Source organism: Empedobacter sp. 225-1, from assembly GCF_030328185.1.
Classification (GTDB): Bacteria; Bacteroidota; Bacteroidia; order Flavobacteriales; family Weeksellaceae; genus Empedobacter; species Empedobacter stercoris.
Map to the genome: position 1 here is coordinate 1 of NZ_JACALO010000012.1, position 57671 is coordinate 57671.

At 32.4% G+C, this 57671-nt stretch carries 62 protein-coding genes (1 of these 62 running past the window's edge); 47 read left to right on the plus strand and 15 right to left on the minus strand.

The window, feature by feature from the left end:
* The first annotated feature begins 38 nt into the window (after positions 1 to 38).
* The 6 genes from HX088_RS13910 to HX088_RS05060 all read left to right on the plus strand — a co-directional run bounded on the left by HX088_RS13910 (position 39) and on the right by HX088_RS05060 (position 4369).
* Positions 39 to 335, plus strand: coding sequence for an IS1 family transposase (locus tag HX088_RS13910; RefSeq protein ID WP_353619283.1), 297 nt, complete (start codon positions 39 to 41; stop codon positions 333 to 335).
* 225 nt (positions 336 to 560) lie between these two features.
* Entirely contained in the window at positions 561 to 860 is a 300-nt protein-coding gene (locus HX088_RS05040; protein WP_286483595.1) for a type II toxin-antitoxin system RelE/ParE family toxin, read from the plus strand.
* A 6-nt stretch (positions 861 to 866) separates the two neighbouring features.
* On the plus strand, positions 867 to 1151 hold the full coding sequence (locus HX088_RS05045) for an addiction module antidote protein (protein WP_171621877.1): 285 nt from the start codon (positions 867 to 869) through the stop codon (positions 1149 to 1151).
* Between the two features lie 638 nt (positions 1152 to 1789).
* Positions 1790 to 2695 carry a hypothetical protein gene (locus HX088_RS05050; protein WP_286483596.1) on the plus strand — a complete coding sequence of 302 codons (906 nt, stop codon included), beginning with the start codon at positions 1790 to 1792 and terminating at the stop codon, positions 2693 to 2695.
* Position 2696: 1 nt separating this feature from the next.
* On the plus strand, positions 2697 to 3536 hold the full coding sequence (locus tag HX088_RS05055) for a phage tail-like protein (protein ID WP_286483597.1): 840 nt from the start codon (positions 2697 to 2699) through the stop codon (positions 3534 to 3536).
* Between the two features lie 107 nt (positions 3537 to 3643).
* Positions 3644 to 4369, plus strand: a complete 726-nt coding sequence (locus HX088_RS05060) for a hypothetical protein (protein WP_286483598.1) — start codon at positions 3644 to 3646, stop codon at positions 4367 to 4369.
* A gap of 696 nt (positions 4370 to 5065) precedes the next feature.
* Here the strand turns inward: HX088_RS05060 and HX088_RS05065 are convergent.
* A complete protein-coding gene (locus HX088_RS05065; protein ID WP_171621879.1) occupies positions 5066 to 5392 on the minus strand; it encodes a Spy/CpxP family protein refolding chaperone in 327 nt (108 codons plus the stop codon).
* Positions 5393 to 5629: 237 nt separating this feature from the next.
* Between HX088_RS05065 and HX088_RS05070 the strand changes: the two genes are divergently transcribed.
* Positions 5630 to 8137, plus strand: a complete 2508-nt coding sequence (locus tag HX088_RS05070) for a TonB-dependent receptor (protein ID WP_286483599.1) — start codon at positions 5630 to 5632, stop codon at positions 8135 to 8137.
* Between the two features lie 76 nt (positions 8138 to 8213).
* On the opposite strand, the gene mscL is transcribed toward HX088_RS05070, so the two are convergent.
* The 5 genes from mscL to HX088_RS05095 all read right to left on the minus strand — a co-directional run bounded on the left by mscL (position 8214) and on the right by HX088_RS05095 (position 10827).
* A complete protein-coding gene (gene mscL, locus HX088_RS05075; RefSeq protein WP_171621881.1) occupies positions 8214 to 8600 on the minus strand; it encodes a large-conductance mechanosensitive channel protein MscL in 387 nt (128 codons plus the stop codon).
* A gap of 32 nt (positions 8601 to 8632) precedes the next feature.
* A complete protein-coding gene (gene lgt / locus HX088_RS05080) occupies positions 8633 to 9529 on the minus strand; it encodes a prolipoprotein diacylglyceryl transferase (protein WP_171621882.1) in 897 nt (298 codons plus the stop codon).
* Positions 9529 to 9762 (minus strand): membrane protein insertion efficiency factor YidD, encoded by a 234-nt coding sequence (gene yidD, locus HX088_RS05085; RefSeq protein ID WP_171621883.1) that lies wholly within the window; start codon positions 9760 to 9762, stop codon positions 9529 to 9531. Before yidD ends, lgt begins: the two co-directional genes overlap by 1 nt.
* Positions 9763 to 9860: 98 nt before the next feature.
* A complete protein-coding gene (locus HX088_RS05090; protein ID WP_225541092.1) occupies positions 9861 to 10352 on the minus strand; it encodes a thioredoxin family protein in 492 nt (163 codons plus the stop codon).
* A gap of 73 nt (positions 10353 to 10425) precedes the next feature.
* Entirely contained in the window at positions 10426 to 10827 is a 402-nt protein-coding gene (locus tag HX088_RS05095; protein ID WP_286483600.1) for a hypothetical protein, read from the minus strand.
* Between the two features lie 117 nt (positions 10828 to 10944).
* Here HX088_RS05095 and HX088_RS05100 point away from each other — a divergent pair, with 117 nt between their 5' ends.
* From HX088_RS05100 to HX088_RS05110, 3 genes are all read left to right on the plus strand, one after another.
* Positions 10945 to 12225: a replication-associated recombination protein A gene (locus HX088_RS05100; RefSeq protein ID WP_286483601.1), complete on the plus strand. Its 1281-nt coding sequence runs from the start codon at positions 10945 to 10947 to the stop codon at positions 12223 to 12225.
* 154 nt (positions 12226 to 12379) lie between these two features.
* Positions 12380 to 12799 (plus strand): type II 3-dehydroquinate dehydratase, encoded by a 420-nt coding sequence (locus tag HX088_RS05105; protein WP_286483602.1) that lies wholly within the window; start codon positions 12380 to 12382, stop codon positions 12797 to 12799.
* A 31-nt stretch (positions 12800 to 12830) separates the two neighbouring features.
* Positions 12831 to 13154 (plus strand): hypothetical protein, encoded by a 324-nt coding sequence (locus tag HX088_RS05110; RefSeq protein ID WP_286483603.1) that lies wholly within the window; start codon positions 12831 to 12833, stop codon positions 13152 to 13154.
* A gap of 32 nt (positions 13155 to 13186) precedes the next feature.
* Here HX088_RS05110 and yihA read toward each other — a convergent pair whose 3' ends face one another.
* Both yihA and HX088_RS05120 read right to left on the minus strand, forming a co-directional pair.
* The gene (gene yihA, locus HX088_RS05115) at positions 13187 to 13819 is read right to left on the minus strand and encodes a ribosome biogenesis GTP-binding protein YihA/YsxC (protein ID WP_171621889.1); all 633 of its coding nucleotides are present in this window, start codon (positions 13817 to 13819) and stop codon (positions 13187 to 13189) included.
* Between the two features lie 2 nt (positions 13820 to 13821).
* Positions 13822 to 14604 carry an alpha/beta fold hydrolase gene (locus HX088_RS05120; protein ID WP_171621890.1) on the minus strand — a complete coding sequence of 261 codons (783 nt, stop codon included), beginning with the start codon at positions 14602 to 14604 and terminating at the stop codon, positions 13822 to 13824.
* Between the two features lie 261 nt (positions 14605 to 14865).
* Between HX088_RS05120 and mraZ the strand changes: the two genes are divergently transcribed.
* The 17 genes from mraZ to HX088_RS05205 all read left to right on the plus strand — a co-directional run bounded on the left by mraZ (position 14866) and on the right by HX088_RS05205 (position 32820).
* A complete protein-coding gene (mraZ, locus tag HX088_RS05125; protein ID WP_225539369.1) occupies positions 14866 to 15327 on the plus strand; it encodes a division/cell wall cluster transcriptional repressor MraZ in 462 nt (153 codons plus the stop codon).
* Positions 15320 to 16225 (plus strand): 16S rRNA (cytosine(1402)-N(4))-methyltransferase RsmH, encoded by a 906-nt coding sequence (gene rsmH, locus HX088_RS05130; protein ID WP_188319191.1) that lies wholly within the window; start codon positions 15320 to 15322, stop codon positions 16223 to 16225. Before mraZ ends, rsmH begins: the two co-directional genes overlap by 8 nt.
* Positions 16226 to 16235: 10 nt before the next feature.
* Positions 16236 to 16595 (plus strand): FtsL-like putative cell division protein, encoded by a 360-nt coding sequence (locus HX088_RS05135; protein WP_171621893.1) that lies wholly within the window; start codon positions 16236 to 16238, stop codon positions 16593 to 16595.
* A complete protein-coding gene (locus tag HX088_RS05140; RefSeq protein WP_286483604.1) occupies positions 16573 to 18555 on the plus strand; it encodes a PASTA domain-containing penicillin-binding protein in 1983 nt (660 codons plus the stop codon). Before HX088_RS05135 ends, HX088_RS05140 begins: the two co-directional genes overlap by 23 nt.
* A complete protein-coding gene (locus HX088_RS05145) occupies positions 18552 to 20015 on the plus strand; it encodes a UDP-N-acetylmuramoyl-L-alanyl-D-glutamate--2,6-diaminopimelate ligase (RefSeq protein WP_286483605.1) in 1464 nt (487 codons plus the stop codon). Before HX088_RS05140 ends, HX088_RS05145 begins: the two co-directional genes overlap by 4 nt.
* Positions 20016 to 20018: 3 nt before the next feature.
* Entirely contained in the window at positions 20019 to 21260 is a 1242-nt protein-coding gene (gene mraY, locus HX088_RS05150; RefSeq protein WP_171621896.1) for a phospho-N-acetylmuramoyl-pentapeptide-transferase, read from the plus strand.
* Positions 21261 to 21262: 2 nt separating this feature from the next.
* Positions 21263 to 22597, plus strand: a complete 1335-nt coding sequence (gene murD, locus HX088_RS05155) for a UDP-N-acetylmuramoyl-L-alanine--D-glutamate ligase (protein WP_225539372.1) — start codon at positions 21263 to 21265, stop codon at positions 22595 to 22597.
* Positions 22598 to 22611: 14 nt separating this feature from the next.
* Entirely contained in the window at positions 22612 to 23811 is a 1200-nt protein-coding gene (locus HX088_RS05160) for an FtsW/RodA/SpoVE family cell cycle protein (RefSeq protein ID WP_225539373.1), read from the plus strand.
* Positions 23783 to 24889, plus strand: a complete 1107-nt coding sequence (gene murG, locus HX088_RS05165) for an undecaprenyldiphospho-muramoylpentapeptide beta-N-acetylglucosaminyltransferase (protein ID WP_171621899.1) — start codon at positions 23783 to 23785, stop codon at positions 24887 to 24889. The genes HX088_RS05160 and murG overlap by 29 nt, the downstream gene beginning before the upstream one ends.
* The gene (gene murC, locus HX088_RS05170; RefSeq protein WP_286483606.1) at positions 24889 to 26229 is read left to right on the plus strand and encodes a UDP-N-acetylmuramate--L-alanine ligase; all 1341 of its coding nucleotides are present in this window, start codon (positions 24889 to 24891) and stop codon (positions 26227 to 26229) included. The genes murG and murC overlap by 1 nt, the downstream gene beginning before the upstream one ends.
* A gap of 1 nt (position 26230) precedes the next feature.
* On the plus strand, positions 26231 to 26962 hold the full coding sequence (locus HX088_RS05175) for a cell division protein FtsQ/DivIB (RefSeq protein ID WP_225541109.1): 732 nt from the start codon (positions 26231 to 26233) through the stop codon (positions 26960 to 26962).
* Complete coding sequence (ftsA, locus tag HX088_RS05180) at positions 26949 to 28391, plus strand: cell division protein FtsA (RefSeq protein WP_171621902.1); 1443 nt, start codon at positions 26949 to 26951, stop codon at positions 28389 to 28391. Before HX088_RS05175 ends, ftsA begins: the two co-directional genes overlap by 14 nt.
* Before the next feature lie 45 nt (positions 28392 to 28436).
* On the plus strand, positions 28437 to 30272 hold the full coding sequence (ftsZ, locus tag HX088_RS05185; RefSeq protein WP_225539411.1) for a cell division protein FtsZ: 1836 nt from the start codon (positions 28437 to 28439) through the stop codon (positions 30270 to 30272).
* Positions 30273 to 30373: 101 nt separating this feature from the next.
* Complete coding sequence (locus tag HX088_RS05190) at positions 30374 to 30826, plus strand: GatB/YqeY domain-containing protein (protein ID WP_286483607.1); 453 nt, start codon at positions 30374 to 30376, stop codon at positions 30824 to 30826.
* 323 nt (positions 30827 to 31149) lie between these two features.
* Positions 31150 to 31671: a septal ring lytic transglycosylase RlpA family protein gene (locus tag HX088_RS05195; protein ID WP_286483608.1), complete on the plus strand. Its 522-nt coding sequence runs from the start codon at positions 31150 to 31152 to the stop codon at positions 31669 to 31671.
* A gap of 174 nt (positions 31672 to 31845) precedes the next feature.
* The gene (locus HX088_RS05200; RefSeq protein ID WP_260542055.1) at positions 31846 to 32382 is read left to right on the plus strand and encodes an RNA polymerase sigma factor; all 537 of its coding nucleotides are present in this window, start codon (positions 31846 to 31848) and stop codon (positions 32380 to 32382) included.
* Between the two features lie 33 nt (positions 32383 to 32415).
* Complete coding sequence (locus HX088_RS05205) at positions 32416 to 32820, plus strand: hypothetical protein (RefSeq protein WP_260542057.1); 405 nt, start codon at positions 32416 to 32418, stop codon at positions 32818 to 32820.
* A 7-nt stretch (positions 32821 to 32827) separates the two neighbouring features.
* Here HX088_RS05205 and HX088_RS05210 read toward each other — a convergent pair whose 3' ends face one another.
* The 3 genes from HX088_RS05210 to mnmC2 all read right to left on the minus strand — a co-directional run bounded on the left by HX088_RS05210 (position 32828) and on the right by mnmC2 (position 34747).
* Positions 32828 to 33124, minus strand: a complete 297-nt coding sequence (locus HX088_RS05210) for an ATP-dependent Clp protease adaptor ClpS (protein ID WP_171621907.1) — start codon at positions 33122 to 33124, stop codon at positions 32828 to 32830.
* Positions 33125 to 33130: 6 nt separating this feature from the next.
* Positions 33131 to 33958: a 50S ribosomal protein L11 methyltransferase gene (prmA, locus tag HX088_RS05215; protein WP_188319180.1), complete on the minus strand. Its 828-nt coding sequence runs from the start codon at positions 33956 to 33958 to the stop codon at positions 33131 to 33133.
* A 72-nt stretch (positions 33959 to 34030) separates the two neighbouring features.
* A complete protein-coding gene (gene mnmC2, locus HX088_RS05220) occupies positions 34031 to 34747 on the minus strand; it encodes a tRNA (5-methylaminomethyl-2-thiouridine)(34)-methyltransferase MnmC2 (RefSeq protein ID WP_286483609.1) in 717 nt (238 codons plus the stop codon).
* 80 nt (positions 34748 to 34827) lie between these two features.
* Here mnmC2 and HX088_RS05225 point away from each other — a divergent pair, with 80 nt between their 5' ends.
* The 3 genes from HX088_RS05225 to HX088_RS05235 all read left to right on the plus strand — a co-directional run bounded on the left by HX088_RS05225 (position 34828) and on the right by HX088_RS05235 (position 37502).
* Positions 34828 to 35889, plus strand: a complete 1062-nt coding sequence (locus HX088_RS05225) for a branched-chain amino acid aminotransferase (protein ID WP_171621909.1) — start codon at positions 34828 to 34830, stop codon at positions 35887 to 35889.
* Positions 35890 to 35997: 108 nt separating this feature from the next.
* Positions 35998 to 37020 (plus strand): DUF4407 domain-containing protein, encoded by a 1023-nt coding sequence (locus HX088_RS05230; protein ID WP_286483610.1) that lies wholly within the window; start codon positions 35998 to 36000, stop codon positions 37018 to 37020.
* A gap of 53 nt (positions 37021 to 37073) precedes the next feature.
* The gene (locus HX088_RS05235; protein WP_286483611.1) at positions 37074 to 37502 is read left to right on the plus strand and encodes a hypothetical protein; all 429 of its coding nucleotides are present in this window, start codon (positions 37074 to 37076) and stop codon (positions 37500 to 37502) included.
* 33 nt (positions 37503 to 37535) lie between these two features.
* On the opposite strand, the gene folP is transcribed toward HX088_RS05235, so the two are convergent.
* On the minus strand, positions 37536 to 38363 hold the full coding sequence (gene folP / locus HX088_RS05240) for a dihydropteroate synthase (protein ID WP_286483612.1): 828 nt from the start codon (positions 38361 to 38363) through the stop codon (positions 37536 to 37538).
* A gap of 53 nt (positions 38364 to 38416) precedes the next feature.
* Here folP and HX088_RS05245 point away from each other — a divergent pair, with 53 nt between their 5' ends.
* From HX088_RS05245 to HX088_RS05270, 6 genes are all read left to right on the plus strand, one after another.
* The gene (locus HX088_RS05245; protein WP_286483613.1) at positions 38417 to 38965 is read left to right on the plus strand and encodes a DUF1599 domain-containing protein; all 549 of its coding nucleotides are present in this window, start codon (positions 38417 to 38419) and stop codon (positions 38963 to 38965) included.
* On the plus strand, positions 38962 to 40086 hold the full coding sequence (locus HX088_RS05250) for a BT_3928 family protein (RefSeq protein ID WP_286483614.1): 1125 nt from the start codon (positions 38962 to 38964) through the stop codon (positions 40084 to 40086). Before HX088_RS05245 ends, HX088_RS05250 begins: the two co-directional genes overlap by 4 nt.
* Before the next feature lie 3 nt (positions 40087 to 40089).
* The gene (locus HX088_RS05255) at positions 40090 to 41172 is read left to right on the plus strand and encodes an ABC transporter permease (RefSeq protein WP_286483615.1); all 1083 of its coding nucleotides are present in this window, start codon (positions 40090 to 40092) and stop codon (positions 41170 to 41172) included.
* A gap of 71 nt (positions 41173 to 41243) precedes the next feature.
* Positions 41244 to 42002, plus strand: coding sequence for a triose-phosphate isomerase (gene tpiA, locus HX088_RS05260; RefSeq protein WP_171621915.1), 759 nt, complete (start codon positions 41244 to 41246; stop codon positions 42000 to 42002).
* A 208-nt stretch (positions 42003 to 42210) separates the two neighbouring features.
* Positions 42211 to 42861, plus strand: coding sequence for an N-acetylmuramoyl-L-alanine amidase (locus tag HX088_RS05265; RefSeq protein ID WP_286483616.1), 651 nt, complete (start codon positions 42211 to 42213; stop codon positions 42859 to 42861).
* Positions 42862 to 43010: 149 nt separating this feature from the next.
* Positions 43011 to 43925, plus strand: a complete 915-nt coding sequence (locus HX088_RS05270; protein WP_188319173.1) for a helix-turn-helix transcriptional regulator — start codon at positions 43011 to 43013, stop codon at positions 43923 to 43925.
* 39 nt (positions 43926 to 43964) lie between these two features.
* Here the strand turns inward: HX088_RS05270 and HX088_RS05275 are convergent, their stop codons facing one another.
* Entirely contained in the window at positions 43965 to 46106 is a 2142-nt protein-coding gene (locus HX088_RS05275) for a type IA DNA topoisomerase (RefSeq protein WP_286483617.1), read from the minus strand.
* Between the two features lie 324 nt (positions 46107 to 46430).
* Between HX088_RS05275 and HX088_RS05280 the strand changes: the two genes are divergently transcribed.
* From HX088_RS05280 to HX088_RS05295, 4 genes are all read left to right on the plus strand, one after another.
* Positions 46431 to 47243: a MotA/TolQ/ExbB proton channel family protein gene (locus HX088_RS05280; RefSeq protein ID WP_188319171.1), complete on the plus strand. Its 813-nt coding sequence runs from the start codon at positions 46431 to 46433 to the stop codon at positions 47241 to 47243.
* A gap of 86 nt (positions 47244 to 47329) precedes the next feature.
* Positions 47330 to 47920: a biopolymer transporter ExbD gene (locus tag HX088_RS05285; protein ID WP_171621920.1), complete on the plus strand. Its 591-nt coding sequence runs from the start codon at positions 47330 to 47332 to the stop codon at positions 47918 to 47920.
* A 19-nt stretch (positions 47921 to 47939) separates the two neighbouring features.
* Positions 47940 to 48473, plus strand: coding sequence for an ExbD/TolR family protein (locus HX088_RS05290; protein WP_171621921.1), 534 nt, complete (start codon positions 47940 to 47942; stop codon positions 48471 to 48473).
* A 32-nt stretch (positions 48474 to 48505) separates the two neighbouring features.
* On the plus strand, positions 48506 to 49456 hold the full coding sequence (locus HX088_RS05295) for a hypothetical protein (protein WP_286483618.1): 951 nt from the start codon (positions 48506 to 48508) through the stop codon (positions 49454 to 49456).
* Positions 49457 to 49752: 296 nt separating this feature from the next.
* Here HX088_RS05295 and HX088_RS05300 read toward each other — a convergent pair whose 3' ends face one another.
* The gene (locus HX088_RS05300; RefSeq protein WP_286483619.1) at positions 49753 to 50820 is read right to left on the minus strand and encodes a M20 family metallo-hydrolase; all 1068 of its coding nucleotides are present in this window, start codon (positions 50818 to 50820) and stop codon (positions 49753 to 49755) included.
* Positions 50814 to 51581 (minus strand): acetylglutamate kinase, encoded by a 768-nt coding sequence (gene argB, locus HX088_RS05305; protein WP_171621924.1) that lies wholly within the window; start codon positions 51579 to 51581, stop codon positions 50814 to 50816. Before argB ends, HX088_RS05300 begins: the two co-directional genes overlap by 7 nt.
* A gap of 251 nt (positions 51582 to 51832) precedes the next feature.
* Between argB and HX088_RS05310 the strand changes: the two genes are divergently transcribed.
* The 7 genes from HX088_RS05310 to carA all read left to right on the plus strand — a co-directional run.
* On the plus strand, positions 51833 to 52411 hold the full coding sequence (locus tag HX088_RS05310; RefSeq protein ID WP_171621925.1) for a GNAT family N-acetyltransferase: 579 nt from the start codon (positions 51833 to 51835) through the stop codon (positions 52409 to 52411).
* A 70-nt stretch (positions 52412 to 52481) separates the two neighbouring features.
* Complete coding sequence (locus tag HX088_RS05315; RefSeq protein WP_171621926.1) at positions 52482 to 52934, plus strand: arginine repressor; 453 nt, start codon at positions 52482 to 52484, stop codon at positions 52932 to 52934.
* A gap of 7 nt (positions 52935 to 52941) precedes the next feature.
* The gene (argG, locus tag HX088_RS05320; protein ID WP_225539390.1) at positions 52942 to 54123 is read left to right on the plus strand and encodes an argininosuccinate synthase; all 1182 of its coding nucleotides are present in this window, start codon (positions 52942 to 52944) and stop codon (positions 54121 to 54123) included.
* 83 nt (positions 54124 to 54206) lie between these two features.
* Entirely contained in the window at positions 54207 to 55193 is a 987-nt protein-coding gene (argC, locus tag HX088_RS05325; RefSeq protein WP_171621928.1) for an N-acetyl-gamma-glutamyl-phosphate reductase, read from the plus strand.
* Positions 55194 to 55229: 36 nt separating this feature from the next.
* Positions 55230 to 55589, plus strand: a complete 360-nt coding sequence (locus HX088_RS05330) for a four helix bundle protein (RefSeq protein ID WP_225541124.1) — start codon at positions 55230 to 55232, stop codon at positions 55587 to 55589.
* Between the two features lie 36 nt (positions 55590 to 55625).
* Positions 55626 to 56762: an aspartate aminotransferase family protein gene (locus HX088_RS05335; protein WP_188319168.1), complete on the plus strand. Its 1137-nt coding sequence runs from the start codon at positions 55626 to 55628 to the stop codon at positions 56760 to 56762.
* On the plus strand, positions 56755 to 57671 hold the 5' portion of the coding sequence (gene carA / locus HX088_RS05340; RefSeq protein ID WP_286483620.1) for a glutamine-hydrolyzing carbamoyl-phosphate synthase small subunit. 169 nt of this gene lie beyond the right edge of the window; the window shows 917 of its 1086 coding nt (coding positions 1–917); it begins with the start codon at positions 56755 to 56757; the stop codon falls past the right edge of the window. Before HX088_RS05335 ends, carA begins: the two co-directional genes overlap by 8 nt.

Below are 57671 nucleotides of genomic sequence, written 5' to 3' on the forward strand. Positions count from 1 at the left end.
TCAGAACCTTTCATAAAAAACGCCTAAAACCTATTTGGATTACCTATACTTTTTCACTTCACACTCGAAAAATTCATACTTTTCATGTCGGTTATCGAACAATAGAGATCTTCAAAAAACTCCTTAACCCTATCATTAAAACAAAACCAACAAAGATTTATACTGATAAACTCAATACTTATCGGTTAGTTATTCCTTCTGCACTTCATTCAACCAGGTTTCGATCTACCAATCATATCGAAAGAAATCACCTTAATCTACGCACTCATCTAAAACGATTAAACCGAAAAACCATTTGTATACAAAAAACATGGACATACTATCTGCCATTTTAACCATCTATTTTTGGAGTTGAACTACCAGACTATTTATCCAAATAAATCAATCTTACTAAAATTTTATAACACCTTTTATGTAAAACAGAATTTAAAACCTCCAAATGGAGGTTTTTTTATGATTTGTAATTTAAGATTATGTTTAGTAGGTATATTGTTTAAAATACATTTTTTTTTATATCCTTAAAAATTATTAAATTTGTATCCAAGTGAATACAAAAAGAAATGTACTTTATTGAAAAAACTACTGATTTTGATAAATGGTTTTGTAAGTTAAAAGACTTACGAGCAAAGGCTAAAATTTTAGTTAGAATTCAAAAATTAGAAAAAGAAGAACACTTTGGAGATTGTGAACCTGTTGGCAATGGAATTCGAGAATTAAAGATCAACTATGCTAAAGGATATAGAGTGTATTTCAAAGAAATGGATGGTAAAATAGTAATTCTGCTTATCGGAGGAGATAAATCTACTCAACAAAAAGATATTGAGAAAGCTAAAGAAATATGGGATAAATTAAAAAAATAAAGAAACATGGAAACATCAAAATTTGATATAGCCGATTATTTAGATAGTAATGAAATGATTGCTGAATACTTAAATGCAGTCTTAGAAGATGGTAATGAAAATGAAATCATCACTGCTATTGGAAACATTGCAAAAGCAATTGGAATGACTAAAATAGCAGAAGAAACAGGTCTTAGTCGTCCAAGTTTATATAAAGCTTTATCTGATGGTTCAAAACCTCAATTTGGAACTATAATGAAAGTTTTAAAAGCTGTGGGAGGACAAATACAAGTAAATCCTGTTCAAGCTTAATAGATAAATATAGACCTCCTAATTGGAGGTTTTTTTAATGCCCTATAATATCAATTATGTTTAGTAGGTGTTCTCATTAAAACCAATCTCTATTTTAGAAGTGACAAGTATTTTTCATACTCCTCTATCTCCATTCTAATATCACTTTTTTCGGGTATAATGAGTAAAATAATAAGTCAATATTATATTAACGTATTAAATTTTAATTAATAATTAAAATAATAAACATAAAATTTTTAAAACCTAACAATCATATAAATAATAATTTATCCATTTATTAAACAAATAATTAATGACTAAATTATATTTACTCACTCCTATTTAATGTTATATATCAATAAATTAGTAAATTAGCAACTCAATTAAACTATGTAAAACCTGTAATACAGGATAAGGACATAATTAGCTAAACCAACTAGCTTTTTCTTAAGAAAAGCTAGTTTTTACATTTTAGTAATCAATTTAAAGTGAACGTTAATCTAACAATATAATTAATTTAAAATGAATAGTTTATGATTTATTTCAACAACGTACATTGAACAAATTTCACCTTGATAAATGACAAAAACAAAATTATGAAACGCTATAACATTCAAAAACTACCCTAAATAAATAGTTAAACAAATACAATTAAGAATATGAATTATAATAAATTTCAATTATTTTTTATTTTTATGTCGTGTATTTTTAGTTATTCCCAAGTAGGGATTACAAAAAAAAATACGATCGACATACATGAACATGCCATCTTACAAATAGACGGACAATATAATGGAGATAATTATGGAGTAATGCTTCCTGCAATTACAAAAGAAGAGTATTTACCTCTATATAATTCTTCCGAACCAGATAATTATGAAGATGATCCTACAATGATAGGAAACATTATGCATAATACCACTTATTCTACTTTTCATAGCTATAATGGACAGGAATGGTTGAATGAAGCTAAAGATAATACTAGTTTCGAAGCAAATAGAGCTCGTTTTACAACAAATGGTAATGAAGAAAGAGCTGTTACATGTGGTTCAGTTGTAGTTGTTATTGTTTGTGGTCGTCACGAACCCTTAGATTTTCCTAAAGAAGTTTACAATAATTTAGGGATTATAAAACGACCTGGACGAACTACAAGTTCTTCTGGTAACAGAGAGCGTGCTGATTCAGAATTTGCTATTACACAAGATGGTGTTTATGAAATAGCTATTAATATTCCGTCGAAAACAGTAGGAGTTTTATCTTTAACAGGAGATCCTCAATATCAGCTTTATCTCTATAAGAATAACTCTTCAATTAATACGACTAATGAAACAAAATTATTAACTTTTTTACCAGACGCGTATTCTGTTCTTGGAATTGGAGGAGATTCTGATACAGCAGCGTTTGCTACAACTACGGTTCGATTACAAGCAGGAGATTCTCTTGTTTTAAGAATACACTCTCCTTTAGCAGGAGTAGGATTAGGAAATAGTCTTACAGCTAAAGATAATCCAACAATAGCAGCTAATTATGCAAGAGAAATATTATTTACTAAAATAAGCGATTAAGATGAGAATAAATATACCATTATTAATAAGTGTAGGCTTATGTATTTTATATAGTGCTAATGGGCAAGTCAAAATATCGGCTAATGGGGATGGAATTGTACATCCTAAAGCACTTTTACAAGTGGATAGTAATACACAAGGTGTGATTTTACCAAGTGTTAATAACGAAACGGAATTACCTCACTATGACTTAGCGCAACCTGATAATTATACAAATGTAGAAATAGACAATGGTTTGTTAATGTATAATAAAGCGACCAAAGAAGTAATGAAATACGATGGATACAAATGGTTGTCGAGTAACGAAAAAAGTATCCGAAATTATCGTAATTTGACCATCTTGGGGTCTGATGCTCCGAATGAAGTGGTAGCAAGTGTTTTGGGAATTACAGGACGTCCAATTATAAAATATACGATATCACATAATCCAGATAGAAATATTATAAATAACCTTGGACTTATTGTTAACCCTAATGGAGAGGTAACGATTATAAAAGATGGATATTATAAAATAAACCCTTCTCTGAAAGCTACTGGAGCCGGAGGTTTAGCTGTTGGTAATGTTTCTATTATTCTGTCATTGCAGGCATTGTATGTTGGAGCAATAAATGATGGTTGGCAAAAAATTAATGAAAACAGTTACTTACTCGATGGATTAGTTATAACCGTTGGGAATTTTGGAACAGTAAACTCTTTTAATGTAACAAAATATTTAAGGTCAGGTGACAAAATTAGAGTAAAAGCAGGAATTACAGCAGGTTCTGGAATATCTTTGGGAGCTGGCGTTACCTTTGTACCAAGTGACATAGATTCATATTTATACATCGAAAAAATAGACTGATAATGAAAAAACATATATTATTTAATTTAGTAATATTTTTAACTACATTAGTTACAAATGCCCAGGTTAATATTGGAAGAGAAACAGCTATCAGTGATAAAGGAATTTTGAACCTTATTAATATCGAAAATAATGCTGCAAAATCTAAAGGAATGATGATTCCCACAGTAGAGAACGAAACCGAATTACCTTTGTATAACACATCAGAAGTAGATCTCTTTACAGATGACCATACTATGGAAGGTATGGTAATGTATCAAAATGATATACAGCGTGTAGTCGTTTACGATGGTGAAAAATGGAAATCTATGCTTTACGAAAAAAATCGTAACAAATCTACTCGACTGAGTATGAACACTTCAGATCCATATCGTCCACAAATAGCATGCGTTTTAGTTGGGTGTGGAAGAAATGATGTCCCTTTTGGTTTATATAATAGTCAAGATGATTACGATGAATTAGGTATTTTGGATACAAGTGGAATAGTAAATGATAACTTTAATAATTTTACCATCAAAGAATCTGGCTTCTATCGTATTCTTGTCAGTCTGAAAGTAAAAACATCTGGGTTACATGTTACTCCTCCTGTTATTTCTTTTCAAGGAATAAAAAATGATTATATACTTGCTCGAAATGATATTGAACTCAACGAAGTTATTTTAATTACAGCAGGTGCAAACAGAACAGGTTCAATGGAATTTGTAGGGATGTTTAACAAAGGTGACAAATTTAAAATACAAGTATCAGCAGGTGTAGCTATACTTACTGTTGCAGATGTTTATACAGTAGAACCTGAAGATCAGACATTCATAAGCATAGAAAAACTATTTTAATTATAAACTTAAACTGACTATAATACTTTTTTTATTTTTTCTGCAACTATAAATACACAAGAGGGAGTTGGAATAAAACAACAAAGAGAAATTTTACATGTTTATCCTTTAAGAAATATAACCAATGTTGCATAAAGTACAACAGCTTATTTTTTTGGTACAAAATGTGACTGAAATGTAGCAATAGGGAATAATTCACCAAAGGTGAAGTCGTGTGTTATGTACAAGGAGGAGAAAGTCAAGGAATCTATAATGGGGTAGTGTTCCAAATGTGTTGTTTTTACACAATACTCACAAAAACAATTAATTAACTATAAAATAATTTTACTCAATAGTGGACTAATCTCTACTATTGGGTATTTTTATGCGTTTAAAACAGCTAAAGTCAATTCATTTGATAACCTTGTGTATCAGATGTGTTGTTATTTACACAACGTATTAATTCACAATAACACAAAAGGCAAACGTTTGTTTGCCTTTTGTTATTTTATAAAGTGGTACCAAATTATAGAATTTCATGCAAAAATAATAGACCAACTAATATGCTTTTTTTAAACAATATTCTTCGACACTTGTTCGAAGAAATAGACTATTTTATCATTCAAAAAAATAGAGGATAAAACAGGACGTATACCTTATTGCATAAACTGTAATTTGTCGCCAATAATAATCAATAGGTCAATAGAAAAGGAGCTATTAATTAGCTCCTTTTCTATTTTGATGTCTTTTGTTGTGTAACTCTTTTAATGTGGCGCGCTGTTCTGGCGTAAAAACATTATCGATTTCATTAAATTCTTTTTGACGAACTTCTCTCATTTTCTTTTTCAATTCAAGTTTTTCATCAACATAACTGTCTTCAATTTGTTTTATTTTGATGACTTGTGCATCTGTCAAATTCAAATCTTTTTTTAATTGTTGTAGTTTTTGCTCTCTCGAACCTTCTTTTCTATCTTGCGCTGATGCAGTTGTTAAAGTGAAAGCAATTAATCCCAAACCTAAATATTTATAAAATGCTGTTCTCATAATTATCAACTTTTACTGTTTATTCTCTCTTAAGACATCAAATAACAAAAAAGGTTTAATCTAAGTTTTGTTAAATTTTTAATCGAATAATACAATAACTTATAAAAGATTGTAACAACAATAGTTGAATTACGACAAATTTTTTTGAATATTTTTTATTATGAATTAAACCTTTTTGAAAAAGGTTTGTCTAATAAGTTGTAAAATTTAGAACTACGTAAAAGAAAAATTGAACAAATGAGGTTAAGAAATTTATTTGCTCTAATGTTTATTTGTGTTTGTGCAAGTTTGAATGCACAAGAACTTTTAAAAATTAGAGGTAAAGTCTTGTCGAGCGACAACAAACCTGTAGAGTACACTACAATATCGCTTGAAAGTACTGAAGAAGGGGTTGTAGCCGAAGGTGCTACAGATGCAAAAGGTGATTTTGTGGTAGAAGCACAAGCAGGAGAATATATTTTGGTCATAGAACCAATGGGGTATGATGTGATAGAAAAGCAACTTAGCTTAACATCAGCTTTAGATTTAGGAACTTTTTCTGTGAAAGGTTCTCAAACTGTTTCTTTAGATGCCGCTGTTGTAACGGCAGAAAAACCAATCTACAAAGTAGAATTAGATAAGAAAGTTTATGACATGGCAAACGACCCGATGTCACAAGGTCAATCGTTGTCAGACGCTTTAGCGAATGTGCCATCTGTACAAGTTGACGCCGAAGGTAACGTTTCGCTTCGTGGAAATGATAATGTCAAATTTTTGATTGATGGTAAACCATCAGGTATGTTAGGTGTTTCGAGTGTAGCAGATGCTTTAAAGAATATTCCGGCAGAAAATGTAGAACGTATCGAGTTGGTGACAAATCCATCGGCGCGTTATGAAGCTTCTGGTTCGGCAGGGATTATTAATATTGTCTTGAAAAAAGGATCGAATGCTGGTTTTAATGGTTCTGTAACTTTGAATGGAGGGATTCCAACCATGATTGGAGGAAATGTGAACTTAAATTATAAAACGAAAAAATACAATATCTACACAACTTTAGGATCTCGTTATGCGGATCGAGAAGGAGAAGGTTCGGCTTTTATGACAAGTTTTAATAAAGGTACTGATGTCGTAAAACAATACAGATCAACGGATCGAGATAACAATAGAATTAGAAGAAATTATAATATTCGTTTAGGTGGTGAATATTATTTAGATGATAAAAACACAGTAGGTTTATCGGCTGGTTATCGTTATAATAATGGAAATAATAACGCATTGGTTGATTATAATTATTTTGATAATGCGATGACTTTCTTGAAAAATGAGTACAATCTTCAAGATGAAAAAGAAATCGAGAATAACTTTGATTTTGATTTAAACTACAAACACGAGTTTGATAAAAAAGGACACGAGTTTGTTTTCACAGGTCGATTCTCAAGTCAAAAAGAAGATGAAGATGGTTTGGTTAAAGGATTAACAAAAAGATTTGACAATACAACAAATTCGTATGTTGATGAGTTTTCAAATCGTATTACAGATAATTTAGAAGATCAGAAAAATGTTGTCATAACAGCAGATTATGTACGTCCAATTGGAGAAAAAGGGAAGTTCGAATTGGGAGCTCGTGCAGATTTTAGTGATACAAAAACAAATAATAGAACTTATTTCTTAGAAGATAATGGCAATTATGTGGAAGACGATAGGTTTTTTGCAAATATAGATAACCAACAAAATGTATTAGCCGCTTATACACAATACGGAAATGCGATTGGAGAAAAGTTCCAATATTTTGCAGGTTTACGCGTGGAAAGTTCTGATATGAAAATTAAGAATTATACGACAGGAGAAAACATCTCTAAAAAATACACAGATTTATTTCCAACGTTAACGTTAAACTATAAGTTTACGGATAAAAACGAGATGCAATTAAGTTATTCTCGTCGTGTTCGTCGTCCAATGGGATTCATGTTAATGCCTTTCTTCTCTGCTACAGACGATAGAAATGTAAGAAACGGAAATCCAGATCTTAATCCTACCTATACAAACTCTTTAGAGTTATCTTATATTGCTTCTGTGGGTAAATTAATGGTTACACCAAGTTTATTTTACCAAAGAACAACAGATATGATTAACCAGTTTCAACGTAAAAATATCAACGATAGCGGAGAAGATGTATTCATTACAAAGCCTATAAATGCAGGTGAAGAAGATCGTTATGGATTAGATTTAACAGCAACTTATAAACCTGCAAGATGGTGGAATTTGATGTTGAATGTGAATTTATTTGGATACAAAAGAACAGGATATTACGAAGAAACGAATGAAATAAAAGATCCTGAAACAGGAATTGTTTCTACTCAAGTAGACGCACAAGATTTTTCTGGTGACGGATTTAGTTCTCGAGGACGCTTATCATCTAACTTTACTTTACCAGCAGATTTCAAAATTCAAGTTGCTGGAAATTACATGGGAAGTATGAAAACCGCGCAACAAAAAATTGAAGATAACTTGTCAATGGATTTTTCTTTATCAAAAGATTTATTTAATAAACAAGCTACTTTATCTTTAAATGTACGTGACGTTTTTAATTCAAGAAAACGTGAAATGACACAATACGGATCGGATTATATTAATTATCAAAGTATGCGTTGGATGAAACGTTCGATTAATTTATCGTTTACTTATCGTTTCAAGAACACAAATGAAAAAGATAGAAATAGACAACGTCCTGAAGCAGAAGAGATGGGAGAAGAAATGCAAATGTAGGCAGCTTCTTAGGTTGTTATAGATCATAAAAAAAGGTTCGCATTTGCGAACCTTTTTTTATAAAATCAAGCGAAAATTAAGATTTGTTTTTCAACAAATCACGAATTTCAGCCAATAATTCTTCTTGTGTTGGACCAGCAGGTGCTTCTTCTGCAGGCGCTTCTTCTCTTTTTAATTTATTGATTCCTTTAATCATTACAAATAAAGCGAAAGCAACAATTATGAACGATATTGAAGCTGATATGAACATACCGTATTTAATTGCAGTACCCGGAATTACTAATTCAGCTAAATTGTTTAATTGTAATTTTTCTAATGTTGGAGTTAAGATTGCTGGAGTAATAATGTCTTCTACCAAAGAAGTTACAATTTTACCAAAAGCACCACCGATCACTACACCGACAGCTAAATCTACTACGTTGCCTTTTACAGCAAACTCTTTAAATTCTTTAAAAAATCCCATAAGTTTAAATTTATTTCAAAAGTTTATAATATTTAATTTGGTTGATTGGTATCTAATCTATTTTTAGAAGAGATGAATAAGTAAAGACCGATTAACATAAATGGAATACTTAAAATTTGACCATTGTTTAGTCCAATGTTTATAGCTTCGGCAACAGCTTCTTCGCCTTGGTTTTCTTTGAAAAACTCAACAACAAATCGGACTAAAAATAATAAAAATAAGAACACACCTAACATAGCGCCAAGATATTTTCTTTTATCTGTTTTATGATACATATAAAGCATGATAAAGCCTAATATAAAATAGCCAATTGCTTCATAAATTTGAGCTGGATGACGAGGAATAATTTCTCCATATCCTAAACTTTGTTGATGAAACTTTACTGCCCATGGTAAATCGGATGCTTTTCCAACGATTTCAGAATTATAAAAGTTTCCAATTCGAACAGCAGCTCCGCCAAATGGAACAACAACTGCCATTCTATCTAACAACCATAAGACATTACGATGCAAATATTTTCGACTAAATAAATACGAAGTTAAGATTACTCCCAATGCAGCACCATGACTTGCTAATCCGCTAAATCCTACAAATTCGTAATTTTGTAATAAACCAAAAAAAGCACTTTCTCCTGGAGCGTGTTGTACAGGTAAAAAGACCTCGATAGGTTTTTCTATAAAAGCAGAAGGATCATAAAATAAATATTCTCCCAATCTTGCTCCCGCAATTGCTCCGATAAAAGTATATAAGAATAAAGGATCAAGTAATTCTTTTTTCTGATTTTCTTTTTTGAAAATGTTTGACATCAAATACCAACCTACAACAAAGGCTACTATCCAGCACAAGCTGTAAATATGTACTTTGAATCCACCTACTTCAAATAAATAAGGTGTTGGATCCCAATTGATAAACGAAATTAAGTTAAGCATTAATTTTTCTTTTTAGGTACAGGGTCATATCCATGTCCTCCCCAAGGGTGACAACGACCAATTCTTTTAGTTCCGAGCCACAAACCTTTCAATAAGCCATGTTCTTTTAATGCTTCAATCATATACGATGAGCAAGTTGGTTGATACCTACAATTACTTCCCATCCACGGAGAAATTGCTAATTGATAAAATCGAACCAATAAAATAAATGGTTTTACCAAAAAATTGTTCATCTCGCAAAGTTAATCAATAACAGAAATAAAAAAGAATCAATCCAAAAGATTTATACTTTGCAGATTGATTCTTAAAAACAATAATCGTATTATAAAAACTATTTTTTAATATAGCTTGCAGGATCTAAAGCTTTGTACGACCAGTTTTGTAAAAACTCCAAAACCACTTTCGGATCATGACCTTTTGCTTCTTTGCTTTCTAAATAAGCAGAGTTTTGCGTATGAATCAAGTTTCCTTTCTCATCTAAGATTACAAAAACAGGAAAACCAAAACGCTCTGGATGTTTCAAAGCAGCTAATGTTTCTTCATTTTTATTATTTTTCGAATAATTCACATGAACGACTTCGTAATTATTCGCGATATAATTTTTTACTTCTTCATTTTCTTTTGTCAACTTATCAAACATAATACACCAAGCACACCAATTTCCACCAACTTGTAACAAAATATGTTTCTTTTCAGCAGAAGCCTTCTGTACAGCATTCGCAATATCTACTTTAGGATTTGCTTCTTCATTATAAATTTTTGGCTTTTCTGTTTGTTGACCAAATACAAAGCTCAACGATAGCATCATTAAGCTAAAAAACATGGTTAATTTTTTCATTTCAAATTCTAAATATTAATTCGAATTTACAATAAAAAATTATGCCGAAATATTTTTTCTACGAATTAATGATATTGTAGCATGAATTTAGTTTTTCTTGAACCGAATTTATTTCACCATTTTTTTCATTTCGTTTAATTTGATTAATCAAATTGATAGAGAATTTAGATTCAAATTCTAATCGATCTAATTCGATCTCATAAAAATTAATTTGATGATGAATTTGCTTAAAATAGTAATTTACCAACTCCGTGTACATTAATTTAAGCTCTTGATTCACTTTTATAAATTCTACGAACTCTTGCAATTCAATCAAAAAATCAACCATTTGTTTGTTGATTTCAGTTTGCTTATCATTTAGTTCAATTTTCTTTAAATAATCAGTTGATAAAGCAATTTTATCACCCAAAAGTTGGTGCTTTCTTGTTAAAATCAAAGCACATTCTAACGGTTTCTTCATCATGTTTAATTTTTATTCTATGACAAAGAAAATAGATTCAAAAGCCAAAATATGTCGCTTAAAAAATCATTCAATTTGGCAAAACATTCGTTAACTTTGAAGTCTAAATAGGATTTTATGAATACGCCTTTAGCCGAAAGAATGCGTCCCAAAACGCTCGAGGAATACATTAATCAGAAACATTTGGTAGGAAATAATGGTCCAATTAAAATGATGTTGCAACATGATATGATTGCTTCGATGATTTTTTGGGGACCTCCAGGAACTGGAAAAACAACACTTGCTCAATTAATTTCTGAATTAACAGATCGTCCTTTTTATACATTAAGTGCGATAAATTCTGGCGTGAAAGAAGTGCGCGAAGTAATCGAAAAGGCGAAGAGTCAAAATTTATTCTCAGGAACAAAAAATCCAATTCTATTTATTGATGAAATTCATCGTTTTAATAAATCGCAACAAGATAGTTTATTAGGTGCTGTCGAAACGGGATTGGTGACATTGATTGGGGCTACGACTGAAAACCCAAGTTTCGAAGTGGTACCTGCTTTACTTTCTCGAGCACAAGTTTATGTTTTGAAACATCTGGAAAAAGAAGATTTGGTTGATTTAATTGAACGAGCTATAAAAAAAGATAGTGTTTTATCTCAATTAGATATAGAATTAATTGAAACAAATGCGTTGTTACGTTATTCGAGAGGAGATGCAAGAAAATTATTGAATGGGTTAGAATTGGTAATCAATAGTTTTTCTTCAACTGAGAAAATCATCATTAACGATGAAATTGTTCACGAACGTATTCAGCAAAATCTGGCTCGTTACGATAAAACAGGTGAGCAACATTATGATATTATTTCGGCTTTTATAAAATCAATTCGAGGTTCTGATCCAAATGGAGCGGTTTATTGGTTAGCAAGAATGATAGAAGGTGGAGAAGATTTAAAATTTATTGCACGAAGAATGTTGATTTCTGCTTCGGAAGATGTAGGAAATGCAAATCCAACTGCGATGATTTTAGCAAATAACACATTTCAGGCTGTATCGGTAATTGGTTACCCTGAATCTCGTATTTTATTGAGTCAATGTGCAATCTATTTAGCCAATTCACCTAAAAGTAATGCAACGTATTTAGCAATTGGTAAAGCGCAACAAATTGTAAAACAAACGGGCGATTTACCTGTACCTTTACATTTGAGAAATGCACCAACTAAGTTGATGAAAGACTTGGATTATGGAAAAGAATACAAATATTCGCACGATTTTCCAGGTAATTTTGCTGAACAAGAATTTTTACCTGATGAAATTTCTGGAACAACACTTTACGAACCAGGGAATAATAAGAGAGAATATATAGATAAACAATCACTTAATCAGAAGTGGAAAGGAAAGTATGGCTATTAAAAAAATCTCAGTTAATTGTGATTAACTGAGATTTTTAAGATTTAGATTGGTTACAATCTATAGTATTAGGTTGGTTGCACTATATTTTGCAATTACTATGCCAAAGAGTTAATGAAAATTAAATAAAAACTTAATAAGTTGTAAAATAAAGATAATGAAACAAATACAAATTATAAACGGGCCTAATTTAAATTTACTTGGTGTACGTGAACCAGAAATTTACGGCACACAAACATTTGAAGATTTTTTTATTGAAATGAAAAAACAATTTCCTGACGTTTCATTGCATTATTATCAATCAAATCACGAGGGTGATATTATCGATAAATTGCATGAAGTGGGCTTTATCTATGATGGAATTATTTTGAATGCGGGTGCGTACACCCATTATTCTTATGCAATTGCAGATGCAATAAAAGCAATTAAAACAAAAGTAATCGAAGTACATATTTCGGATATTTATACACGTGAAGATTTTAGAAAAAATAGTGTGACGGGTGAAAATTGTGAAAAAATTATTTCTGGAAAAGGATTAGCAGGATACAATGAAGCGGTTAACTGTTTTGTGAAATAATGACTTTAATTTGTATAAAGGCTATTTAATTATGAAAAGATTTATTGTAGGTTTAACCATAGGATTATCAATGATTAGTTGTGATTCTAAATCTGATAAAAATGATGATGGAATGAGAAATCAAGCTTTGTTAGCTTGCGAAACAGAAGCGATAACTTCTGAAATGTCTCCAAAAAAGAAAGAATTAGTTAAAGAGTATTGTAGTTGTGCTACAGATAAAATGTTAGAAGAATTTACCTATGCAGAAATGATGCAAATGAATAATCCATCCAAAGAGTTACAAGATCGATTGATGGAATTTGTAAAACCTTGCGTGCAAGATTTGAAAACGAAATCTGATGAATTAGGAGAATAAATACAAAAGTCGGAACACAGTTCCGACTTTTTTTAATATTCTTTTTTATATTGTTCTTTTTTGAATTCATCTACCAGATGCTCGTTTAAGCTGTCGATGTATCCCAAAATTTCTAATTTACCAATCTTACTCGAAGAAGAACTTGTAAATACTTTGGGTAATTCTTCCCAAGTTTTTAGCAATTCATTTTTATAATGAGTTAAGTTTTTTTGCATTTGTGTACTGGTTAGTTTGTCTAATTTTGTAAACACTATAGCGAAAGGAATTTGTTTGTTTCCAAGCCATTCCATAAACTGTAAATCTATTTTTTGAGGTGAATGACGCGAGTCAATTAATAAAAAAACATTGACTAAGTTTTTACGAAACTCAATGTAATCGTAAATCATTTTATTAAATCCTCCACGAACACCTTTTGGTGCTTTTGCAAAACCATAACCAGGTAAATCAGCTAAATACCAAGTATCATCCATTTCGAATGTATTGATAAGTTGTGTTTTTCCTGGTGTTGCAGATGTTTTAGCTAATGCTTTTTTGTCTGACAACATATTAATTAATGATGATTTACCTACGTTAGATCGTCCAATAAAAGCATATTCTGGCTTGAATGGAGGAGGGCAATCTGTATATTTTTGCGAACTTTTTACGAATTCAGCTTTTTTAATCATATTTATGCTTTAGTAGCTGGATCCAATTGTTTTTCGATCAGCCATTTGTATAAAATTTCGTTAAACATCTCAGGATGTTCCATCATCGGAGCATGTCCACACTTATCAATCCAATAAAGAGAAGCATCAGGCAATTCTTCGTTAAATTCTACCGCAACTTCTGGTGGTGTAACATTGTCTTGTTTCCCCCAAATTAAACAAACAGGAATTTTGATGTCTTTTAAGTCTTCTTTCATGTTAGATTTAATCGCATCTCTGGCAATGTACAACGTTTTGATTGCTTTATTTCTATCGTTTACAGTGTTAAAAACATCATCAACAATTTCCTTTGTAGCAATCATTGGATCATAAAAAACTTCGCGTGTTTTACGTTCTACATATTCGTAGTTACCACGTTTTGGATAGGTTTCACCAAATGATTTCTCGTACAAACCAGAACTTCCTGTCAAACAAAGAGCTTTTACATATTCTGGATGTCTATGACACACCATCAAACCAATATGTCCTCCTAAAGAATTTCCTACTAAAATAGCAGGTTCTTTAACGACTTCTTCAATGAAATTTGCAACATGTTTTGCAATATTCTTGATGTTTGTATTAAGAACAGATAAAGAATATAAAGGTAATTCTGGTGCGAAAACTTTATACCCTCTTTGCGCATAATAATTTGTAAGTGAGCTGAAATTGCTAAGTTCACCCATCAAACCGTGAAGTAAAACAATTGGTTGTCCTTCTCCTTCTTCTATGTAAGAGAACTTATCTTTTTTCTTTAAGCTAAAAAACATTTACTCGATATTAAGTCGACAAATTTAATTAATTATATTTTTTAAATAGTGCTTTATCTAAAAAACTTTAATAACTGTGTTTTGTCTGATCTAAAACAAGGTCTATATAAATGTTAAAATTCAAAATAAATAAGGGTTTTACGTGATAAAAACTCTAACTGTTTGATACTAAATTTCAAATTGTTAATAACTATTTCAATAAAAGTGGTAAAAAATGGTAATAAGTGGTAATATTTTTTTTATTTTTGAAAAAATTCTATCATGAATTCATTAATTGGAACATATGAGTGTAAGGTAGATACAAAGGGTAGACTCCCAATACCAGCGGGTTTGAAGAAACAACTTGCTGATTGTTTGGAGGATGGCTTTGTGTTGAAGAGATCTGTGTTTCAAAATTGTTTAGAGCTTCATCCGATGAAAGAATGGGAAAAAGTGATGAATGATTTGAACAAATTGAATCGATTTGTGAAAAAAAATAATGATTTCATTCGAATTTTTACGGCTGGATTAAAAATTGTCGAAGTTGATGCGAATGGAAGGTTACAAATCTCAAAAGATTTGGTGAAATTTGCAGAAATTAATAAAGAAGTAGTGCTGAATTCTTCTGTAAATATGATCGAAATTTGGGATAAAGACAAATACGAAGAGTCGATCAATGTAGATGATTTGGATTTTGCTACTTTGGCAGAAGAAGTAATGGGAAATTTAAGTGAAGATGAGTGAGTATCATAATCCAGTGTTATTAAAAGATAGTGTCGATGCATTAATTATTAATGAGTCGGGAATATATGTAGATTGTACGTTCGGGGGTGGAGGACACTCGCGTGAAATATTAAATCGTTTGGATCAAAACGGAAAATTGTTTTCGTTTGATCAAGATGTTGATGCAATTCGTAATAAAATTGATGATGATCGATTTGAGTTAGTTGAACAAAACTTTCGATTCTTAAAAAATAATTTAAGATTTCGTGGAGTAAAACAAGTGGATGGTGTTTTAGGTGATTTAGGGGTTTCTTCTCATCAATTTGATACACCAGAACGTGGTTTTTCAACTCGCTTTGATGGAGAGTTGGATATGCGAATGAATCAAAATGCAGCGCTTTCTGCAAAAACAATTATTAATGAATACGAAGAGGAAGAATTGGCGCGTATTTTTTATGATTTTGGAGAATTGCAAGGTTCATATCGTTTAGCGAGAGAAGTTGTCAAAGCAAGAGCGGATAAGCAAATCGAAACGATTGAAGAGTTGAAGCAAGTATTTTCGTTTATTCCTAAAATGAAAGAAAATAAATTTTTTGCTCAAATGTTTCAAGCTTTACGAATCGAAGTGAATGATGAAATGGCTGCGTTAAAAGATATGTTGACACAATGTGGAGAAGTTGTTAAGCCAGGAGGGCGTTTGGTTATTATTTCTTATCATTCCTTAGAAGATCGTTTAACAAAACGATACATGAAAAATGGAATGTTCGAAGGAGAGCCAGAACGTGATATGTATGGAAATTGGTCAGCGCCATTTAAACCATTGCAATCCAAAGTAATTGTTCCAACACAAGAAGAAATAAATGAGAATCCGAGAGCGCGTAGTGCAAAAATGCGTATTGCAGTTCGAAATGAGGATTAATAGATAAGAAATGGCAAAAAAGAAAAAAATATTACCAGAGAAAAAAACGTTTACAGGTTTGTTGAGAGGTGAGTTTTTAATTAAAACAGGCTCAGAACAAAACTGGAAGTTTATGTTGTATTTGGTAGGTTTAGCTTTTTTGAGTATTTCGAGCTCGCATTTAGTGGATCGAAAAGTAGTTCGAATTGCTGAATTGCAAGATAAAGTTGAAGATTTAAAATCTCAATATACAGATAAGCATCGCGATTTGATGCGTATGCAATTAGAAACAGAAATCTTAGAGCGTACAGCAGTGTATGGTTTGAAGATTCCAGATAAACAACCTTATTATATAGTAGATAAAGTGTATGACACAATCGACGAAAAATAAAAACAATATGGTCATCAAAGGATGGGTTTTTGCCGGCGCACTTGCGATCTGGGCCATCTTTATTATTGTTTTTATGTTTCGAATTAATATAATAGAAGGGGTTGAATTAGAGCGGTTTGCAGAAAAAAACAACTTTAGATTAGATACAGTTGCAGCTGAACGTGGAAACTTGTACGCCTCAAATGGTGCTTTAATGGCCACTACAGTTACAAAACATAATATTTATGTCGATTTAACTGTGATCAAAGATGAGTTATTTAAGACAGAAATGCATAATCTTGCCGATTCTTTAGGTAAGATGTTTACAAAATCGCCTTCTTATTTTTACGATAAATTTTCTACAGAACGTAATAAGAAAAATCGCTACATGATGTTAGTGAAGGATTTGGATTATGAAGAATATCAACGAATCAGAAAATTCCCAATCTTTAATAAAGGTCAAAATAGAGGTGGATTTATCCATGAAACAGAATCAAAACGAGAATTAATAGTTCAAGATATCGGCGTTCGTACAATCGGTTACGATGATCGTCGTGGTAAAGTAGGCTTAGAAGGTGCTTATTCTGATTTATTAAGTGGTGTTGAAGGCCGTCGTTGGGAACAATTCATGGGACGTGGAAAATGGAAACCAATGAAAAGTTGGGAACAAGAACCACAATCAGGTTCTTCTGTTTACACGACAATTGATGCCGATTTACAAATGGTTGCATACGATGCGCTATACAAACAACTTTCAGAATTCGAAGCAGAACATGGAAGTATTGTTGTTATGGAAGTGAAAACTGGAAAAGTTCGTGCGATTGTTAATTTATCTCGTAAAAAAGATGGTACATATATAGATGATTATAACTATGCAGTTGGAGAAGCTGCAGAACCAGGATCTACTTTTAAAACAGTTTCGTTGCTTGCCGCAATGGATGATGGTTATATCAATAAAAATTCAACTGTAGAAACGGGTAACGGAAGTTATAAATTTTATGGCCGTACAATTACAGATTCACATGGTTACGGAACATTAACGGTAGATGGTGTGATGAAAAAATCATCGAATATTGGAACAGCTAAAATTATTAATCAATATTACGGAGAAAACCCAAAAGCTTTCTTCGAAAAAATGGATAAATGGCATATGACTTCTCCTCTTGGTGTAGATATTTTGGGAGAAGGAAAACCAATTATGCATACGCCAGATAGTAAATCATGGAGTAATATTACACTGCCAGTTATGGGATACGGCTATGGGTTACAATTAACTCCGATACAAATAGTAACTTTTTATAATGCAGTTGCAAATAATGGTAAAATGTTGAAACCATTATTTATGGATAAAATTACACGTAAAGGTGAACCTGATAAAGTTTTTGAACCAGTTGTTTTGGTTGATCAGTTAACTTCTTTGGAAAATGTAAAACAAATGCAAGAAATGTTGCGTGGTGCAGTTGAACAAGGAACAGGTAAAATTATTAGTAATAGTAATTACGATATCGCTGGAAAAACAGGAACTGCTCGTGTAGATTATTGGAAGAAAGATGGTAGAGGAATGCAATATCGTGCTTCGTTTGCAGGGTATTTTCCGGCAGAAAAACCAAAGTATTCTTGTATTGTTGTCGTACATAAACCAAATACAGCCAAAGGATTTTATGGAGGAAGTGTAACAGCTCCTGTTTTTAAGAAAATTGCCGATTGGGTATATTCAAAAACTCCCATACCTTTGCCACGCGATTTAGTAAAAAAGAACGCGGTGAATGAGTTTAAAAAAGAAGATAAAATTGTAACTAATGAATCTAAAAATATAGTGCCAAATGTTACTGGTCATACAGGATCTAAAGCAATTCCGGTATTAGAAAATTTAGGTTTAGATGTGCAATATTCAGGATTTGGAAAAGTGACAAATCAATCCATTCCTGCAGGGACAAGATTTAAGAAGGGTGAGACAATTTATTTAATGTTGGAAGGATGAGAAATTTAGTTGATCTATTATTTAAAGTTTCCATCTTAGAAACGATTGGTTCAACAAAAGTTGAAGTCAATACTATTCAATTTGATTCAAGAAAAGTATCAAAAGATGATGTTTTTGTTGCTGTAAATGGAGTTTCAGTAGACGGACATCACTATATAAGTAAAGCAATAGATTTAGGTGCTAAGGCAATTGTTTGTGAAATTTTACCAGAAAATATAGTTGATGGTATAACATATGTAAAAGTTGAAAATTCGACAATCGCATTAGGTGTTTTAGCTTCTAATTTTTATGGAAATCCGACAAAGGATTTAAAACTTGTTGGAGTTACAGGAACAAATGGGAAAACAACAACAACGACATTGTTGTACGAATTGTTTACAAAATTAGGGTATGCTTGCGCATTAATTTCGACAATTAAAATTGTAATTGATGGTGAAGTGATTCCATCTACGCATACAACGCCAGATATTTTGACATTAAACAAAATGTTTCGTGAGGCTGTAGATAGAGGTTGCGAATTTGCTTTTATGGAAGTTTCTTCGCACGGAATTCATCAAAATAGAATTGCAGGTTTACATTTCGAAGTTGCTGGATTTACGAATATCACACACGATCATTTGGATTACCATAAAACTTTTGCAAATTATCTTGCAGCTAAAAAGAAATTTTTCGACGATTTACCAAAAACGTCAACAGCAATTTCAAATGCAGATGATAAAAATGGAAAAGTGATGCTTCAGAATACAGTGGCAACAAAAAGATTGTACGCACTAAAAACTGATGCAGATTTCAAAGGAAAAATTATCGAACATCAATTTGATGGAATGCAATTAGAATTCAATGGAAAAGAATTCTGGACATCATTAATTGGTCAATTTAATGCCTATAATTTAGTATTAGTTTTTGGTATAGCCTCAATTTTAGGGCAAGATGAATTAGAAGTCTTAAAAGCATTGAGCACACTTGGAAATGTAGATGGTCGTTTTCAAACATTTCAAACGAAATCAGGTATTATTGTGATTGTAGATTATGCACATACGCCAGATGCTTTAGAAAATGTTTTGGATACAATTGAAGGGATTCGTACCAAAAATGAAAAATTAATAACAGTTGTAGGTTGTGGTGGAGATCGCGATAAAACAAAGCGTCCTGAAATGGCTGATATCGCAAGCGAAAAATCTAATCTTGCCATTTTTACATCAGATAATCCAAGAACAGAAGATCCAGAAGAGATTCTACGTGAAATGGAAGTTGGTGTGAAACCGCAATTTTATAATCGCACTTTGAAAATTACAGATCGTAAAGAAGCTATAAAAACAGCACTTAAAATGGCTGAGCCAAAAGATATTATTTTGATTGCAGGAAAAGGTCACGAGACATATCAAGAAATTAACGGAGTAAGAACACATTTTTCTGATGTTAAAATAGCGTCAGAATTGAGTAAAATATTGAACAAATAAAGAATGTTATACTATTTATTTGATTATTTAGAGAGTATCAATTTCCCTGGAGCACGCATGTTTCAATACACGTCTTTCCGTGCGGGAATGGCAATTTTATTAGCCATGTTCATCAGTTTGTTTTACGGAAAACGAATTATTAGTTATTTACGTAAAGAACAAATGGGTGAAATTGTTCGTGATTTAGGGTTGAAAGGACAAATCGAAAAAGCAGGAACGCCAACTATGGGTGGTTTAATCATCATATTAGCAACGTTAATTCCTACTTTACTTTTTGCAAAATTAGATAATATTTACATCATCATTTTGTTGGTTTCAACAATTTGGTTAGGTGTTATTGGATTTTTAGATGATTACATCAAAGTATTCAAGAAAAACAAAGAAGGTTTACAAGGTAAATTTAAAATTTTAGGACAAGTGGGTCTTGGAATTGTAGTTGGTTTAATGCTTTATTTCAGTCCAACAGTTACTGTAAAACATCAAGAAAACAGAGTGAAAGTCCAAGCAGGAACTGAACAAACGGAATACAATCGAGCAATTAAATTTGGTCCAGAAGAAAAAACATTAGAAACAACGATGCCTTTCGTTAAAGGGAATGAATTTAACTATTCAGATATTTTATTTTGGATGGATGCAGAAGATCGTCCTACATGGGCAGTTGCAGCAATTTTCATTTTTGCGGTAATTTTTATCATTACAGCAGTTTCGAATGGAGCCAATTTAACAGACGGTATCGATGGTTTAGCAGCTGGTAGTTCAGCTGTAATTATGGCGGCGATTGCTATGTTTGTTTTCGTTTCGGGAAATATCATGTTCGCAGATTATCTGAATATTATGTTTATTCCTCGTTCCGAAGAAGTATTAATTTTCTGTGGTGCATTCCTTGGAGGTTTGATCGGATTTATTTGGTACAATACCTATCCGGCGCAAGTATTCATGGGTGATACAGGAAGTTTGACAATTGGAGGTGTTATCGCAGTTTTGGCAATTATCGTTCGAAAAGAATTGTTACTACCGATTTTGTGTGGAATATTTTTCGCAGAAAGTTTGTCAGTGATGTTGCAAGTGTCTTATTTCAAGTACACGAAAAAGAAATTTGGTGAAGGTCGTAGAATCTTTTTGATGTCTCCTTTACATCACCATTTTCAAAAATTAGGATATCACGAAAGTAAAATCGTGGTTCGTGCCATTATCATCGGAATCATTTTAGCGGTAATTAGTATTATTACCTTAAAGATTAGATAAAAATGAAAAGATTAGTCGTTTTAGGAGGAGGAGAAAGTGGCGTAGGAACAGCTATTCTTGCGAAGAAAGAAAACTTTGAGGTTTTTCTTTCAGACATGGGACAAATAAAAGATAAATATAAACAACTTTTGGAGGAGCACGGAATCGCTTATGAAGAAGGACAGCATACAGAAGATTTAATTTTGAATGCAGACGAAATCATGAAAAGTCCAGGTATTCCTAAGAAAGCAGCACTAATTCAGAAATTAGAAGCGAAAGGCGTTTCAATTATTTCTGAAATTGAATTTGCATCTCGTTACACAGATGCAAAAATTATTGCGATTACAGGATCTAATGGAAAAACAACAACAACAAGTTTGATGTTCCATATCCTAAAGCAAGCTGGATTAAATGTAGGATTAGGTGGTAACATCGGAAAAAGTTTTGCAAAATCTGTAGCTGAAGATAACTTCGACTATTATGTGTTAGAAGTGAGTAGTTTTCAGTTAGACGATATTAAAACAGATTTCAAACCGTATGTTGCAATTTTATTAAACATTACACCAGATCATTTAGACCAATACAACTATCAGTTTGATTTGTATGCAAAGGCTAAATTCAGAATAACTGAAAACCAAGATGAAAACGATTATTTTATCTACAATTTGGATGATCCAAAAACAATGGAGATGATAGATCAGATGAATATTCGCGCTCATCGTAAACCGTTCACAATGATGGATGCAACAAATGAAGCATACGCAAATAATGAATTGTTCCGTGTGAGCGATTCGAATGGTGATTTTACAATGTTAGTGAATGATTTAGGATTAATTGGAAAACACAATGTTTCTAATTCATTGGCTGCGGCTGTAGCTGCAAAAATTATTGAAATCAATAATGAGGATCTAAAAAAGAGTTTGTCGGATTTTAAATCTGTTGAACATCGTTTAGAACCTGTTTTGACAATTGGCGGAATTGATTTTGTCAACGATTCTAAAGCAACAAATGTTAATGCAACTTATTATGCGTTAGAAAGTATGACGAAACCAATCGTTTGGATTGTTGGTGGAACTGATAAAGGAAACGACTATAGCGAAGTTTTACCTTTCGTTAAAAAGAAAGTAAAAGCAATCGTTTGTTTGGGTGTAGATAATGCCAAAATTATTGATTTTTTCAGTCCATACATCGATACAATTGTCGAAACGAATAATATGAAAGATTGTGTTGCTCAATCCTATCAATTGGCAACAAAAGGAGAAACGGTTTTATTATCACCAGCTTGTGCAAGTTTCGATTTGTTCAACGGTTACGAAGATCGTGGCGATCAATTTAAAGAAAACGTACGCAAATTATAATAACAAACTAACCAATGTCTACCATCGTACAAAAATATTTTAAAGGCGATAAACCGCTTTGGGCTTTCATTTTATTGTTAGCATTATTTTCGTTCTTACCAGTTTATTCGGCAAGTTCTAACTTGGTGTATACAGTAGGTTCAGGAACTATTTTTGGACATTTAGGTAAACATGCCGTAATTCTTTTAATTGGTTTATTTTTCATTTATGGATTACAGCGTGTGGATTATCGTTGGTTTGGCCTATTTGCTTTAAGTGCAGTTCTTTTACTTTCAGTAGTTTTGATCCTGACGCTCGTACAAGGACAAACAATCGGTGGGGCAAATGCTGCTCGATGGTTGACGATTCCAGGAACAGGGATAGGTATTCAACCATCTATGATAGCTTCACAAGCATTGTTGATTTATATAGCTCGTTATTTGACAAAAAATAGAGACAAAGAATATACATGGAAAAATACCTTAATTCCTTTATTTTTACCAATCCTTGCTATTGTAGGATTAATTTTTCCTTCTAATGGATCAACAGCGTTGATGTTAGCTGGAATGTGTGGGATATTATTGATTATTGGAGGATTTCCATTCAAGTATTTATTTACAATTGCAGGATTAGGGATTCTTTTAGGAGGAGGATTTATTTGGTTGGCTTTTAATAAACCAGATTTAATTGCAAATTCGCGTGTACACACATGGATGTCACGTATAGAGAAATTTAATGATGATTCGGGTTTAGAAAGCTACCAAGTTCTACACGCAAAAGCAGCAATTGCAAGAGGTTTAAATGAAATGGCAGGACCAGGAAAAAGTGTTTTTAAACAGACTTTACCTCAGTCTTCTTCCGATTTTATCTTCGCAATTATTGTAGAAGAGTACGGTGCCATTGGTGCAATTTTATTAATTGGAATTTTTCTTTTGATATTAATTCGAATTTGTATCATCGCATCTAAAATTCATACCATTTTTGGTACGCTACTTGTATTTGCAGTCGGCCTACCAATTATCGTTCAAGCAATGGTGAATATGGCGGTTGCTGTAAATTTAATTCCAGTAACAGGACAACCATTACCAATGATTAGTTATGGTGGAACATCCATTTGGATGACATGTATTTCGTTCGGAATAATTTTGAGTGTTAGTACTCAAATTAAATCGAAAGAAGAATTAGAACAAGATAGAAAAGTATTAAGTGAAGAATACATCGAAGACATCGCCTAAAGTTTTGATAAGTGGCGGAGGAACAGGTGGACATATATATCCAGCTATAGCAATCGCAGATGAAATAAAACGTCGTTTGCCAGATGCTCAAATTCTGTTTGTAGGAGCAGAAGGAAGAATGGAAATGGAAAAAGTACCAAAAGTTGGTTATGCTATAAAAGGCTTACCAATTTCTGGATTTGATAGAAGTAATATGAAAGCGAATTTAAAATTTCCTTTCAAATTGATAAAAAGTTTAAGTCTTGCAAAGAAAATCTATACTGATTTTCAACCAGACTTAGCTATTGGTACAGGAGGTTATGCAAGTGGACCAATGTTGTGGATAGCGGGAAGCAAAAATGTTCCGATTTTATTACAAGAACAAAATTCGTTTCCGGGTGTTACCAACAAAATTTTGAAAAATAAAGCAAAGGCTATTTGTACAGCTTACGAAGGAATTTCACAGTTTCCACAAGAAAAAGTGCATTACACAGGAAATCCAATTCGTGCCGAAATTTTTCAAAACTTACCATCCAAATCAGAAGCAATTTCTGTTTTTGGATTAGATCCAGAAAAACCAACTATTTTATCTGTTGGAGGTTCGCAAGGATCAAGAGCAATGAATAATGCATGGTTAGAAAACCTTGAGGAATTTGTTGCAAGTGGTGTTCAGTTAATTTGGCAAACAGGAAAGTTAGATTATCAAAAAATCAAAAACTTGGTTGGAGATAAATATCCAACCATTCATGTAACCGAATTTATTTACAACATGAAAGATGCGTATGCAGCTTCGGATATGATTGTTTCTCGTGCAGGAGCTATGGCAATTTCGGAATTGTGTATAGTTGGTAAAGCAACAATTTTGCTTCCTTTACCAACAGCGGCAGAAGATCATCAAACTAAAAATGCGCAAGCGTTGGTTGAGAGAGAGGCTGCGATTATGGTAAAAGATGCAGATGCAAAACAAAATTTAGTCAAAGAGGTAATTGCTTTGGCAAACAATGAAAAATTAAAAAATAAATTATCTCAAAACATCAAGCAATTAGGGAAACCGAATGCGACAAAAGAGATTGTAGATATATTATTGAATTTATTATAATGAATATTTTAGATAAAACATATTATTATTTCATCGGTGCAGGAGGAATCGGAATGAGTGCGTTGGAACGTTTCTTCAAATCAATCGGAAAAGAAGTTGCAGGTTATGACAAAACACAAACCGAACTGACAACTGAATTGATTACTGAAGGAATTGATATTCATTTCGAAGATGATATCGAGTTAATTCCAGCAGGAATTAAACCAGAAAATACATTGGTGATTTATACACCAGCGGTACCAAAAGATCATTCTGAACTAAATTATTTTTTAGTGAATGATTTTAAAGTCATGAAACGTTCTGAAGTGTTAGGTGAAATTACCAAACATACCTACAATATTGGCGTTGCGGGAACGCACGGGAAAACAACAACTTCGTCTATTTTAGGGCATATCCTAAAAGTAGCAGAAGTAGAAAGTACAGCATTTTTAGGTGGTATTGCAGAAAATTACGATTCAAATATCATTCTAAATGGCTCTAAATATACGGTTGCTGAAGCCGATGAATTTGACCGTTCTTTTTTACGCCTTTCTCCGAAATTAGCCATTATTACAAGTGATGATCCTGATCATTTGGATATTTATGGAGAGCGTGAAGAAGTAAAAAAATCATTTCAAGAATTTGCAGCAATTGTAGAAGAAAAACTATTTGTTCGCAAAGGTTTAAATTTTGAAAATGCTTTTACTTACGGAGTTGAAGAAGATGCTGATTATAATGCGCATAATGTAAGAATTATTGACGGGCATTATGTTTTTGATGTAACGACTCCTCATGGAGAAATGCAAAACATCGGAATTTTATTGCCAGGTCATCATAATATGGAAAATGCTCTTGCAGCATTAGCTGTAGCAGAATATTTAGGGATTTCTCTTGATAAAATAAAAGACGCTTTAGCAAGCTTTGTGGGAGTGAAAAGACGCTTTAATCGTTTCGAAGCAAATGGAAAAATTTATATCGACGATTATGCACATCATCCAACAGAATTGAATGCTGCAATTCGTTCAGTTCGTGAATTATATCCGGGTAAAAAAGTGTTAGGAGTATTTCAACCTCATTTATTTACACGAACACGTGATTTTGCTGATGAGTTTGGAGCAAGTTTAAGCCAATTAGATAGCCTTATTTTATTAGATATTTATCCGGCAAGAGAGCTTCCAATCGAAGGTGTATCATCAAATTGGTTGTTAGAAAAGGTAGATTTACAAGAAAAAATAGTATCTTCATTAGAAGATAGTTTAGCGAACATCAAAAAACGAGATTTTGATGTGTTATTAACTGTAGGAGCAGGAAATATTGATACAATTGTTAAACCAATAAAAGAATGGTTAAGTGAAGCATAAATTGAAAATCATACAAGTGATTTTTGGAGTTATCTTGCTAATCGGTTTGATTAGTTTTACGGTAATTAAGAATGCTTCGCGTACTGTGGAAAAAATTGATGTGGCATTTGTTCAGCCCGTTGAAAATTATTTTATCAATGACGAATCGATAAAAGATATAATCAACAAAGATGGAAAAGACATTATGAAACAAACCTTGAGAGAGGTAAATGTAAAAGATATCGAACAAAAAATAAATAAGAGTCCCTTTGTAGATTCTGTACAAGTGAGTAAAAACATTAATGGACATTTACGACTTGATATAAAAGCAAATACAGCAGTTGCTCGAGTGAAAACGCTGACAAATGAGTTTTATTTGACAACCAAAGGCGAAAAAATGCCTTTATCTAAATTAAGTTCAGCGGATGTAATTTTGGTTTCTGGTGATGTAAAACCGAATGAGTATGAGGATTTGAGTAAATTTGTTCAAGCTTTGAAAGCAGATGAATTATTAAAAAATCACATCATAGCCATTCAGAAAGTAGGACAACGTTCATTTAATTTAATTGTAAATAGTGGAAACTATTATATAGAATTAGGTACTTTAAATAATTTTGAACAAAAGTTACATAATCTGAAATTGTACTATTATCAATACATCGATTTTATAGGAACAGAAGATTATGAAAAATTGAGCTTGAAATTTGTAAACCAAGTTGTAGCAACCAAACGAATAAAAAATGGAGAACAATAGTAAGATTGCAGTTGGCTTAGACATAGGAACTACAAAAATTGTAGCACTTGTCGGACGAAAAAATGAAAACGGAAAAATTGAAATTCTTGGACACGGACAAGCAAAAAGTTTGGGTGTACACAGAGGAGTCGTGAATAATATTACGCAAACTATCAATTCGATAAAAGAAGCAATTGATAAGGCAGAAAGGTCTTCAGGTGTCAAGATTACTGATGTAACCGTTGGTATTGCAGGACAACATATTCGTAGTTTACAACATAGCGATTACATTACACGTACCAATTCAGAAGATGTGATAGATGATAATGATTTAAAATTATTAACAAATCAGGTCTATAAATTGGTGATGTTACCAGGAGAAGAAATTATCCATGTTCTTCCGCAAGAATTTAAGGTTGATAACGAAGGAGAAATTCGAGAACCAATCGGTATGTACGGAAGTCGTTTAGAAGCCAATTTCCATGTGGTTGTAGGACAAGTTTCTTCTATCCGAAATATTGCACGTTGTGTAAAAGCCGCAGGTTTACGCTTGGCAAGTATCACTTTAGAGCCTATTGCATCTTCAAGTGCAGCACTTAGCGAAGAGGAAAAAGAAGCAGGTGTAGCATTGATTGACATAGGTGGTGGTACAACAGATATTGCAATTTTTAAAGATAGTATCATTCGTCACACATCGGTTATTCCATTCGGTGGAAATGTGATTACAGAAGACATTAAAGTTGGATGCTCTATTATCGGTAAACAAGCCGAAGCTTTAAAAGAAAAATTTGGCTCTGCTTGGCCAGGTGAAAATAAAGAAACAGAAATTGTCTCGATTCCTGGATTAAAAGGCCGCGAAGCAAAAGAAATATCATTAAAAAGATTGTCACAAATTATCCATGCACGCGTGCAGGAAATTTTAGAACAAGTTTATTTAGAATTGAAAAACTACGGTTGCGAAGATCAAAACAAAAAATTGATTGCAGGAATCGTTTTAACAGGTGGGGGGTCAAAATTAAAACACATTCGTCAATTAACAGAATATGTTACAGGTATGGATGTGAGAATTGGATACTCCAACGAGCATATTGTAGGTGCTAAAGCAGAAGAAATCAGCGGTCCTGAATATGCAACATCTGTTGGATTATTGATGAAAGGGTTAGAAGAGTTAGCGGCAAATTATCAGCACGAAATTTATGAAAAACCAGTAATTGATAACCTAAACAATCAAGAAGAACTAGAAATAGGTGGATATTCCTCACAATCAAAATCAACAAACGTTGCTACTGATGTTGAAAATGTAAAAATACCAAAAAGGGAAGAAGTTGTTGATGAATTCTTGGATCAAGAAATTGGAGATAAGAAAGAAACTAAATCTAAACCAGAAAAGAAGAATTTCTTTTCGAAATGGACGGATAAATTTATCCAAATGATTAACGAAACCGAATAATAAGAATAAATTACGAACCAATTTAATAAGAAGAATATGAGTGATATGTTATCAGGAGATATTGTGTTCAATTTACCAAAGAGCCGATCTCAAGCTATCAAAGTAATCGGAGTAGGTGGTGGAGGTAGTAATGCCGTAAACTACATGTTTGAACAAGGAATCGCGGGAGTAGAGTTTGTGATCTGTAACACAGATTCTCAGGCTTTAGCTAACAGTCCAGTTCCAACAAGAATTCAATTAGGACAAGCAATAACTGAAGGTTTAGGCGCTGGTGCAAATCCTGAGGTAGGAGAGCAATCTGCTATCGAGAGTATGGATGATGTGAAAGCTGTCTTAGACGAAGGAACTAAAATGGTTTTTATTACTGCTGGAATGGGTGGTGGTACAGGAACCGGAGCAGCGCCAGTAATTGCTGGTATTGCAAAAGAAATGGATATCTTGACTGTAGGTATTGTAACAGCGCCATTCTTTTTCGAAGGAAGAATGAGGTTGGAACAAGCTGAAAAAGGTATCGAAAAATTAAGACAAAACGTAGATTCATTAATTGTAATCAATAATGATAAATTACGTGAGTTATACGGAAACTTAGGTTTTAAAAATGGATTCTCTAAAGCTGATGAAGTTTTAACAACAGCGGCAAAAGGGATTGCAGAAGTTATTACACAACACTATGCAATGAACATTGATTTACGTGATGCGCGAACAGTTCTTAAAAACTCTGGTACAGCAATCATGGGATCTGCACAAGGTTCAGGTGAAAACAAAGCAAAAGACGCAATTTCTTCTGCTTTAGACTCTCCATTGTTGAATAATAACAAAATTACAGGAGCACGAAATGTATTGTTATTAATTTTATCTGGTAATAATGAAATTACAATGGATGAAATTGGAGTAATCAATGATTACATTCAACAAGAAGCAGGTAATAGCGCAAATATCATCATGGGTATTGGCGAAGATTTAGATTTAGGCGATTCTATCTCTGTAACTGTTGTTGCAACTGGTTTTCCTACAGAAGATCAGGCATATACAGGAAAAGAAGAACAAAAAATTATTCACACTTTAGAGGAAGAACAACCGATCAATAAGACGTTATCTGTAGAACAACCTTTTGTAAATCGAGTAAAACCGATGACGTTAGACTTTGGTCGTTCTAATGCTTCTCAACAATCGCTACAACAAAATAAAAAGCCAGAAACGCCTCAAAACAACTATCGTAATGTAGATGTTAATCAAAGTTTTCAACAACAAACTTATCACAATACTCCAGCTGAATCTTTTGAAGAAAATAACTCTCCAAAACGATATGTTTTAGATGATGTTGAGGACGAGCCAGTACAAGAAAAACGTTCTTACGACGACTTTGAACCACGTTTGAAATCTGATTTTAATCGTACGCAAGAGCCATCGAATAACGCAAATAATAATCAAACATATAATTCATATTCAAATCCTGTAGCTTCAGAACAATCTAATTATCCTCAAAATAATTATGCTGGATACCAAGCTCCTCAAAATAATGGATATGGAAATGTAGAACCGATTCAATCAAATGTATCGCAGTCAACAGCTTCGCAAATAGAACATGTTCAAGTTGCTGTAGATCCATTTAATCAACCAATCGAACAGTCTAATGACCCTGAATTGAATAGTATGATTGAAGAGAGAAGAAATCGTTTGAAACAATTTAATTTTAAATTTAATAACACGATGACAAACTCTCAGGTAGATGAATATGAGGCCATTCCTGCTTACAAACGTCAAGGATTGAATTTATCTGATCGTAATGATAAACAATCATCTGATTTTTCGGTAGGTACAAACCGTAACAACGAAACTCAAATTCGTCCAAACAATTTTCTACACGACAACGTAGATTAATAAAGGATCACTCGTAAAAAAAATTCTTATTATAGAAAAGGTTCATTGCTTTTGCGATGAGCCTTTTTTTGTCTTAAATTTGTAGTCTAAAAGCAAAACAAATGAATTTAGAAACTCAAATAATGGCACAGTTAAAAGAAGCGATGAAAGCTAAAAATACTGTTGCTTTAGAAGCTTTAAGAGCTGTAAAATCTGAATTATTATTAGCTAAAACATCTGGAGTTAATGGTGATTTATCAGAAGATCAAGAAATTGCTTTATTACAAAAACTTGTAAAACAACGTAAAGAAGCTGCTGAACAATTTGAAGCAAATGGACGTGTAGAATTAGCGGAAAAAGAATTGGCACAAGCAGATGTTATTCAACAATTTTTACCCGCCCAATTAACAGACGAAGAGTTAACAGCTGTAATTCAAGAAATAGTGACTAAAGTTGGCGCTACTTCACCTAAAGATATGGGAAAAGTAATGGGAGCTGCATCATCTCAATTAGCTGGTAAAGCAGAAGGAAAGTTAATTTCAGCTAAAGTAAAAGATATTTTAGCAAGTTTATAATTGATTTTTAAATCTTTAAAAATTAAGAAAAGGTAAAGTTTGATAGACTTTACCTTTTTTGTTTCTCAATTTGATAAATATTACTAAATATTACAAATGTGTTATATCTTGAATAATAATATTTTATCCGATTTAAATGATTAATTGCCAAAAAAATTAGGATTCATACTTTATTTTAACATTAAATTAACAGTCCGCTGTAAGCATCTAAATTAGCAAAGCACAAGAGATTTTAGAATTAAAAATCAATGCATTAAAATAATTCTAAATAAAAAGGTGTTTATACCCTTAAATTTGCAAAGTAAATCAGAAAAATCTAAAGGATGACGAAAAGCATTACAGCGTTTATAGCAATGTTAATGATTTTTCCAATAGCAAATGCTGATGGTAAAATTTTTAAGGAATCGGGTATTAATGAGGCAATTATTGTACCAGCTTCTGAGAAAAGATTTAGTAATGATTTTGATAATGATACTATCAAACAAGATACATTATCAATTGAAGATGAAAAGTTGGTCGGAGAACTTATCGAGAGTAGTGCTCGAAAAATCTCGACAGGAGTTGTTTCTTGGTATGGAGACAAATTCCACGGACGCAAGACAGCTAGTGGTGAAAAGTATGACAAACACGAACTTACAGCTGCCCATAAGTCTTTACCATTTGGTACGAAAGTAAAAGTTACGAATATCAGAAATGGTAAATCTGTGGTTGTAGAAATCAACGACAGAGGTCCATACGCTAAATCTAGAGTTTTAGACTTAAGTCAAGCTGCATTCAGCGAAATCGGTCACACCAATACAGGAGTGATGAAAGTTGAATATGAAATTATCAAAAGCGAAGACTAAAAAAAGGCTAAGATGTTCAGAAAAAATAAAAAGGTTTGAGAAATATTTCTCAAACCTTTTTTATTATGTTCATATGTAAAAAAATGCTACTGAAGATTTTAACTTAAATATATATAAAATATACTTTTTTATACTTCTAATTTTAATAGCTTTACATCTTAATTTACTTTACGATTGGATCAGGACATATCAACTTTTATACGAGATAAAAAATTAGAAGAAGCTTTTAAATTAATTGTGAAAGAATATCACCAGAAGGTTTATTGGCAGATACGTCGCATGGTTTTGATTCATGAAGATGCGGACGATGTGTCGCAGAATGTATTTATAAAGGTTTATCAAAACTTGGATTCTTTTAAAAATGAGTCAAAATTTTCGACATGGATTTTTAGAATTGCGTATAATGAAACCATAAATTTTATTCATAAAAATGCAAAAGAAAGAAATGTTTCGTACGATGATTATTCGATGAATGTCGCCAATAATTTGTCTTCTGATGTATATTTTACAGGTGATGAAATTCAACAAAAGTTACAAGAAGCAATTGCAAGTTTGCCAGAAAAACAACGTACAGTTTTTTTGATGAAATATTACGAAGAATTGAAGTATGAACAAATTTCTGAAATCTTAGGAACATCGGTAGGAGCACTCAAAGCATCCTATTACCATGCAGTGACAAAGATTAAAGAATTTTTAGAACTTGAAGATTAAACCTTTTTTTAATTTTATTGTCTAAGTGGTGATATGAAGAATGATTTAAAAAATAATTTTAAAGTTCCTGATCATTATTTCGATGATTTGCAGAATGAACTATATCTGAATTCTTTCAAACAAAAAGAAAATTTAACTGTACCGAATCAATATTTTAATGATTTGGAAGAGAATATAATTGCTAAAACAATCAATAAAAAAGAAACAAAAGTTATCCATTTTACTAAGTGGTGGGCAGTTGCTTGTTTAATTTTTATTGCTTTAATTGCTCTTCCTTTTATGATTAATTCTTCTCAAAAATCACAAGAAGTTGTTGATACAAAAACGGAGATTCAGGTTTATGAAAAAATTTATGATTCGTATATAGTAAGTGATCAAAATAAAAAATCGTCTAATGAAACATTAGACGATTCTGATTTTGTTTTGTATAATTATTAAGAAATTTTTAAATAATTTCTGCGCTCAAACCTCGGTTCAATAACTCTGTGCATCGAGGTTTTAAATCTTCTAATTCACCAGTCAATACTTCGCATTTACCTTTGTAATGAATTAAAATCGAACATTGTTCTGCTTGTTCTGGTGTATGTTCACAAACATCAATTAACGATTCGATTACCCAATCAAATGTATTCACATCATCATTGTAAACGATAATTTGATACTTGTGCGATTCTTGCTCCAATACATCAACAGCCGAATCTTTTTCCGTTTCCCATAGAGGTTGCGTTGCGTATTTTATCATATCATTTTATTTTTTGAAATGCAGTGCAATCCACTCATTTCGTTGTTTTTTAGACACAAATTTTAAACCATTTTCGGTACAGAAAGCCAAGATGTCATCAAAATCTTGTTCCATTAAACCACTTAAGAATAAATCACCATTTTCGTTCAATACATTAATATAAGAAGGAATTTGGCTGATTAAAATATTTTTGTTGATATTGGCTAAAATAACGTCAAATTGTTTGCTTCCCAACAATGAATTATCTCCCATTTTGGCATCCAAACTTACACCATTTCGTTTTCCATTTTCGATAGAGTTTTCAACAGCCCATTCATCAATATCAATGCATTCTGCATAGTTTGCACCACGCTTCATTCCTAAAATTGCAAGAATAGAAGTTCCACAGCCCATGTCCAAAATATCTTTTCCTGTAAATTCAGTTTCCAAGATATATTCTACCATCAAATGTGTTGTAGAATGGTGCCCTGTTCCAAACGACATTTTTGGTTGAATGATAATTTCGTACGGAATATTTTCTACTGTTTCGTGGAATTCGGCACGAATTAAACATTGATCATTTACTAAAATTGGTGTGAAATTTTCTTCCCACGTTGCATTCCAATTTTGTTGTTCGATTTCTTGACGCGTATAGGAAAAATCAATGTTCTCTATAGAATCGATTACTTCTTTTACATCATCAATATTTTCTTCTGTTTTTGGCATGTAAGCATCAAAACCTTCCTCGTTTTCAACAAAACTTTCAAAAGGTAATTCAGAAATCATTGCAATAATAATTTCATTAAAAGGCTCTACTACCGCAACTTTAAATTTATATTCGATATAATTTGTCATAAAAAATATGGAAAACATCAAATTATTTTCCGATGCAAATTTACGATTTTTAAAATTAACTTGTCAATGAGATTATTTCGTAATTGAAAAGTTCTTTAGACCAACCATAATTTCCCGTTTTCCAGGAGGTCCTGGACGTTTTTGCACGATATAACCCAAATCTTTTAACCCTCTTTTAATACTCCCTTTTGCAGCATAAGTAGTGAAAATAGCAGAGTTTTTAGTGACAGAATCTACGATTTCTAATAATTCTTTTTCCCATAATTCGGGTTGAACACGCGAACCAAAAGCATCGAAATAAACTAAATCGACGTTTTTTTCTTGAATATTTTTGAGATTGAAAAAATCTTCTTCCACTTTTTTGAATTCAAAATAAGGTGAAATCTTGTGCCATTTTTCCCAATTAGAATCAAATAATAGCTGATAATATTCTAAAAACTCTGTTTTACGATCTTCTAATTCAGGATAAAGTTTAAACACATTTTCAAAATAATTAACCAACTCAAATTCCTCCTTAGAAACCGGAAACTTTTCGATTCCAACATATTGCACAGAAATTTTATTTTTCTCTGCTTCTATTAAAGTGATAAACGAATTTAATCCCGTTCCTAATCCAATTTCTAAAATTTTAATAAAATCTTTTGTTTCTTTAAAATGATGTAATCCATTTTGAATAAATACATGAAAAGCCTCTTGTACAGCGCCATGTTTGGAATGATAAGATTCATCCCAATCTTCAATATAGATGGTTTTTGAACCGTCTTCAGTTTCTTGAATAATTCTTTTCATCGTCTAAAGTTATGATATTTATTATGAAAAAGTGCAAATAAAATGTACCTTTGATAAGCACAAACAAAATATATCGTAAAATGATTATAGAAAAAATTGCTGAATCTAAATTCAATGATTCAGTTTTCGACTCTACTGTTTTTGGTAAAGAGTTTACAGACCATATGTTAATCGCGCACTACAAAGATGGTAAGTGGGATGAGCCTAAAATTGTACCTTATGGTCCAATTTCGATGACTCCAGCAGCGATGTCTTTCCATTATGGACAAACAATTTTTGAAGGAATGAAAGCTTACAAGAATGATGAAGAAGAAGTGTTTATCTTCCGTCCTGAGAAAAATTTTGAGCGTTTTAATCTTTCTGCTGCTCGTCTTAATATGCCTCAAATTCCAAAAGAAATTTTTATTGATGGTTTAAAAACTATTATTGATTTAGATCGTCAATGGGTACCAAAAGATTACGGAACGTCTTTATACATTCGTCCTGTAATGTTTGCGACAGAAGAAGCGGTTTCTGCAAGAGCATCTAATGAATTCATCTTTGCTATTTTATTGGCTTATGCTCCTAATTATTACGACAAACCTTTATCAGTTAAAATTGCTGATTACTACAGCCGTTCTGCCCAAGGAGGTGTTGGTTTTGCAAAATGTGGTGGAAATTATGCGGGATCTTTCTTCCCAACTTCAGAAGCACAAAAAGATGGATATGATCAGGTAATTTGGACAGATTCTATCGAGCATAAATACATCGAAGAAGCAGGAACAATGAACGTAATGGTACGCATCGGAAACAAAATTTTAACTGCGCCAACTTCAGAGCGTATTTTGAATGGTGTAACACGTGATTCTGTTTTGACGTTAGCTAAAGATAATGGATATGAAGTTGAAGTACGCCCTGTCGAAGTACAAGAGTTATATGATGCATACAAATCTGGAGAATTAAAAGAAGTTTTTGGTTGTGGAACTGCTGTTGTTATTACGCAGTATGATGCAGTAGGATTTGGAGAAGAGCGTGCGCAATTACCTACTTTAGCGGAAGAAGATTCTTTTGCTTTACAATTGAAAAAGAAATTAAAAGATATTCAATACGGATTAGCGAATGATCCTTACGGATGGAGAATTAAAATAGAAAAACAAGCTTAATTTATTTTTAAGTAATTTTTTTTAAAAAATTTAAGCTGACAATTTGATTGTCAGCTTTTTTTGGCACGATATTTAATATTATGTTATACAAAGTACTATATTTGTAAAATGAATGGACTACAAAAATTTTTAATCATCTGTTCGGGGAGTAGCTTTGAACTCTTGAAAAAAACACCTACTGATATAAACAAACATATAGGTATCGGGGGTGTCATCTTATTTACGGGGATTTTGGCTGCTTTGTCAGCGGGTTATGCCTTAAATACAGTTTTTGATAATATATATGCAGCAACTGGATTTGGATTGTTGTGGGGATTGATGATTTTTAATCTCGACCGTTATATTGTAACCTCGATGAAGAAATCAGGGAGCCTTTTCCGTCAGTTTTTTATTGCTTTACCACGTATTTTGGTTGCCATTTTATTAGGTATTGTCATTTCGAAACCGTTAGAATTAAAAATCTTCGAGAAAGAAATTAACAAGCAATTAAATATCATTGTTAATCGAAATAAAGCAGAATTACAAAAAGGAATTGATGCACGTTATGCAGAATTAGGAACTCCTTTTTTGAATGAAAGAAAAGAAATTTATACTCAAATTGATCAATTAAGAGCTGAATATAATACAGCTTCTACAGAATTGGAAAAAGAGGTGGTTGGAACACAAACAGAAACAACAACAGGTCGTGAAGGTTATGGGCCAAATGCCAAACGAAAGGCAGAATTGAAAAAACAAAAAGCTGCCGAAATCGAAACCTATATTCAACAATCTTCGCCTCGTTTAGCAGAGATTAACAAAGAATTAGATCGATTGAATGTTGCAAAAGAGAAAGAAATTGATGCGGCTAAACCAACGGAAGAAAATTACAACGGATTTGCAGCTCGTATGCAGGCTTTAGATGAATTATCTACAACAAACGCTATTTTAGGAACTGCCGCTGTTTTTATAGCTCTTGTTTTTATTTCATTAGAAACAGCTCCTGTTTTAGTGAAATTAATCGCACCAAAAGGTCCATATGACTTTTTATTAGAAAAACACGAATACAGTTTTAAGATTTTTAGTCAAGAATCCATTCAGATTATGGACATCAAATCTGAAAAACGGGTAAAACATGAATTAGAAAAAGTATAAAAATTAAAAAAGTAACTTCTATTTGAAGTTACTTTTTTAATTTTGCATCAGATATGGAAACTTATAAAATAGAAATTTACGGAGAAGACGAAAACCAAATTCAACGAATGGAAGAGGTGATTGCTCCTATAAAAGATATACAAGATTATTTTTGGAAATTACTTTGGATTGATGGTGAAAGTGAAACAGACGAATATTCTGTTTTCGAATTGCAAGAAGTGATTGATCAACAAGACGGAATTTTTGTCGAATATGACCAATTAGAAAGCTTGTGTTACAAAATGGAACATGTAACGGAAGCCTTGATTATTGGTGATCGAAAAGAAAATAATTTACATGTAAATATTGAGGACGAAAATTTATACGACAACGAAGTTGTATTTGAATTTGTTAAAGATTCGCATTGGCAAATTTTGACTTCTGATATCAATGTGGTTGATACATTCAAGGTATTCTTTCCAAATAGTAAAGTTATAGATTAAAAATAAAGCCACTTTTTTGAGTGGCTTTCTTATTTATTTTTGATTAAATTTCTGAAAAATAGTTAAGGTTTCTTTCGCTTCTTTTACATCGTGTACACGTAAAATTTTTGCACCTTTTTGTAATGCAACCATATTGAGAACAGAAGTTCCGTTTAATGCTTCTTGTGGCGTTGTTTCAAATAAATTATAAATCATCGATTTTCTTGAAATACCAACTAATAATGGAAATTCGCCGAATCCCAACGTTTCTATTTTACTGAATAATTCGTAATTATGATCCAATGTTTTAGCAAAACCAAAACCAGGATCTAAAATAATATCATTCACTTTTGCGGCTTTTAATTGAGCAATTTTCTGTGAAAAATATTCATTAACTTCAAGAGTTATATCATTATATTCTGGATTGTTTTGCATTGTTTGCGGTGTTCCTTTCATATGCATCAAAATATAAGGAACTCGAAGTTCTTTAATTGCGTCAAACATATTTTTGTCCAATTCCCAACCCGAAACATCGTTTATAATTGAAGCGCCAGCTTTTACAGTTTCACGTACTACGTTTCCGCGAAAGGTGTCAATAGAAATAATTAAATCAGGATGAAGTTCAATAATTTTTTCAATAACTGGAGCAGTTCTGTCAATTTCCTCTTGTTCCGAAATATTCTCAGCACCAGCTTTTGTTGAATAACCACCAATATCAATCATATCTGCACCTTCGGACAAATGTTTTTCTACTTTTTCTAAAATCAAATCGATCGAATGATGACGCCCACCGTCATAAAAAGAATTAGGCGTTGTATTCAAAATTCCCATAATTTTTGGTTCGCTGAGATCAATCAAACGACCATTACAATTAATTGTCATATCTTAGAAGTTCTTTAAGCAATTTCAATTATTTTTGAAATCGAAACGAAATTATGAAAAATACCGCAATTCAATTTAAAGAAATCATCTCAGTTTGTCGAGATTTATATACGAAGAAATTACAAGATTATGGTCCAGCTTGGCGTGTGCTGCGTTTGCCGTCGTTAACAGATCAAATTTTTATCAAAATAAATCGTATCCGTACGCTACAAGAAGCAACAGAACGTTTGGTAGATGAAGACGAAGAAGGTGAGTATATTGCAATCGTCAATTATTCGATTATGGCATTGATTCAGCTAGAGCTTGGATTTGCAGATCAACCTGATTTAACAGATGAACAAGCAATTGATTTGTACGATAAATATGCGATTATTGCGCACGATTTGATGATGAAAAAAAATCATGATTATGGTGAAGCTTGGCGAGATATGCGTGTAAGTTCGATAACGGATTTAATTTATCAGAAAGTCCTACGCACAAAAAGTATCGAAGATAATAAAGGAAAAACGATTGTTTCTGAAGGTTTAGATGCAAATTATTTGGATATGATTAATTATTCGATTTTCGCAATGATTTTAATTAACGAAAATAAAACGTCATGAAATATCTTGTTCAATTTGCACGAATTATAGTTGGTGTCATTTTTATTATTTCTGGATTTGTAAAAAATGTAGATCCAATCGGATTAAGTTTCAAATTAGAAGAATATTTTTCGCCTACCGTTCTTAATATTCCTTTTTTAGAAAGTTTGAGTTTGCCTTTGGCAACATTTTTCTCAATTTTTGAAATTGTTTTAGGTGTGTTGTTATTGCTTGGTGTTTGGAAAAGATTTACAACGATTTCTTTATTATTGACGATAATTTTCTTCACGTTTTTAACATTTTATTCGGCTTATTTCAATAAAGTAACCGATTGTGGATGTTTTGGTGATGCTTTAAAATTAGAACCTTGGACATCGTTTTATAAAGACGTTGTGTTATTGGTGTTGATTATTATTTTGGTTGTCGGACAACAATATATCAAGCCGTTATTTGTTGAAAAAGCGAATTATGCAATCAATTTTATGACGATTTTAGCTTCTGCAATTATCGCTTATATTGGAATTAATCATTTGCCAATAATTGATTTTAGACCTTATGCAGTTGGAAAAGACTTGATTGAAGGAATGAAATCTCCACAAGAATTGGGATTGAAACCAACAACATATAAAACTATTTACACGATGAAAAATAATGTTGATGGTAAAGTAGTCGAAATTGATGATGCGCAATATATTGCTGATGACAAATGGTACAAACACGGAACACCTTGGGTAATTGAAGCGGATAAAACGCGAACTATTGTCGAGAAAAAAGGGTACGAACCTCCAATTCACGATTTTAGTTTTGATTGTAATGGCATTGATAAAACTTCTGAGATTCTAAATGCGCCGAAAGTGATTGTTTTTGTTGTTCCTTTTGTTGAAAAGGTAAATGAGAAGCAAATTGAAAAATTGAATATTTTAGGAAAAGAAGCTTCTAAATATAAAGGATATAGAGTTGTTACGGTTTCAAATAATCCGATTAAAGGTTTGGAACTTGAAAATTGTTTTATGGATCAAACAACAATGAAAACAATTATTCGCTCTAATCCAGGTGTGATGATTTTAGAAAAAGGAACGGTGAAAGCGAAATACCATGAAAATGATTTTCCTTCGCTTAATCAATTAGAAGATTTATTTTAACAAGTGATTAATTATATTTTAAATAAAATTTTCTACGGATTTTTGACACTTTTCGGAGTTGTTACCGTTGTTTTTTTAATGTTTTCAGTACTTCCTGGGGATCCTGCTCGTATGATGCTTGATCAAAAAGAAGATCCAGAGCAATTGGCTCAAATTCGTAAGAATTTAGGTTTAGATCAACCTTTATGGAAACAATATGCGTTTTATTTGAATGATCTTTCGCCGGTTTCGTTTCACAATATTGATGAAACGAATACAACCTACACATCGTTAAGTTCAGATAAATACAAGTACACCAGATTAGTTGATTTTGGAACAAATGAAATGGTGTTGAAAGCGCCCTATTTGCGAGAATCTTTCCAAAAACAAGGAAAGAATGTCAGTACAATTATTGGAGAAACGCTGCCTAATACAATGGTTTTGGCTATTGCTGCTATTATTATTGCAACTATAATTGGTGTTGCGTTGGGAATTGTTTCTGCTTTAATGAAAGATACGTGGCTTGATCGCATGTTATTGGTCATTACAAGTTTTGGTATGAGTATTCCTTCGTTCTTTTCGGCGATTATAATTGCATACATTTTTGCATTTTTGATGCACGATATTACGGGTCTTAATATGATTGGTAGTTTATATGAGGTAGATGATTTGGGAGAAGGAAAACATTTGATGTTGAAAAATTTAATTCTTCCTGCTATAACATTAGGTTCGCGACCATTAGCAGTTTTTACACAATTAACACGAAATTCGTTGTTAGAAGTTCTCAATCAAGATTATATTCGAACAGCTTTTGCAAAAGGTTTGTCCCGTAAAACAGTGATTACAAAACATGCTTTACGAAATGCATTAAATCCAGTGATTACAGCTATTTCTGGTTGGTTTGCATCGATGTTGGCAGGTTCGGTTTTCGTAGAATTTGTTTTTGGATGGAATGGATTAGGAAAGGAAATTGTAAATGCTTTGAATACATTAGACTTGCCAATTGTTATGGGAGCTGTTTTAGTGATTGCAGTCATGTTCATTGTGATTAATATTTTGGTTGATATTCTTTATGGAATTCTTGATCCACGCGTTCGCATAAAATAAATCAGGTAGAATATCACGAGAAATAATTATCTTGCAGTAAATATTAAAACCAATATAAAATACACTTTTTTATGCGTGATAGAATAGTAGCAGGAAACTGGAAAATGAACTTAAATTATGAAGAAGCAATTCATTTAGCAACAAATCTGAATGCTTGGGTGGCAGACAATCAGCCAATAGCTCAAGTGATTATTGCGCCTTCTTCTATTTATTTACAAACTTTATTAGAAGCTATAGACGAACAATATGTTAAGGTTTCTTCTCAAGATATTTCAGCTCACGATAAAGGAGCTTATACAGGTGATATTTCAGCAGAACAATTGGATAGTATTGGGTTAGACTTTGCTATTATTGGACATTCTGAACGTAGAGAATATCAAGGAGAAACAGATGAGGTTATTGCTGCAAAATTGAAACAAGCATTCAACTATCAAATTAATCCAATCCTTTGTGTTGGCGAAAAGTTAGAAGAACGCGAAGCGGATAAACATTTTGATGTAGTAAAATCACAAATCATGAATGCTTTAACTTCACAAAACCATGATGATCTTTCTCGTTTGATTATTGCATACGAACCAGTATGGGCAATTGGAACAGGTAAAACAGCTACACCAGAGCAGGCACAAGAAATTCATGCATTTATTCGAAAAGTGTTGAATGATGAGTTCGGAGTAGAAGTGGCAAATGATACAAGTATTTTATACGGAGGAAGTGTGAATGCACAGAATGCAAACGAAATTTTTGCTCAACCAGATATTGATGGTGGTCTCGTAGGAGGTGCTTCACTAAAATTTGATGACTTTGTGCAGATAATAGCTGCATGTAAATAATATAAAGAAACTCAATCGAAAGATTGAGTTTCTTGTTTTCCTTCAATTCCTTTATTTATGTAAGGTTCAAATTTACGTTGAACCTATCTTTAAGAAAAATATAACATTTCTTAGGATTAATTAAGATTTTTCGGAACAATCTCTGCAAAATTGTAACACGTACTAACTATTAAAAAAAAGTATCATTTTTAAGCAAAACACATTTATTATGAAAAAATTGACGCAAATATTAGGAGTTGTAGCAATAGGGGTAGTTTCTTTCTCTTTCACAACGAAAAATGAAGTTCCAGTCTCAACTTCATATACAATTAACCAAGATGCACCAAAGGTTGTTATTTTGGATATTGTAGATAATATTGCAGCAGAATCTGGAGCAAATATTGCCACAGAACTTAAGTCTAAAATAGAAACTTTAAATAAAGAAAATGTAAATGTTCTTCTTTGGAAAGATTTAACGAAAGGACTGCAAGAAGAAGAGAAAAGAGCAATTATTGATAGTTTAAAACCTGAATTGATCATGACATTAAGTTTTGATAAATCTGATGATAATACAAACAATGTTGCAGCTGTAGTGTCTAAACAGAATGTTGCTTTTGAAGATACATTCAAAGTAGCAAAAGAATTGGCAGAAAACTTAAATTCAACAACAGTTAAAAATGATGGTGTATATCAAAATGATTCAAATTATATACAAGATAATTTAGCGCCTTCAATCTTTTTAAGTTTAAAAGTGAAAAACGAACCAACTTCAAATACAGAAATTATCGACAAAATTTCTAATTTTATTGAAACTGCTGAAGTAAATCAACCTACTGTAGTAGTGGATGAAGTGGCTGAAGTTGATACAGCAATTCAATAAATAAATCTGTAAGATAAAAACATAAAAATCCGTTTTTTCGTATCATTCATTTTTAGGAATGAATAAAAAGTAACATTTTGTAAGGAAATGTTACTTTTTTTTGTTTTTAGTTGTAGAACACTTAAGTTTGTTCAAACACTTACAATACAATGTCAAAACAAGGTTATATCGCGCGTTACTTTAATATTGTTCGTAAACTTTCGCAACAAAAATACTGTTCTTACGAAGATTTAGAACGTTTTTTGGAACGAGAATTTGAAATGTTACAACTACAAGATGATACATTAGAATTTAACTTTTCTAAACGAACATTGCAACGTGATATTCGAGAAATTCGTAATATCTTGGGAATTGACATTATGTATAGTCGAAGTCAGCGTGGATATTATATTTTTCAAGATGATTATAGTTCTGATCTATTTCTGAAAACATTAGAAGAAATCAACAGTTTTTCTGCCTTGAAATTGACCAATTCGCTCGAATCTATCGTGTATTTGGAAAAAAGAAAACCCAAACGTGCTGAATTTTTGCCTGATATTGTACAAGCTATTCAACAAAAAAAGAAAATTGAATTTCATTATCAAAAATTTGGTGAAGAAAAAGAAACGATTCGAAAAGTTTCACCAATTGCCATTAGAGAGCACAATAATCGTTGGTATTTGATTGCAGATGATAAAGGAATTGTGAAAAATTTTGGTTTGGAACGAATGAATAAAGTTTCAATTTTAAATGATAAAATAGACAATAATATTGAATTTAATTACATAGATAAGTATAAATATTCATTCGGAATAATTGTTCCAAGTTCTGAAAAACCAGAAAAAATTGTGCTTTCTGTAACTAAAAAACAAGCTGCTTATTTAGAATCTTTGCCTTTGCACGAATCGCAACAAATTTTAGAAACTAAAAATGATGAGGTTTTAATTGGTTTAGAATTATTTTTAACCGAAGATTTTATCAGCGAAATTCTTTCGTTGAGCCGTTCTGTAACCATTATCGAACCTAAAAAACTGAAAGAAAAAGTAAAAACAATTTTGAAGGAAACATTGGAGAAATATAAATAGAATGAATTTCGAATAGTTGTCTTTCGAAATTTGTTTATTTTACATCTGTTCAAACTCTAAATCGAAATACATTCCCAAAATAGCTTTCCCAGCAATTTTTTCTCCATTTTCAGGATTGATTAATCCCGTCATTTTTCCCGTTTTCTGCTTCGTAACTAAATCTAAAATTTGTTTGTTAGTTAATTTTTTACCCATAAACTCAAACGGAACTTTGAAACCACATTCTCTGAAATTAGAACAACCATAAGCGGCTTTTCCTTTTACTAATTTATGTGTTTTACATTTCGGACAAGTAGCATCTTCCAGATTAATTTCTTCTTTTGGTTTACGCTCTTTTTTGGGTTTATCTTCTATTTGAGCAGAATTTTGGTGCGACGAAATTGGTCTGAAATAACTGTTTTTTACCTCAAATGTTAATTTTGAAACCATTTCAATTAATTCTTGTTTGAATTGTTCCAATTCATATTCACCTTTTTCAATTAAACGAAGTTTTCGTTCCCAAACTCCTGTCAATTCTGGAGATTTTAATAATTCATCTTGAATCGTATCTATCAAATCAATTCCCGTTTGTGTTGCCACAATGTTTCGTTTTTTCTTTTCGATATATTTTCTTCGGAACAATGTTTCGATAATATTAGCACGCGTAGATGGACGGCCAATGCCGTTTTCTTTCATCAGTTCTCGCATTTCTTCATCGTCCACTTGACGACCTGCAGTTTCCATTCCACGCAATAAAGTTGCTTCTGTATAATTTTTTGGAGGAGTTGTTTTTCCTTTGTGGATATAAGGTTCGTGAGGTCCTTTTTCACCAATTTCGAAAATTGGCATTATTTTTTCTTCGTCTTTTTCGTCCTCCTTTTTATCTTTTACATATACTTCGCGCCATCCCATTTCGAGAATTTGCTTTCCAGTTGCTTTAAAATTAATTGCAGAAAGTTGACCATCTTTACCAATATTTTCTACTTTTCCTTCTACCGTTGTGTTGGCAACTTTACATTCAGGATAAAAAACTGCGATAAAACGTCGAGCAACCAAATCATAAATACGCTTTTCTTCGTTTGATAAACCTTGAGGAAAGATTTCTGTCGGAATAATAGCGTGGTGATCGGTTACTTTTGTGTTATCAAAAACATTTTTTGACATCGGAATTGGTTGCGTCATTAATGGTGCAACTAAATTTTGATAGGCTGTAAGTTTAGTTAGAATTCCTGGAACTTTTGGATAAATATCTTCGGATAAATACGTTGTATCAACACGAGGATATGTCACAAACTTTTTCTCGTAAAGACTTTGGATATATTTCAATGTATTTTCTGCAGAGAATGCATATTTCTTATTGGCTTCTACTTGTAAAGCAGTCAAATCAAATAATCGTGGATTTTTTTCGCGACCTTCTTTTATTTCAAAATCAATAATTTCAAACTCTTTGTCTTTAATAAAATCTAAACCTTGTTTGGCTTTTTCTTCAGATTTTAAACGAGGAATTGTTGCATTAAACTCAACTTCTTTAAATACTGTTTTCAGTTCCCAATATTCTTCTATAACAAAAGCGTTGATTTCTTTTTGTCGTTGCACAATCATAGCAAGAGTTGGCGTTTGCACACGTCCAATAGATAGAACAGTTTTGGGTGGAGCAAATTTTTTGGTGAATAAACGAGTTGCATTCATTCCTAAAAGCCAATCACCAATTGCACGCGCTTGTCCAGCAGAAAATAAATTGAAATATTTTTCTCCATCTTTCAAATTCTCGAAACCTTCTTTTATAGCTTCTTCTGTCAAAGATGAAATCCAAAGGCGCTTCATTGGAGCTTTCGCTTTGGCTTTCAATAAAACCCATCGTTGTATCAATTCTCCTTCTTGACCAGCATCACCACAGTTTATAATCTCTTCAACTTGACTAGCTGTTACAAGTCTTTTGATAATATTAAATTGTTTCGAAACTCCTTTGTCAGCGATTAATTTTATTCCAAAGCTTGACGGAATCATAGGTAAATAATTCAGATCCCAACTTTTCCATTCGGGAGTATAATCTTGTGGTTCCTTTAATGTACATAGGTGACCAAAAGTCCAAGTAACTTGAAATCCGTTTCCTTCATAGTATCCATCATGCTTCTGATTAGCACCAATTACTTTGGCGATATCTTTAGCAACACTTGGTTTTTCGGCAATACAAACTTTCATAGCAATTATAATATTGAAGTGCAAAAGTCAAAATAATAATTTAATTCTTAAAAAAAAATATAAATATGTATAAATATTGAATAAATTTGCGATAGGTTAATTTTTGTGAAGATTGAATATTTTTCAAAATTTATAAAGTTTTGAGGTTTTATTAGAACTGATGAGATAAAAAATAAATTATCATTTCGGTGAAAAATATTATTGATTTCAAATAAATTCGAAATTTAACGTGATAACAACATAAAAAATTTAGAAGATTTAAAAAATTTTCACTTAATTTACACCCACATTAATAAAAATCATAATATTTAAAAGAATTAGTAAATGGAAAAGAATGTAACAGTACCAGCTAAAACTAAAAAGGGAGGTCTTAACCCTGTGATTACTATGATCATTTTAATTGCTATCGCAATGGGGATCTTTTATGGTGTTTTTGGTCAACCAGGTAACTTTGAAGGAGGAGATACAGAAAGAGGAAATCCTTTAAACTTTTTAGGAATTATTTTTAAAGGAGGGGTAATTATTCCATTCTTAATCTCGTTTTTCTTTATGGTATTGGTATTCTCTATCGACCGTGTTATCGCTTTAAACAAAGCAAAAGGAACAGGATCTGCTGAGAAATTTGTAAACGACATTCGTGCTTTATTAAACAAAAATGAAATTAACAAAGCAATCGAATTATGTGACAAACAAAAAGGTGCCGTAGGAAACGTAGTGAAAGAAGGTTTGACAACTTACAAAGCGTTAGAAAACGACACAACTTTAAACAAAGAGCAAAAATTAGCTCAATTAGGTAAAACGTTAGAAGAAGCGACTACATTAGAAATGCCAACGTTAGAGAAAAACATGACAATTATTTCTACAATTGCTTCTGTTGGTACGTTAATTGCCTTAATGGGTACTGTAATCGGGATGATTAAAGCATTCTTCGCATTAGGTGAAGGAGGAGGATCTCCAGATGCTGCACAATTATCAGTAGGTATTGCTGAGGCCTTAATTAATACAGGTATGGGGATTGGTGCTTCTGCATTCGCTATTATTATGTATGCTTTCTTAACTTCTAAAATTGATGATTTAACATTCAAAATTGACGAAGTAGGAATGAGTATTCAACAATCTTTCTCTGCTCACAATTAATATTCATTGACGAAGCCTTAGAAGGATAGTATAAGGAAAAATCAAACAACAAACAATTTAGAATATTAATTAATAATACAGAGAAAATGGCAAGAGTAAAACCAAAAAGAAGAGGTCCTTCGATGGACTTAACAGCTATGTCTGACATGGCTTGGCTTTTGTTAACTTTCTTTATTTTGACATCTAACTTTAGAGAACCTGAAGTTGTTCCTGTCGTAACACCGACATCTGTTTCGAACCAAAAAATGGCTACAGAAAACATGATGATCATTAAAATTGATGATAAAGGAAAATTCTTATTCGGATTAGAAGAAAAAGATCGTATTCCTACATTAGAAAGAATGGGTGATAAGTACGGAGTGAAGTTTACAGATGCTGAAAAGAATGCATTCAAAAGCATAGTAGAGTTTGGTGTACCAATGAATGAAATGAGAAATTATTTGAATCAGCCTGCTGATAAACAACAATCATATCATCCAGGTATTCCATTAGATACGATACCGAATAAAAATCAAGAATTGATTGATTGGGTATTTGAAGCAAAAGAAGTGAACCCTGATATTTTCTTAGCAATTAAAGGTGATCAAAAATCTGAATACAAACAATTCAAAACTTTGATCCAACAATTACAAGAAAAGAACATGAATAAGTTCCAGTTAATTACATCTCAAGAATAATTAAAAGAAATTTAACCCAATGGCGCAAATACAAACAGATAATGGCGGCAACGGAAAAAAAGTCCGTTCCAAAAAGAATTCGACTGCGGTCGATATGGCTCCGTTAGTAGATTTAGGTTTCTTATTAATTACTTTCTTTATGTTTGCAGCGACTTCGATCAAACCAAACGTAATGAACTTGAATATGCCTCCAAAGATTCCTAAAGATGTTGTCCCTCCTACAGAAGTGAAAATTGAAAATTCAGTTACAATTTTAGTAGCAAAGGATAATAAACTATTTTGGTATCAACAAGAGGCTGGGAAATTAAATGCTGGTAACTTAAATGAAACTGATTACTCTGCAGAAGGAATTCGTAATGTAATTACAACTGCTGCATCAAGAGCAAGTGATAAAGAGAAGTTTACTGTAATTATCAAACCAATGGATGATGCATCTTATGATAATTTAGTAACAGTGTTAGACGAAATGGAGATTACGAAATCTACACGATACGGTATCGTTCAGATTACACCTGAAGAACAAAAGGTGTACGATGAAAAAGTAGGTAAATAATTAGTTTATTTGTTAAATTTAAAAGAATTAAAATGTCAGAAAATAACAACAAACTAAAATCCTTAGACGAGATTGTATTTGAAGGTAGAAACAAAGCATATGGTGCCTATGACATGAGAATGTCTGAAAAAAGCACTCTATTAAAAGCTTTCATTCGTGGATTTATAGTAATTGTAATCATTTCTTTTGCTGTAATTGCTTCTGCAACTGGAATGTTCAAAAGCAAACAAACAGAAGAAGTAGTCGTAGACGTTCAGCTTGAGGATTTAAATATACCTGAACCTCCAAAAGAGGAAGAAGTGGTAGAACCAGAACCAGAGCCAGAACCAGAACAACAAGAAAATCATTATCAAGAGGAGACGGCACAAGAGAAATTCGTAATGCCAGAACCAAAAGAACAACCTAAAAAAGAGGAAACGATTCCTCCTAAAGAAGAGTTGGTAGGTAAAGATTTATCTTTTGAAAAACGTGAAGGAAAAGAATCTTCTGGTCAAACTGGAGGAGGTCCTGTGAATCTTAATAAAGAAGCACCGAAGAATACAACTCAAGCGCCAAAAACAGAGGATAAAGGTGATAAACCAGCTCCTCCTGCAACAGTATCAGCTCGTACAGCTGCTGTTATGGCTATTTATCCAGGTTGTGAGAAAGATGCTGCAAAAGGTAAACAAGCTGCTACAGACTGTTTATCTAAAAAGCTATCGGCTGATTTACAAGATGAGTTACAAGATTTTGCTAATGATCAAGCAGGACAAGGTACAGGTGTAGTTTCGGCTAAACTGAACTTTCAAATTGATACAGAAGGTAGAATTGTTGGAATCTCTCCAATGGGTGATGCAAAGTTAGGGCCTGAAGCTAAAAAAGCTTTAGAACGTATTACACAGCGTCAACAAAGAAGAGGAAAAACGATCAAACCAGCGCAAACTGAAGATGGTCGTGCTGCGAAGTTGAACTTCAACATCCCAGTAAAAATGTTAATTGAGTAATACTTAATCGTACATTACATATAAAAAAGAGGCTAAAATCATTTAGCCTCTTTTTTTTGTATTTATATTTTTCTAATCTTATAGCTTTGTTCTTAAACAAAACCTGCGCAGGTTTCACCTAAAAGCAAGGCGGGTTTTACTCAAAAGCAGCGCAGGTTTCATCTAAGAGTTGCGCAGGTTTTACTCAAAAGCAGCGCAGGTTTTTTATCGAACCCTATATTTAATAAATCAAAAAGCATCTTCAAGACGATTGAAGATGCTTTTTAACGTGTTATGACGTACTTTTCTTTTCTAAATTAAAAGGAAAAATCTTTTAATAAATTAGTGTATCGTTCAATTCCATGTTCTATTTCTGATAGATAAATGTATTCGTCAGGAGTGTGCGAACGAGCCGAATCTCCAGGTCCCATTTTCACTGTTTCAAAATTCATCATGGCTTGATCCGACATTGTTGGAGAGCCGTAAGTGGTACAACCTAACTCGATGCCTTTTTGCACGATCGGGTGATGTTCAGAAATACGCGAAGAGTTTAATCGTAACGAACGAGCTTTTACTATTGTTTTTGACAAACAATTGGAAATAATATCAACGACTTCTTGGTTAGAATACAATTCGTTTACTCGGCAATCTACAACCAAACGACATTCATCAGGTACAACATTATGCTGTTTTCCTGCTTCGATTTGTGTAACCGTCATCTTTACAGGTCCCAACATATCAGACACCCTTTCGAATTGATAAGACTTGAACCAATTCATCACCTCAATTGCTTCGTAAATAGCATTCACACCTTCGTTTCGGGCAGCATGTCCAGTTTTTCCTTTTACAATTACGTCCATTACAACCAATCCACGTTCTGCAATTGCCATGTCCATTTGCGTTGGTTCTCCTACAATTCCCAAATCTATTTTTGGTAAATTAGGTAAAATACTTGCAACATTTAGTTGTCCAGAACTTTCTTCTTCGGCTGTTATAGCCACAATTAGGTTATAAGGTAGATCCTCGTTTAGAAAATTGATATAAGTTGCCAATAAGCTTACTGCAGATGCACCTGCATCATTACTCCCTAAACCAACTAATTTATCTCCTTCGATTGTCGCTTTCAAAGGATCATATGTCCAAGATGAACCAAATTTAACGGTGTCGTGATGAGAGTTTAATAAAATTGTTTTTTTGTTTTCGTCAAAATTTGGATGAATACTCCAAACATTATTATCTTGACGATGAGCCGTAGCACCATGATCAGTTAAAAACTTAAAAATAATGTCGGCTGTTTTGTCTTCTTCACTTGAAAAAGATTGAGTTTCGATTAATTGACATAATAAATCGACAGCTTTCTTTTTGAGAATAGCTAATTCTAACATAAAATTGTTTTAATCTCTGAGTTAATGTTGCGCGCATGTACCAAACATACATTTTTTACACCCGCATTGATTACTTTGAATGAATTGTCTAATTTCGGAATCATACCTTCGAAAATTACACCTTCTTCTTTTAATTGCAAATATAAAGTTTCGTTAATAGTTGGTATCAAAGTTGAGTCATCATTTACATCGCGAAGTACACCTATTTTATCGAAACAAAAATTAAGCTCAACTTCGTTTTCTTTCGACATCGCTACTGCAATTGTAGAAGCAATTGTATCTGCATTTGTGTTTAATAATTGTCCATTTCCGTCATGCGTAATAGCACAAACAACAGGCGTAATGTTGTTGTCGATTAACAATTGAAACAATTCTTTATTGATACTATTATCATTCAAATCACCTACAAAACCATAATCAATAGTTTTTACAGGACGTTTAGTTCCTTTAATTGCATTTCCATCTGCACCAGATAAACCTAAAGCATTACAGCCAAATGCTTGCAATTTAGAAACAATGGTTTTGTTCAAGTTTCCTGCATATAAACCTGTCACAACATCCAAGGTAGGTTTGTCTGTAATACGTCGTCCTTCAATCATTTTAGGCTCGATACCTAATTGATTTAACATTTTTGAAGCGCCTTTTCCACCTCCATGTACCAAAATTTTTGGTTCTTTGATTTCCGAAAACGTTTGTAAGAATTGTTCTAATTCTTGCTCATTGTCGATAATTCCGCCTCCTATTTTTATAATTTTCAACATTTTAATAAATATGTAAATTTTGTTTGCTTTTTTTTGGTGTTACAAAAATATAATATTTAACTTTGCATCTCAGTATAATAACTGAATATCTTATTGATTAATGGAAGAAATTACTGAAATTATTCTTCTCAATTATGAGAGAAGCTTTCTGATAGAAAGCAAGCCAATTGGTTCTCATATTTTACTTAAGTGTGATGACAACTGGTCATCTTTTCTCGATTTTTTATCATTAATCAACTTTCCCTTAAATTATGTATGTTAGAATAGCAAATGCAGACGATGCCAAGTACACAGAATTGTTGTGCGAATGGTACGAAGAATCAGCTCGTATGAGAAAAACGGGTATTGCTAAACGAAATCCAGTTTATTTGGAGCGCAAAATGCGCAACGGAAATGCTGTGATCGCTTTTGATGATAATGATCAAATCGCGGGGTTTAGCTACATTGAAACTTACGAAGAAGAAAAATTCGTTGTAAACTCAGGTTTAATTGTACGTACAGATTTAAGGAGTTCAGGAATTGGGCGCGAAATAAAACATGCAGTTTTTGAATTGTCTCGTACAAAATTCCCAAAATCAAAAATCTTTAGTATTACAACTTCTTTAGCTGTAATGCGTATGAACACAAAATTAGGATACAAGCCAGTAACTTTTTCGGAATTAACACAATCGGATGAATTTTGGAATGGATGTAAAAGTTGTAAAAACTATCACATCTTAATGGATAATGATCGCGAGCGCTGTATTTGTACAGGATTGGTTTATGATAACCTTGATGACAAATATGCTCAGCAAGCAAAACAAAATGCGGATAAAAAAGAAGATGAATAAATATACGGACTAAGGTTTTTTTTTGTCTAAAATGAGTATATTTGCATAAAATTTCGAATAAATATTCAAAATGAGTAATAAAAAATACAGATTCCAGATTATAAAAGATTTAATAACAGATCAAGAAATCAGTAATCAAGACGAATTATTAAAAAAATTAATCGATTTAGATATCTCAGTTACTCAAGCAACTTTATCCAGAGATTTGCGCGAATTGAAAGTTTCAAAAGTTCCTAATAGTTCGGGACAATACATTTATCGCCTTACAGAAAGTGTTGCTCCAACAGCAACGGTTACACATAACGAAAAAACAAGTTTGATTTTCTCTAACAATTTAGGGGTTATTAAAACAAAGCCAGGTTATGCAAACAGAATTGCTTTTGAGATAGATAACACACATTTCAATACAATAATTGGAACAATTGCTGGAGACGATACGGTGTTGATCGTATTGAAAGAAGAGAGTAGCCGAGAAGAGGTTACCAATGAATTAAGAAGAATTATTCCCAATATAAACAAATAAACAAACAATGAGCAACAAAGCAGTTTTAGCTTACAGTGGAGGTCTAGATACATCGTACTGTTTGGTTAACTTAACAAAAGATCAAGGAATGGAAGTGCACACCGTAATTGTAAATACTGGTGGGTTTTCTGAAGAAGAGTTAAAAGAAATCGAAACTCGTGCCTACGAATTAGGTTCATCTAAACACGTAACAATTGATATTACAGATAAGTATTACAACGATTGTGTCCGTTTTTTAATTTATGGAAATGTATTAAAAAATAACACATATCCTTTATCTGTGAGCGCAGAACGTATGTTCCAATCAATTGCTATTGCTCAGTATGCAAAAGATGTAGAAGCAGAATACATTGTACATGGCTCTACAGGAGCAGGAAATGATCAAATTCGTTTTGACGTTGCTTTCGCAGTGATCTCTCCAAATTCAAAAATCATCACTCCTATCCGTGACGAAAAATTATCTCGTCAACAAGAAGTAGAATATTTACAAGCAAATGGTGTAAATTATAGTTGGGAACAAGCAAAATACTCTATTAACAGAGGAATTTGGGGAACATCTGTTGGTGGTGTAGAAACATTAACATCTAACCAAGCATTACCAGAAGAAGCTTATCCAACTCAATTATCAAGAACAGAACCATCTGTAATTGAAATTGAATTTGAAAAAGGGATTCCAACTGCTTTAGATGGAAAAAAATTATCTCCAGTTGCTTTGATCCAACAATTAAACGAAATCGGTGGGGAATATGCTATCGGTAGAGATATCCATGTCGGAGATACAATTTTAGGAATTAAAGGACGTGTAGGTTTCGAAGCTCCAGCTGCTTATCTATTGATCAAAGCTCATCATTTATTAGAAAAACATACCTTAACAAGATGGCAATTGTTGCACAAAGATTCTTTATCTAACTGGTACGGAACTTTATTGCACGAAGCACAATATTTAGATCCTGTAATGCGTGACATCGAAGCATTCTTAGAATCTTCACAAGAAAAAGTTACAGGTAAAGTAAAAGTTCAATTAAATCCTTACCATTTCTCAATGATTGGTATCGAGTCTCCTTATGATATGATGCAATCTAAAGTTGCTGTTTATGGTGAAGAAAACGATGCTTGGGATTCGAGAGATGCAAGAGGTTTCATCAAAATATTCGGTAATCAATTAAAGATTGTTCATAGTTTCGATTAATTGATTCGTTAAAGTGGGTTCATTAAATTGAATCCACTTTATTTCAATATTAAATTACAATAAACACGCGCAAAAAATATCAAATGTCAAACAAAATTAACGTAAGCATTGTAGGAGGTGCTGGATACACAGCAGGCGAATTGCTAAGAATATTAATTCATCATCCGATGGTTACTATTTCGTCTGTGTACAGCACATCAAATGCAGGCAACCCCGTTACCAAAGTGCACGACGATTTGTTTGGAGAAACTGACATCGTATTTTCGGATAAAATAGACGAAAATGCTGATGTCGTTTTTTTATGCCTGGGTCACGGAAAATCAGCAGAGTTTTTAAAGAATAATACCTATTCAGCTCAAACAAAAATTATTGATTTGAGTAATGATTTTCGATTAAATGCGAACCATATTTTCGAAGATAGGACGTTTGTTTACGGTTTACCAGAATTGGATCGCGAAGCAATCAAAACTGCTCAAAACATAGCAAATCCTGGTTGTTTTGCAACAGCTATTCAATTAGCATTATTGCCTTTGGCTGCAAAAAATGAAATCAAAAATGATATTCACATTAATGCGGTAACAGGATCTACAGGAGCTGGGCAAAGTTTGTCGGCTTCGACGCATTTTAGCTGGCGAAATAATAATGTTTCTTTTTACAAAGAGTTTACACATCAACACGAAGGAGAAATTTATCAAACATTGAATCAATTAGAAAAAGATTTCAATAACAAAGTTTATTTCTTACCAATGCGAGGTGATTTTGCGCGCGGAATTTTAGCTGGTGTTTATCTTAAATCTGATTTGTCAGAAGAAGAAGCAAAAAATATTTTTAACGAATATTACAAAAACGAACCTTTTACGTTTGTTTCTAACGCGCCAATTGCATTGAAACAAGTCGTAAATACCAACAAATGTTTTTTACATATCCAGAAACAAGACGATGTATTATTGATAACTTCTATTATCGATAACCTTACAAAAGGTGCCTCTGGACAAGCTGTAGAAAATATGAACTTGATGTTCGGTTGGGAAGAAAATTTAGGACTTAATCTAAAAACGGTAGCGTTTTAATTAAGTTATGAGTATTGAGTTATAAGTTTTGAGATTATGCAAGACTACAGAAAATTAACAGTTTGGAATCGTTCACATCAATTAGTATTAGATTTATATAAACTTGTAAATCTGTTTCCTAAAGAAGAACAATTTGGACTAATTTCTCAAATCAAAAGAGCAGTATCTTCCATTCCTGCAAATATTGCAGAAGGTTGTGGAAGAAACTCAAATAAAGACTTTGCTCAATTCTTAAATATAGCTTTAGGTTCTTTGAATGAAGTTACATACTTTATTCTATTAGCCAAGGATTTAAAATACATTAATATTGAAGATTATTCAAAATTAACCGATGAGTGTAATGAAATAAAAGCCATGTTAATTTCACTAATTAAAAAAATTAGAGAAAAAAACTAACTCATTACTCAAAACTCATCACTCAAAACTTTTAATATGAAACTATTCGACGTATATCCATTAATGAATGTAACTCCGGTTAAAGCCAAAGATTGTATCCTTTGGGACGAAAACGGAAAAGAATATTTAGACTTATATGGTGGTCACGCAGTGATCTCTATTGGGCATGCACACCCGCATTATGTGCAAAAAATTACAGAACAAGTAAACAATATTGGATTTTACTCTAACTCAGTTCAAATTCCAATTCAAACAGAATTAGCAGAGAAATTAGGACGTTTATCAGGATATGAAGATTATACATTATTCTTATGTAATTCTGGAGCTGAAGCAAACGAAAATGCAGCTAAATTAGCTTCTTTTCATACAGGAAAAGATCGCATCATTGCGTTTAACGGTGCTTTTCATGGACGTACATCTGGATCTGTTGCTTTAACAGATAATCCAAAAATTGTAGCGCCTTTTAATGCGCATCACAAAGTTTCTTTTGTAGATTATAATATTGATGCTATTAAAGAGATTATTGCTGGAGGAGACGTTGCTGCTATTATTTACGAACCTATACAAGGAGTTGGTGGTATTGTTTTACCATCAGATGAATTCGTTCAAGAATTAAGAAATGTTTGTACAGAAAACGGCGTTATTTTGATCGCTGACGAAGTACAATGTGGATATGGACGTTCGGGGAAATTTTTCGCACATCAACATTCTGACATCAAAGCAGATTTGATCACAATGGCAAAAGGAATGGGGAATGGATTTCCAATCGGAGGAGTTTTAATTTCACCAGAATTCAAAGCGTCTTATGGTTTATTAGGAACAACTTTCGGAGGAAATCATTTAGCTTGTGCTGCTGCTGTTGCAGTGTTAGATGTAATCGAACAAGAAAACTTAATTGACAATGCTAAAGAAATTGGAAATTATATCGGAATTCAATTAAACAAATTTCCAAAAATCAAAGAGGTTCGTGGTCGTGGCTCAATGATCGGAATCGAATTTGATTTTCCAATTGCAGCGTTAAAAAATAACTTATTAACAAAACACAATATTTTTGTAGGTTATGCAGGTACAAATGTTATTCGTTTATTGCCTCCACTTACAATTACAACACAATACGTAGATAAATTCATATCAGCATTAGAAACTGAAATTAACATTATCATCAATGGATAAGACAGTAAAATTAGTATTCCAAGACGGATTAGAAATCGAAGGAAAATCTTTCGGTGCATATACTTCTGCCGCAGGAGAAGTAGTATTTAACACAGCTTTGGTTGGGTACAATGAAAGTTTAACTGACCCTTCATACAAAGGGCAGATTATGGTGATGACAGCTCCAATGATCGGAAATTATGGTGTTCCTGATGATAAAGCGATGATCGAATCAATCGAAACTTGGATGGAATCAAATAAAATTCAAGTTACTGGTTTAGTTGTTTCTTATTATGCAGATGATTATTCGCATTGGAACGCTATCCAAAAATTAGGCGCTTGGTTAGAAAGCCAAAATATCCCAGGTATTTACGGTGTTGATACACGTATGATTACAAAAAAATTACGTGATCAAGGTTCTACTTTAGGAAAGATTGTTGCAGATACAGATGTAGAATTTTACAATCCTGATTTAGATAATTTAGTGGATCAAGTATCATGTAAAGAAGTGATTCGTTACAACGAAGGAGCTGATGTAAAAATTGTTTTAGTAGATTGTGGGGTGAAAAATAACATTATTCGTTGTTTTGTAGATCGTGGTGTTGAGGTTATTCGAGTACCTTGGGATTATGATTATTCAACATTAGAGTATGATGGTTTATTTATCTCAAATGGTCCTGGAGATCCATCGATGTGTGTTGCTACCATTAATCATATCAAAGAATCTTTGAAAGAAGATAAGCCAATTTTTGGAATTTGTTTAGGAAACCAATTGGTAAGTTTAGCTGCTGGTGCGTCTACTTTCAAATTAAAATATGGACACCGTTCGCATAATCAGCCGGTACAATTAGTTGGAACAAAAAGATGTTTTATTACATCTCAAAACCACGGTTTCGCAGTAGATGATTCGAAATTACCAGAAGGATTCAA

Bases quoted from the DNA above. Each gene is read 5' to 3' on its own strand.
- rsmH (WP_188319191.1), top strand. From the start codon at position 15,320: ATGAGTGAGTATCATAATCCAGTGTTATTAAAAGATAGTGTCGATGCA.
- HX088_RS05280 (WP_188319171.1), top strand. From the start codon at position 46,431: ATGGAAAAGAATGTAACAGTACCAGCTAAAACTAAAAAGGGAGGTCTT.
- HX088_RS05295 (WP_286483618.1), top strand. From the start codon at position 48,506: ATGTCAGAAAATAACAACAAACTAAAATCCTTAGACGAGATTGTATTT.
- HX088_RS05285 (WP_171621920.1), top strand. From the start codon at position 47,330: ATGGCAAGAGTAAAACCAAAAAGAAGAGGTCCTTCGATGGACTTAACA.
- HX088_RS05205 (WP_260542057.1), top strand. From the start codon at position 32,416: ATGAAGAATGATTTAAAAAATAATTTTAAAGTTCCTGATCATTATTTC.
- HX088_RS05050 (WP_286483596.1), top strand. From the start codon at position 1,790: ATGAATTATAATAAATTTCAATTATTTTTTATTTTTATGTCGTGTATT.
- lgt (WP_171621882.1), bottom strand. From the start codon at position 9,529: ATGCTTAACTTAATTTCGTTTATCAATTGGGATCCAACACCTTATTTA.
- HX088_RS05160 (WP_225539373.1), top strand. From the start codon at position 22,612: ATGTCTACCATCGTACAAAAATATTTTAAAGGCGATAAACCGCTTTGG.
- HX088_RS05145 (WP_286483605.1), top strand. From the start codon at position 18,552: ATGAGAAATTTAGTTGATCTATTATTTAAAGTTTCCATCTTAGAAACG.
- HX088_RS05070 (WP_286483599.1), top strand. From the start codon at position 5,630: ATGAGGTTAAGAAATTTATTTGCTCTAATGTTTATTTGTGTTTGTGCA.
- yihA (WP_171621889.1), bottom strand. From the start codon at position 13,819: ATGATTAAAAAAGCTGAATTCGTAAAAAGTTCGCAAAAATATACAGAT.
- ftsZ (WP_225539411.1), top strand. From the start codon at position 28,437: ATGTTATCAGGAGATATTGTGTTCAATTTACCAAAGAGCCGATCTCAA.
- yidD (WP_171621883.1), bottom strand. From the start codon at position 9,762: ATGAACAATTTTTTGGTAAAACCATTTATTTTATTGGTTCGATTTTAT.
- HX088_RS05335 (WP_188319168.1), top strand. From the start codon at position 55,626: ATGAAACTATTCGACGTATATCCATTAATGAATGTAACTCCGGTTAAA.
- HX088_RS05095 (WP_286483600.1), bottom strand. From the start codon at position 10,827: ATGAAGAAACCGTTAGAATGTGCTTTGATTTTAACAAGAAAGCACCAA.
- HX088_RS05315 (WP_171621926.1), top strand. From the start codon at position 52,482: ATGAGTAATAAAAAATACAGATTCCAGATTATAAAAGATTTAATAACA.
- HX088_RS05105 (WP_286483602.1), top strand. From the start codon at position 12,380: ATGAAACAAATACAAATTATAAACGGGCCTAATTTAAATTTACTTGGT.
- HX088_RS05210 (WP_171621907.1), bottom strand. From the start codon at position 33,124: ATGATAAAATACGCAACGCAACCTCTATGGGAAACGGAAAAAGATTCG.
- HX088_RS05265 (WP_286483616.1), top strand. From the start codon at position 42,211: ATGAAAAAATTGACGCAAATATTAGGAGTTGTAGCAATAGGGGTAGTT.
- HX088_RS05225 (WP_171621909.1), top strand. From the start codon at position 34,828: ATGATTATAGAAAAAATTGCTGAATCTAAATTCAATGATTCAGTTTTC.
- HX088_RS05065 (WP_171621879.1), bottom strand. From the start codon at position 5,392: ATGAGAACAGCATTTTATAAATATTTAGGTTTGGGATTAATTGCTTTC.
- HX088_RS05110 (WP_286483603.1), top strand. From the start codon at position 12,831: ATGAAAAGATTTATTGTAGGTTTAACCATAGGATTATCAATGATTAGT.
- HX088_RS05245 (WP_286483613.1), top strand. From the start codon at position 38,417: ATGAAAAATACCGCAATTCAATTTAAAGAAATCATCTCAGTTTGTCGA.
- mnmC2 (WP_286483609.1), bottom strand. From the start codon at position 34,747: ATGAAAAGAATTATTCAAGAAACTGAAGACGGTTCAAAAACCATCTAT.
- tpiA (WP_171621915.1), top strand. From the start codon at position 41,244: ATGCGTGATAGAATAGTAGCAGGAAACTGGAAAATGAACTTAAATTAT.
- argC (WP_171621928.1), top strand. From the start codon at position 54,207: ATGTCAAACAAAATTAACGTAAGCATTGTAGGAGGTGCTGGATACACA.
- argG (WP_225539390.1), top strand. From the start codon at position 52,942: ATGAGCAACAAAGCAGTTTTAGCTTACAGTGGAGGTCTAGATACATCG.
- murC (WP_286483606.1), top strand. From the start codon at position 24,889: ATGAATATTTTAGATAAAACATATTATTATTTCATCGGTGCAGGAGGA.
- ftsA (WP_171621902.1), top strand. From the start codon at position 26,949: ATGGAGAACAATAGTAAGATTGCAGTTGGCTTAGACATAGGAACTACA.
- HX088_RS05190 (WP_286483607.1), top strand. From the start codon at position 30,374: ATGAATTTAGAAACTCAAATAATGGCACAGTTAAAAGAAGCGATGAAA.
- HX088_RS05100 (WP_286483601.1), top strand. From the start codon at position 10,945: ATGAATACGCCTTTAGCCGAAAGAATGCGTCCCAAAACGCTCGAGGAA.
- HX088_RS05275 (WP_286483617.1), bottom strand. From the start codon at position 46,106: ATGAAAGTTTGTATTGCCGAAAAACCAAGTGTTGCTAAAGATATCGCC.
- mscL (WP_171621881.1), bottom strand. From the start codon at position 8,600: ATGGGATTTTTTAAAGAATTTAAAGAGTTTGCTGTAAAAGGCAACGTA.
- HX088_RS05040 (WP_286483595.1), top strand. From the start codon at position 561: ATGTACTTTATTGAAAAAACTACTGATTTTGATAAATGGTTTTGTAAG.
- mraZ (WP_225539369.1), top strand. From the start codon at position 14,866: ATGAATTCATTAATTGGAACATATGAGTGTAAGGTAGATACAAAGGGT.
- HX088_RS05310 (WP_171621925.1), top strand. From the start codon at position 51,833: ATGTATGTTAGAATAGCAAATGCAGACGATGCCAAGTACACAGAATTG.
- HX088_RS05140 (WP_286483604.1), top strand. From the start codon at position 16,573: ATGACACAATCGACGAAAAATAAAAACAATATGGTCATCAAAGGATGG.
- prmA (WP_188319180.1), bottom strand. From the start codon at position 33,958: ATGACAAATTATATCGAATATAAATTTAAAGTTGCGGTAGTAGAGCCT.
- argB (WP_171621924.1), bottom strand. From the start codon at position 51,581: ATGTTGAAAATTATAAAAATAGGAGGCGGAATTATCGACAATGAGCAA.
- HX088_RS05330 (WP_225541124.1), top strand. From the start codon at position 55,230: ATGCAAGACTACAGAAAATTAACAGTTTGGAATCGTTCACATCAATTA.
- HX088_RS05270 (WP_188319173.1), top strand. From the start codon at position 43,011: ATGTCAAAACAAGGTTATATCGCGCGTTACTTTAATATTGTTCGTAAA.
- mraY (WP_171621896.1), top strand. From the start codon at position 20,019: ATGTTATACTATTTATTTGATTATTTAGAGAGTATCAATTTCCCTGGA.
- HX088_RS05135 (WP_171621893.1), top strand. From the start codon at position 16,236: ATGGCAAAAAAGAAAAAAATATTACCAGAGAAAAAAACGTTTACAGGT.
- folP (WP_286483612.1), bottom strand. From the start codon at position 38,363: ATGACAATTAATTGTAATGGTCGTTTGATTGATCTCAGCGAACCAAAA.
- murD (WP_225539372.1), top strand. From the start codon at position 21,263: ATGAAAAGATTAGTCGTTTTAGGAGGAGGAGAAAGTGGCGTAGGAACA.
- HX088_RS05045 (WP_171621877.1), top strand. From the start codon at position 867: ATGGAAACATCAAAATTTGATATAGCCGATTATTTAGATAGTAATGAA.
- HX088_RS05300 (WP_286483619.1), bottom strand. From the start codon at position 50,820: ATGTTAGAATTAGCTATTCTCAAAAAGAAAGCTGTCGATTTATTATGT.
- HX088_RS05055 (WP_286483597.1), top strand. From the start codon at position 2,697: ATGAGAATAAATATACCATTATTAATAAGTGTAGGCTTATGTATTTTA.
- HX088_RS05090 (WP_225541092.1), bottom strand. From the start codon at position 10,352: ATGTTTTTTAGCTTAATGATGCTATCGTTGAGCTTTGTATTTGGTCAA.
- HX088_RS05290 (WP_171621921.1), top strand. From the start codon at position 47,940: ATGGCGCAAATACAAACAGATAATGGCGGCAACGGAAAAAAAGTCCGT.
- HX088_RS05230 (WP_286483610.1), top strand. From the start codon at position 35,998: ATGAATGGACTACAAAAATTTTTAATCATCTGTTCGGGGAGTAGCTTT.
- HX088_RS05195 (WP_286483608.1), top strand. From the start codon at position 31,150: ATGACGAAAAGCATTACAGCGTTTATAGCAATGTTAATGATTTTTCCA.
- HX088_RS05120 (WP_171621890.1), bottom strand. From the start codon at position 14,604: ATGTTTTTTAGCTTAAAGAAAAAAGATAAGTTCTCTTACATAGAAGAA.
- HX088_RS05235 (WP_286483611.1), top strand. From the start codon at position 37,074: ATGGAAACTTATAAAATAGAAATTTACGGAGAAGACGAAAACCAAATT.
- HX088_RS05250 (WP_286483614.1), top strand. From the start codon at position 38,962: ATGAAATATCTTGTTCAATTTGCACGAATTATAGTTGGTGTCATTTTT.